The sequence below is a fragment of the Shewanella zhangzhouensis genome, assembly GCF_019457615.1.
Taxonomy (GTDB): domain Bacteria; phylum Pseudomonadota; class Gammaproteobacteria; order Enterobacterales; family Shewanellaceae; genus Shewanella; species Shewanella zhangzhouensis.
In genome coordinates this window covers 2796096-2853766 of the sequence record NZ_CP080414.1, presented here as the reverse complement: position 1 = coordinate 2853766, position 57671 = coordinate 2796096, and the positions used below count along the sequence as shown (strand labels likewise).

The window sequence follows — 57671 nt, the reverse complement described above, 5'->3', positions numbered from 1 at the left end:
GGCCATAGGGATTGGTTGCACCTGTGGGGAAGTCCTCGGTGATGGGTAGGCTGGCCGGATCGCCATACACGGTGGCCGAAGAGGAAAACACCAGCTGCTTCACGTTAAATTCGGCCATTACCTGGCAAAGTACCAGGGTGCCGGTGACATTGTTTTCATAATAGCGCAGTGGCTGGGCAACCGATTCGCCGACAGCCTTGAGGCCGGCAAAGTGGATTACTGCATCTATGTCATTATCCATAAAGATTTTTTTGAGCAGGGGCTTATCGAGAATATCCCCCTGCACAAAGGGCACCGCCTGTCCCGTGATCTGTTCGACCCGGTTCAGTGCTTCGACACATGCATTGGATAGGTTGTCCAGAACCAACACTTCCATACCGGCCTGCTGCAGGGCCACCACTGTGTGGGTACCTATGTAGCCGGCACCGCCGGTCACCAAAATCGTCATCCTTAGCTGAGTCCTTTAACCAGTTGTTTCAGATACTTGGAAAATTCCTTACCAAGTTCGGGGTGGCGCAGCGCGTATTCTACGTTGGCCTGCATATAACCCTGTTTGTTGCCACAATCATGGCTCTTTCCCACCATGCCATAGGCATTTACCTGAACGGATTCCATCAGCATGGCGATGGCATCGGTCAGTTGAATTTCATCGCCGGCGCCGGCGGGAGTGCGTGCCAGCAAAGGCCAAATCTCAGCAGGCAGAACGTAACGACCCACCACAGCAAGGTTGGAAGGGGCTTCGTCTACCGGGGGCTTTTCGACCAATGCTTCCAGGGGCACGGATTCGCCGTTAACCAACTGATGGCCTTTGACGTCGGCAATACCATATTGATTCACCATCTCATGGGGAACGGCTTCTACCATGATTTGGCCAGTGCTGGTTTCATCGAAGAGTCTCACCATGGCCGCGAGGTTTTCACTGGTCAGGTCACTCTTGGCGCCGTCGATAATCACATCGGGCAAGAGCACGGCAAAGGGCTCGTCCCCCACAACGGGGCGGGCGCACAGGATAGCATGCCCCAGGCCTTTGGCCTGTGCCTGGCGTACGCTTATCACGGTCACATCTTTAGGGCAGATGGCCTGAACTTCATCCAACAGCTGGCGTTTTACCCTGCGCTCCAGTTGGGCTTCGAGCTCGAAACTGGTATCGAAATGGTTTTCGATGGAGTTTTTACTGGCGTGGGTTACCAGGACAATTTCCTTAATCCCGGCTGCCACGGCTTCGCTGACCACATACTGGATGAGTGGCTTATCCACCACAGGCAGCATCTCCTTGGGGATGGCCTTGGTGGCAGGGAGCATCCGGGTACCCAGACCGGCAACAGGGATCACGGCCTTACGGATTTTGGTTTGTCTCATGGTGTTCCTTAGCAACTGTGCAAAAAGGGATTTGTCGATTCCGGCCGCTAATTTTACGGCATCTGTATCTGTGCCTATTGTAATGGAGCCTTGGTGAAAAACCATTGACCGCAAGGTGAATTCGCTAAATTTTTCACCTGTTTGAGCAAACGGAAACCAGCCATGTTCATTCCCGATGTCACCCCGTCAAAAATACGCATCAAACCCGCGCATTAGTTACTGCTCTGTATTGTGATTGTAATAAAAGCTTTACGAAATTCACTAGCAGAGGTCTTAGGAATAAAACGTGAGGCAGTTAACAAAAATTCGCCCTTGGAACACTATTGGGGGGTTGAAGTTAACCTGAAGTGAAACCCGAGATGAGTACACAGTATGTTGCCCGCAAACCTGATGCGCACGGCGTTATTGCCTATCCGGATCAGGAAAACGAAATTTGGGCAGAGCTTTATGCACGTCAGGCAGTGAATCTGCCGGGACGCGCCTGTCAGGAGTATCTGGATGGTCTGGACCGCCTGGCACTGCCCAAAGACCGAGTGCCACAACTGGCAGAAGTTGATGAGGTGCTGCTGGATACCACTGGCTGGAAAACGGCTGCGGTACCGGCACTGATTTCGTTCGAGCGCTTTTTCGAACTGCTGGCAAGTCGCCAGTTTCCGGTGGCCACCTTTATCCGTAGCCGCGAAGAATTTGATTACCTGCAAGAGCCGGATATTTTCCATGAAATCTTTGGTCATTGCCCATTGCTGACCAATCCTGCCTTTGCCAACTTCTCCCACACCTATGGCAAGCTGGGTTTGGCTGCTACCAAGGAAGAACGGGTGTATCTGGCCAGGCTGTATTGGTTTACCGTGGAATTTGGCCTCCTGAAGCCCCGGGATGGTGAGTTGCGTATCTACGGCGGCGGCATCCTGAGTTCACCCGGTGAAACCCTCTACGCCATGGGTGACAAGCCCTTAAGAAAGCCGTTTGATTTGCTGGACGTGCTGCGGACACCTTATCGCATTGATATTATGCAGCCCGTGTATTATGAAATTGAACATATTGATTTCCTTGATGAGATTGCCCGTATGGACATCATGCAATCCGTCACCCGCGCCAGACAACTTGGGCTGCACGCCCCCTTGTTTGAGCCCAAGGCCAAGGCCGTTTAAATAAAGACAAGAATTATTAAAGGAGCAGTAATGAGCGAATTAGCATCCATGAAGTGCGAAGCCTGTCAGGCTGACGCCCCCAAGGTCACCGACGCCGAGCTGGCTGAACTTATCCGGATGATCCCAGATTGGAGCGTACAAGTGCGCGACGGCGTCATGCAGTTGGAGCGTGTGTACAAGTTCAAAAACTTCAAGCTGGCCATGGCCTTCTCCAACAAGCTGGCGGACCTTGCCGAAGAAGAATTCCATCATCCCGGTATTTTCACTGAGTGGGGCAAGGTGACAGTGACCTGGTGGTCTCACTCCATCAAGGGGCTGCATCGTAACGACTTCATCATGGCAGCCAAGACAGACCAGTTGCTGAACTGATTTAGATTCAAATTAAATCAGCGCCTTACGTAAAGTTAGGCGCTGATTTTTTTATGGTTGAATCTGAGTTCTGTAAACAAGACTTGCCACTTTTCTCAATACCTTCTACCGTATAGCGCCAGGTACTCCAGCGGGATCCCGGCCAATCGCGGACACGAGGTCCCCACTCCCAAAAACAAGATTACAAAAGGGATACATTCACATATGCGTTTGGAAGTGAGTTGTCAGGACAGGGTTGGGCTCGCCAAGGATATTCTTATTGTACTGGAAAAGTACGGTATCAATTTGCTTGCCATCGATGCCAGTAACCGGGGGTTCCTGTATTTCCAGTTTGCCGAGGTCAGCTTCGATACCTTGAGTGCCCTGATGCCGCAAATCCGTAAGGTCGAGAGTGTGCACGATGTGCGTACGGTGGCCTTTATGCCGTCAGAGCAAGAACACTATGCGCTGAAAACCCTGCTGAGAACCCTGCCAGACTCGGTATTCTCCATCGACGTGAAGGGCAGGGTGCGCATCGTTAACGAATCTGCGCTGATGACGCTCGGCATGAAAGAACACGAGGTAGTGGAAGAATCGTTGAACCACTGGGTGCAGGGCTTCAGCTTTGGGCGCTGGCTCAGTGAAAGCCAGGTGCTTGCCCAGGCGACCCGGGTCCACATAGGTCAGAACGAATATCTGGCCGAGATGCTGCCCATTTACCTGCCCGATGAGAATGACAAGAGCATTCTTGCCGGCGCCGTGGTGTCGCTTAAATCCCCCGCCCGGGTCGGCAAACAGTTCAATGCGCTGCAAAACCAAACCACGGGCTTTGAAAATGTGCTGGCCGTCAGCGACAAGATGAAAGAAGTGCTCAAGCAGGCCAAACGCATGGCACAACTGGACGCGCCCTTACTCATCACAGGCGAAACCGGCACCGGCAAAGAATTAATGGCCAGAGCTTGCCATGATGCCAGCATGCGCCGTGAGCGCCCCTTTATTGCCATTAACTGTGCCGCCTTGCCCGACAGCGCGGCAGAGGAAGAATTATTCGGATTTGTGCGCGATGGTCACATCGTCAAACGCGGCCTGTTCGAAGAAGCCAAGGGTGGCAGCGTATTCCTCGATGAAATCGCCGAAATGTCCAAAGCGGCTCAAGTGAAGCTGCTGAGGCTGCTGACCGAAGGGTCTTTCAGACGCATTGGCGGGGATGAAGAGGTGAGGGCCGATGTGCGCATCATCTGCTCCAGTCAGAAAAATCTCGCTGAACTGTGCCAGATGGGGGAGTTTCGCGAGGATCTCTACTACCGCATCCATGTGCTTTCCTTCCACATGCCATCCCTCAGAGAGCGCAAGGTGGACATTATTCCGCTGACCGAAATGTTCCTTGAGCATTACAGTCAGCAACTCTCCAGCCCCATGAGGCGGATTTCCCCCAATTGCCGTGATCACCTGCTCACCTATGCTTGGCCGGGCAATGTGCGTCAGCTGAAAAACGCGGTGTTCCGTGCCGTGTCCATGTGGGATGGCTCGGCCGAACTTACCGTGGAGCAGCTTAAATTACCCTCTTACGCCGAAGGCTTTGGCTATTTTGACAATCAGTTTGAAGGCACCCTGGATGAGGCCATGCGCCAGTTTGAGTCCAGCTTGCTGCGCCGCCTTTACCCGGCATACCCCAGCACCCGCCAGTTGGCGAAGAAGTTAGGGGTAAGCCATACGGCCATCGCCAATAAGCTGCGGGAATACAAGATAAGCAAGAAGCGCTGATTCGGTGTAAAAAGAATTTGCCAGCCAGCCGGGCAATTTATCACCGGTATTGAGTGGCGAGGGGCATGCCATCAGGGGTCACTTCTCGCTGTATTTAAAAGTTTACAAAAGATGCTTAACCCCCGCGAATTGTGATTTGAGTCACGCTATTTCAAAGGTTCGCGCCTTGGGGTATTTGTTACGCCATTAAAAACCGTATCGTGCCAGGACTGGCGCGTTGCGAGGACAGGAGCAGAGAATGAAATTAGCCACATATAACAATGGTCGCCGCGATGGTCAGCTGATGCTGGTAAGCCGTGACCTGACCAAGGCCGTAGCCGTACCCGCCATTGCTCACACCATGCAGCAGCTGCTGGATGCCTGGGCACTGCTCAGCCCTCAGCTTACCGAGCTGTACGATGCGCTCAATGCAGGTCAGCTTGAAAACACCGTCGATTTTGACGAAACCAAGTGCCTGTCGCCATTTCCACGGGCCTTCCAGTGGGCCGATGGCAGTGCCTATGTAAACCACGTTGAGCTGGTGCGTAAGGCCCGTGGTGCTGAAATGCCCGAAACCTTCTGGACCGATCCGCTGTTTTATCAGGGCGGCTCCGACAGCTTTATTCCACCGCGCAGCAACATTGAAATGGGCAGTGAAGACTGGGGTATCGACTTTGAGTCTGAAATCGCCGTGGTAACCGACGATGTGCCCATGGGGATCTCTGCCGAAAACGCCGCATCACACATCAAGCTTTTGATGCTGGTGAACGACGTGTCACTGCGTAATCTGATCCCGGCCGAACTGGCCAAGGGCTTTGGTTTCTTCCAATCCAAGCCTTCAAGCAGCTTCTCCCCCGTGGCAGTAACCCCGGATGAACTGGGTGACAAGTGGCAGGACAGCAAGGTACATCTGCCACTTATCACTCACCTGAACGGTGAACTCTTTGGTAAGCCCAATGCCGGTGTGGACATGACCTTCAACTTCAGCCAGCTGGTGGCCCACGTTACCAAGACCCGTCCACTGGGTGCCGGTGCCATCATTGGTTCAGGTACCATTTCCAACTACGACCGCAGCGCCGGCTCAAGCTGTCTTGCTGAAAAGCGTATGCTGGAAGTGATTGCCGATGGCAAAGCCTCCACTCCCTTTATGCGCTTTGGCGATCGTGTACGTATTGAAATGCTCGATGACGACGGCAACAGCATTTTCGGTTCCATCGATCAGCAGGTGGTTGAATACAAGGCATGATGCCTTGAATGATGAAAAACGGGGCCTCGGCCCCGTTTTGTGTATTGTGGCCTGCGGAATGTCGGCTACCGGCAAGGCAGAGGAGAACAGCATGAAACTTTATGGATACTGGCGCTCAAGCGCTGCATATAGGGTGCGTATTGCACTGAACCTCAAGGGACTGGATGCCGAGCAGCTGTCGGTGCATCTGGTGAAAAATGGTGGCGAACAACACAGCGACGATTATGTGGCGCTTAACCCACAACATCTGGTGCCATCGTTAGTGCTGGATGATGGCACAGTGTTGACCCAGTCACTGGCCATCATGGAGTACTTTGAAGATACAGGCCTGGGGATGCCCCTGCTGCCTCAGTCTGCCGCCGACAAGGCGACGGTCAGAGCCATGTGCCTTGCCATTGCCTGTGAAATTCACCCGCTGAATAATCTTCGTGTGCTGCAGTACCTCAGTGGTGATATGGGGCTCAGTGATGAGGTGAAAAACACTTGGTATCACCATTGGATACATGAAGGATTCACGGCATTTGAAAAACTGCTTGCCCGCCACAGTGGGCAATATTGCTTTGGTGAGATCCCAACGCTGGCGGATGCTTGTCTTATTCCACAGGTATACAATGCCCGCCGGTTTAATGTGCCATTGGATAATTATCCAAATATTCTTCGAATCGAGGCCCACTGTAATGCCACTCAGGCATTTATAGACGCACTGCCGGAAAATCAACCCGACGCAGTCTGAGTTAACTTGCCGCCTTCCAACAAAGCCCCGTAATGGGGCTTTTATTTTATTTGTAATTAAACCTGAATGATATTGTTTCCCGCTTGTTAATAACATGTTTAATTTTAGTTTTGTGAAACAGTTTGAAATAAAAATATTTATTCAGATTACGTGGTGAAATATTGAGTTAATTGGTCACGCGTACCAATAATAATCCATTTAAAAGCAGTGTTTTAAGGTTTTTGCTTTAAGCATTTAAACAGTATTGCTTGCGGTATTTGTTTCTGCTTTATGATTTAAATGTTAAATGGTGAATAATACTAATTAACATAATATTTAAACCTGTATCTATACGTGATACACATCACGCTTCCGGGACACATAATATTATCAGAACAGTGCTCGGTTTATTGAAAAATCAATAAATTACCGTACCAGAGACGGGATATTTCTGTCTGACAGCAAATAATGATAAAGGAAGCAAAAACGTGAAAACAAAATTAGCCCTGGCTATTTCCATGGCCTTACTCAGTGGCGCTACTGCAGCCCAACACCCTGCTCAGGCCGGCAGTGATGTGCAATTGTCAGAAGCACTGAAAAATTTCAGTGCCCGCGATACCTCAACCACGGCATTGCCAAAATTTGTTTTTGAACCTGATCTGGAAGAGGGCGTTTATACCTATATCGTCAGTTTGAAGGACAGCGCCGTTGCCAATTACAAAGGCGAAACCGCAGGTTTTAAAGCGACCAGCCCTCAATTCGCCCGTGCAACCGGGGCCGACACCCATACCAAGCTGAACGCTCGTGCACCTGAAGTGCGTGCCTACGCCAGCTTTCTGAAATCCAGACAGGATAGCTTTGTACTGAAAGCGGCCGCAGCCACCGGTGGTGAGCTGGACGTGGTAACCAGTTTCCAATATGCCTTTAACGGCGTTGCTGTACGCATGACCCAGGCTCAGGCACAAAAACTGTCTGAAATGGCAGAGGTTGCATTTGTTGAGCGCGAGCGTCTGGAGCAACTGGAAACCGACGCCAGCCAGAGTCTTATTGGCTCTCCCAACATTTGGGACGGCAGTGCCACCGGCGTAAAAGCCATGGGTGAAGGCGTTATTGTTGGCATCATCGACTCGGGTATCAACTCGGACCATGCATCCTTCGCGGATGTGGGTGGTGATGGTTATGATCATACCAACCCCTGGGGCCAGGGGATCTATTCCGGTGATTGCAGCGGTGAATTCGCTTCCATGTGTAACGACAAGCTCATCGGTGTGCACAGCTACCCGGATATCACCGACATCTACGATGACGCCGCTGTTTTTGGTGCAACGCCACCACCTAAAAATGGTGAAGACTATGGCGGACACGGCTCTCACGTAGCGAGCACTGCGGCAGGCAACATTCTCAAGGATGTGCCATTTGTCAGCGGTGAAGTGAATAAGTTGGTGGGCGATGGTATCGACACCGGCCTCAAGTTTGAACAAATCTCTGGTGTGGCACCCCACGCCAACATAGTTGCCTTCCAAATTTGCCGCCCCGGCAATTCAGGTGATACTTACAGCGGCTGCCCGACGTCGGCTACCCTCAAAGCCCTGGATGATGCCCTGAAGGACGGTGTGGATGTACTGAATTACTCAATCAGTGGCGGTGGTCATCCATGGCGCAGTGCCGTTGAGCTGGGTTTCCTAGCTGCCCGTAATGCGGGTATCTTTGTGGCTGCCGCGGCCGGTAACACCCGCGCCAACATCGCCCAGGTGCCTTACACCACACCCAAGCATGCACCCTGGTATACCTCAGTAGCCAACTCCACCCATAACCGTGACATCGCCCAGCAATTGACTCTGGGGGATGCCAAGTTCGATTTCACTCCATCGGGTCCCGCCCTGGTAGAAGCCGTCAGCGGCAATCTTGTGTATGCCGGTGCGCTGGATGCTGCCAATTTCGAAGGCTGTAACACATTTGCCGCCGATGCATTCAAGGGCAAAATAGCCCTGATCAAACGCGGTACCTGTGGTTTTGTTGATAAGGTTGCCAATGCTGTTGCCGCTGGTGCCAAGGGCGTGGTGGTGTTCAACAGAGATGGCACGGGTAACGCCCGTTTCGGGATGGCCGGACTGGAAAATGCGACAGTTCCTGCCGTGGGCATCGGCAATGAGGATGGCCTTGCCATAGTTGCATTGCTCTCCAAGAACCCAGAACTGACAGTGACCATTGACCCCGCGCTGGCCATCAAGGAAAAAGCGGCGGATGTGTTGTCTGCCTCATCATTACTGGGCCCCAATGCGTCCATTGATGTGATGGTGCCCTATGTGGCTGCGCCAGGCTCAGATATATACGCGGCCTATGCTGATGAGCAGTATGGTCATGATAAGACCGGCACTGATCCTGCCGACTTTACCCTGATGTCAGGCACGTCCATGGCGAGCCCCCATGTGGCCGGTGCCGGTGCGCTGCTGAAGTCACTGCACAAAGAATGGACCCCAGACAACATTCGCTCAGCCCTGATGCTGACTGCAACCGGTGCCCAGGCCATGAAGAAGGCCGATGGCAGCACAGTGGCCGACCCATTCGATGTGGGCGCTGGTCGCATTCGTGTTGACCTCGCGGCACAGACGGGTCTGGTGATGGACGAGACGGCACTGAACTACGAAATTGCCAACCCGGATACCGGTGGTGATCCACGTAAACTCAACCTGCCTTCCATGCAGGACAGCAAGTGCGTTAACAGCTGTAGCTGGAGCCGTAAAGTCACGGCCACCCAGGATGGTGACTGGGCTGCAAGCATGGAGAAGGTTACTGGCGATGTGGCTTACACAGTGACCCCGGCCAACTTCAGTCTCAAGAAAGGCGAAAGTCAAATCATTACCGTGACCGCCGACGTGACCAAACTGGGAGAAGGCTGGGGTTTTGCCAATCTGAAGCTGACGTCGGCTGAGCATCCTGCCGCGGCCATGCCCGTCGTGGTGAAGGCGTCAACCCGTAATTTGCCAGCTGTACTGACGGTGAATGCCGGCCGCAGCGCGGATGAAATGAACATCCGTGGTCTGAAGGCTCTGGATTTGCCTGACGTGAAAGTGGCATCTGCCGGTATCGCCCTGTCTGCAACTGACGAGTCGAAGCTGGGCGAAGACAGCACCAACGGCAAGCCGTTTGACGACCTGAAACAGGTCGATGTATTCAAGTACGCCGTAGAAGCAGGTTCGCTTTACTTCACTGCGTCCATTGCCTATACCACCTCGCCGGATCTGGACATTTATGTGCTCTACAACGACGGCAGTGGCATGAAAGTAGTGGCAAGCTCTGCACGCAGCGGCTCCAATGAGTCAGTGCTTATCAGCAACCCGGGTGCCGGTGATTACTTTGTGGTGGTGCAAAACTACCAGGCATCAGGCGCCGGTATTGAAGATGTTTACGGCCTCAAAACCCTGACTCTGGGTCAAGAAGCAATGGATAACTTCCAGGTGGCGCTGACCGGTGACAACAGCGATTTCGACCTGAATCTGGCGTGGGATCTGCAGGCTTTGCCTGGGGATGATGGCTTGGCAGTCGTTATGCTGCAAACCTCAGATACCAAGGTGGCAACCCTGAATCTGCCACTGGTGTTTACCCGTGTTGCCGACGATGTGGTTCCTTCCGCCCAAACGGTACTCAATGGTGAGGTTGTGCCCGGTAAAGCCATCAAGATGGTCAACACCATTGCAGCCAACAAAACCCAGGAAACCCGCAGTTATAAACTGACCGCTGCTGTACCTGCCAATGCCGAAGTGGCAAACATCAGCCATAAAGGCGTGTTGGAAGGACAAAACATCAGCTGGACTGTGGAATTGCCCTCAGGCGGCGCCGAGCAGGAAGTGAGTTTTGACCTTATTCCACGTAAGGCCAGCACAGGCAACGAACTGGTGCTGACCAACACAGTGGACAATGCAACCGCCAAAGTCATCAGCGACAGCTACAGCTTTGATGTACTGGAAGCGAAACCCGTTGCCAAGGTGGATGCCCCTGTGGGTATTCATGAAGGTGCCACTCTGACTATCGATGGCAGTCTGTCTTTCGACCCCAACGGTGACAAGCTGAGCTACCAGTGGATTCAACTGGGTGGTCAAACCGTCAAAGGTGACATGACGGCGCCTGTGCTCAAGTTTAAAGCCCCGTGGGTGGAGTCAGCCGAGGTAGTTTCCTTCAACCTGACAGTGACCGATACCCAAGGCAACAGCGACTCGACTCTGGTGTCAGTGTCCATCACTGATAATCCGGATCCGGCTGGCTCCATGGGTTGGCTGGCCTTGTTGCTGGCACCTCTGGCCTTTGTGCGTCGCAAGCTGACCGCCTAAAACTGTGAGAGTGTCATAGCAAAAAGCCCGGCAGAGCCGGGCTTTTTTATTTGTTGGCCAGCAAAAACTCGACAAAGGCTTTATCGGCCTGACCCAGTGGACGTTTCTTTTTCCAGGCGATATGCAGGTCGAGAAATACCCGCGGGTTAAAAGGACGTTTCTCTATCTCATCCTTGGCGGAGATGACCATGTCCAGCACACTGGTAATGGCAAAGCCCTGAGAGACTACCTGCTTGATAAGATTAATTAAGTTGGTTTCAAAGGCGATGGTGGGTGTTATCCCAAGCTCCCTCGCCTGGGAGAGCAGCCATTCCCGATGAAAGTAACCGGGTTTGAATATGACCAACTCATGGTCGAAAAACTCTTCTATTGTGATGCTGGACTTATCGCTCAGTGGGTGTTCATGGCTCATGGCTACCATCATTTCTTCGGTCAGCAGCAGGCAGGAGTCGAGCGCCGGGGTCAGATCTTTGGCCGTGATGATGGCAATATCCACTTCTTCCTGCTCCAGCATCCGCAACGCATCTCGGGTGCCGCCCTCAAACAGACTCAATTTGAGGCCGCCGTAACGGTGGCGAAAGGCCATCAGCCGTGACGGCAGATAAAAAGAGCCCAACATGCCGGGAACCGCCACCCTGACTTCACCCTGACGCAGGTCGGCCATGGCCTGAATTTGCGCCTTGGCCTGACCGAGCTGGTTCACTATGCGTCTGGCATGTTCCAGCAGCACCTGGCCTTCGGCGGTGAGCTTTATACCCTTGTCATTCATGCCCTGGCTGCGGCCTATGAGGGTAACCCCCAACTCCTGCTCGAGCTTTTTGATGCTTTGGCTCAGGGCTGGCTGGGCCAGCGACAGCCGCTTTGCCGCACGGGTAAAGCTGCCGGTTTCGCATATAGCGATGAGGTGGTTGAGCTGCTTAATGTCCATCCGTTACCGCTACTTAGCTAAATATAAAAAATATCAATAAATAATAGATGAAATATCTATTATGTTAATGTTAGCCGCGCCGCTACCCTGAAGCAATCAGAGTCTTGGTATTGAGGTGCGCCGTGAACGGCAGAATATCCAGAGCCGATGCGCGGCGCTTGATCTACGGATTATCACTGGCTTCAGTGGTGGTTTATATCAACCTGTACCTGGTGCAGGGCATGTTGCCCATGCTGGCAGAACACTTTGCCATCAGCCCGGGGGCATCCACGCTTATCCTGTCCGTCAGCAGCTTCTCACTGGCATTTTCATTGCTGGGCTATGCACTGATTTCTGATGCCATTGGCCGTTTCAGGCCGCTGATTATCAGCCTGTGGCTGCTGGCACTCACCAATCCGCTGATGCTGGTGGTCGATAGCTGGTCGCAGATGTTGGCCTTAAGGCTGCTGCAGGGAATATTACTTGCTGCTGTGCCCGCCATTGCCATGGCGTATCTCAGGGATAAATTGCCCCTGCCGGCCCTGATAAAGGCGGGCGCTTTTTATATCGCGGCCAACAGCTTTGGCGGCATTATTGGCCGTTTGCTGGGGGGCTTTATGGCTCAGCATCTGAGTTGGTTTGCATCAGTGGTGCTGCTGTCTGGCATCACGCTGGTGGCCGTGGCCATCAGTCATCGATTTTTGGCGCCTCTCAGTGATGCGACCAGAAAGCCAATCAATGACGCGCTTAAGGCGGGCAGCGGTGAAAGACGGCCCTGGAAAGGTTTTATTCTGCACCTCGCTAATCCGCAGCTGCGGGTGTTTTACCTGATTGGTGGGCTTGCCTTTATGGTGATGGTGAATCAATTCAGCTTTATTCAGCTGCATTTGCTGGAGCCGCCTTTCGGCTGGAGCCGCTTTGAAGTGACTTTGATTTTCCTGTGTTATCTCAGTGGCACCTTGAGTGCATACCGTTCCGGCAGCGCCATCAAACATTTAGGGGTGCCTGGCTTGCTTGGGCTGTCGCTGGCGCTGATGGTGGCTGGCAGTGTACTGACGCTGCTCAACACTCAGCTCGCCATTATTCTTGGCTTTTTACTCAGTGCCTGCGGCTTTTTCCTTATCCATGCCTGCTGTAACAGCCAGGTTGCGCTCAGGGCAACAGGCCACAGGGCCAAAGCCTCTGCCCTGTACCTGTGCTGCTATTACCTTGGTGCGTCACTTGGTGGGCCTTTCCTGATGCCATTCTGGCATCAGGCCGGCTGGGCCGGCGTTGTTTACGGCTCTCTGATAGTGCTCGGCGTTACTGCGGTGTTTGCCTGGTTTGCCCTGCGGCGCGGCAAGGGTGCTATGCCTCTTCCTGCGTATCGTTAAGGTAGTGCTTGCGGTCCAGATCGTACTTGCGCATCTTGTCGTACAGGGTTTTGCGCGGCAGCTCCAGCTGCTCCATGGTTTGCTTGATAGAGCCGCGGTTGTGACTCAGGGCTTCTTCAATCAGCATGCGCTCGAAAAACTCTACCCGCTGACTCAAGGACATGCCGGATTGCAGCTGGGCATGGCCGCCCAGGCTGGCGGCAAAGGCCGACTCGGCGCCAAGGAGCACATAACGCTCGGCAAGGTTCCTCAGCTCCCGCACATTTCCCGGCCAGTCGTGGGCCGTCATGCGGGCATGATGCTCTGCACTTGGGAAGATAAGCTCCTTGTGATAGCGGGCCGAGGCAATACGGGCAAAGTGCAGAAACAGCAGGGGAATATCTTCCCGTCTTTCCTTAAGCGGTGGAATGGGAATGGTGACCAGATTCAGGCGATAGAGTAAGTCCTGGCGGAATTCCCCTTTATCGCACAGTTGTTTTAGGTCCACCTTGGTGGCAGCCACCACCCGGATATCGAGTGGAATACTCTTGTTAGAACCCAGCCGTTCAACCTTCCTGTCTTCCAGTACCCTGAGCAGTTTCACCTGCAGTGACAATGGCGTGGACTCGATTTCATCCAAAAACAGGGTGCCACCATTGGCAAATTCGAACTTGCCGACCCGTGCCTTGTCGATGCCGGTGAAGGCACCGGCTTCGGCACCGAAGAGTTCGCTTTCAATCAGATTTTCGGGGATGGCGCCGCAGTTGATGGCCACAAAATTAGCCTGATGCCTCGGGCTGTGGTCGTGCAGGCAGCGGGCAACCAACTCTTTACCCGTGCCTGTTTCCCCTTCAATCAGCACATCGGCAGGGGTATTGACGACCATGTCAATGAGGTTGCGAAGCCGAACTATGCCCGGGCTGTTGCCCAAAATTCTGGGGCCGGGGATGGCGTGTGACTCGAGCTGCTTTTTCAGCTTGCGGTTTTCCAGCGTCAGGCTGCGTTTTTCCAGCGCCCGTTTGACCACATCCAGCATATGCTCGTTATTGAATGGCTTTTCAAGAAAGTCGTAGGCGCCTTGCTTGAGGGCACTCACTGCCATGGCGATGTCACCGAAACCGGTCAGCAGGACCACAGGCAGGTCGGCGTCTATATGGATGCAGTGCGCCAGCAGCGAAATGCCGTCCATGCCGGGCATGTTGACGTCGGTAATCACCACACCCGGCCAATCTCGGTCAATCAGGCTAATCGCCAGGTGAGGATCTGTAGTGGCCGCGGCATTCAAGCCATTCAGCTCAAAAAGTTGCATCAGCACAGTGCCGATATGGGGCTCATCATCCACGATAAGCACCTGGATGTTTGTCAGGTTTTCAAGACTCATATTGTCCCTTGTCGGCTAAATAAGCAGGCAGAGTGATATCGAAGATGGCGCCGCCCTCAGGCGCGTTGGCGACCCGAATATCCCCCTGCATGGATTCGATAATACGGCGCGAGATAGACAGCCCGAGCCCCAGTCCCTGCCGCTCGCTGGTGGTGTAATAGGGCTCAAAGATTTTTTCCATCAGGCTGTCACGCACCCCGGGGCCTGAGTCCTGGATACGTATGGTCACGGGATCGCCGCCGAGTAAACTGATGGACAGTCGCTTCACCGGACTTTGAGACATGGCGGTCAGGGCGTTGCTGATGAGGTTAACCAGCACTTGTTGCAGGCGGGTGCCGTCGCACCAGACTTTGAGGGATTCATCCTCACAGTGAATAGTCAGTTGGGCTTTCTGCTTGTCCAGCTCGGGCTGCACTATGGTCAGGGCCTGCTGTAAACAGTCGGCGAGCATGACCACGCCGTCTTTGCCCTGGGTTTTGCGGGTAAAGCTTTTAAATTGACCGACAATGTCGGCGAGTCGGTCGGTGAGCTCGAGAATAATCGCCAGATTTTCCCGGGCACGGCCGGGCATATCCCGCTCCAAAAAAGTCTGGGTATTTTGGGTATAGCTTCGAATGGCCGCCAGCGGCTGATTGAGCTCATGGTTGATACTGGCCGACATGGTGCCGACCACCGTGAGCTTGGCGGCCTGAATAAGCTCATCCTGGGTATCTTTCAGCTGGGTGTTGGCGGCTTCGAGTTCGGCGGTGCGCTCTTTCACCCGCTGCTCCAGCTCATCCCGGGATTGCTGCATTCTGGCCAGGCTGTGGCGCCGCTCCCGCTGCAGCAAGGTAAACAGCAGCAGCAGGCCATAGCAGGTGGCCGAGAGCAGCAGCACCTGCGACAAGGAACCATAAACAGGAGCCAGTGGCGTCAACACGTGTACGCGCCAGCCTGCCTTGACCATGGCGGTGGAGGTGTCGAGATAGTCTGCTGCCTTGAGTCCGCTGCCAATCCGATAGGCATTGACGCCTTCGGTCACCCCCTTATAAGCCGGATGAATATTCAGCTCTGTGATTTGTCGCTTAGCATACCTTTTACTGGCATTGAGGGCGTAGCGCTTGCTGTCGGTAAAGGGGCCAAGTGACGTAAGGCGCCATTCGGCCCTGTTGGAGGCAAAGACGATGTTATCGGGGTCCGTGATAATAAAGTCATACTGACCCGCCTGTGCGACCCCTGAGGCCTGGGCTTCAATGTCCAGCACGTCCAGTTTCACCACGATGGCGCCAAGCACTGTGCCGCTGTCTTCCACCGGAAAAGAAAAGTAATAGCCCCGCTTATCAGAGGCAGTTCCCACCGCATAGTAATTGCCCTGGCGCCCGGCGATGGCCTCGGTAAAGTAAGGCCTGAACGAATAGTCCTGACCAACAAATGAATAGGATTGCTGCCAGTTGCTGGCAGCAACGGCAACGCCAAGGGCATCAATCAGATAAATATCGGAGGCCTCGGTAATGTGCCTGAGCTCCTCCAGATATTTATTGAGTTTGTGGACCTTGTCCATGTCGCGTTGGTTGAGCAGGGTATCGGCCAGCATTGGGTTGGTCGACAGCACGTGGGGAATGGTTTCAAAGCGCGACAGCATGCCATCAAGCAGGCTGACCAGCTCACCCAGCTGAGCTCGGGAGGTGTCGGCCAGCTCCGACATGCCGCTTCGCACATGCCAGCTCCAGGTCAGATATAACACGCCCACCAGGCCCACGAGGGCGAGCAGGGTATATCGAAGGCGTCGTTGAATTTGCGCTGTCATCTGCATGTACGGCGGTTCTCAAAAAGGCAAAAGCCATAGTAAATCTATGGCTTAGGCTCGCTTAAATTAGGCTTGGGATCAACAGTGAAGCCAGGGATTATTTAAACCCTCGCATGCTGTCGAGGTATTCCGGCAGGAAGAGGCTTATCTGCGGCACATAGGTAATGAGTACCAGGAAGCCCAGCAGCAGAAGCAGCCATGGCAGGCACGCATGGATAACCCAACCGATGCTGCGGCCGGTTATCCCCGCCGTCACAAACAGATTGAGCCCCACCGGTGGCGTCAACATACCAATCTCCATGTTCACCACCATGATGATGCCCAGGTGGATGGGGTCGATACCCAACTGTACGGCGATAGGGAACAAAATGGGGGCCATGATAAGCAGAATGGCTGATGGCTCCATAAAGTTACCGGCCGCCAGCAACAGCAGGTTAACTATGATAAGGAAGCCCCAGGGCGGCAGACCCCAGCCGACGATGGTTTCGGCAATGATGTGCGGAATCCGCTCTGTGGTCAGCACGTGGGCAAACAGCATGGCGTTGGCGATGATAAACAGCAGCATGATGCTGACTTTGGCACCATCACGCACCACATTGCGTACTTCGCGGTTGGCGGGCGTTTTGATAAGGCCCAGTACCACATGCAGCAGGTTGCGACCCGTAGCAGCAAGCAGAGTTTCATTTGCTTTGCGCCAGGGCACCTCTTTGAGTGGGCCTATGTCGCGATAGCCAAATACAGCCACCAAATAGGCGTACACACAGGCCACTGCCGCAGCCTCGGTGGGGCTGGCCACACCGCCATAGATGGAGCCCAACACGATGAAAATCAGAGCCAATCCACCCATGGCCTTGGCGCTTGAAATCGACAGTGCCTTAAAACCGGGGAAGGGGCGGGATGGGAGGTTTTTAATGCGGGCCACAATGTAAATGGCCACCATCAACAGCACACCCATCAGGAGCCCGGGGATGAGGCCAGCCATAAACATTCGTGCGGCCGACACCTCGGTCGCTGCCGCATACACCAGCATTACGATGGAGGGTGGAATGAGGATCCCCAGGGTACCCGAGGTGGTAATCACCCCGGCGGCAAACTTTTGCGGGTAGCCTGCGCGTACCATGCCCACAATCACGATGGAGCCAATGGCCGCTACTGTCGCAGGGGACGAGCCTGACACCGCGGCAAACAGCATACAGGCCATGACCGACGCCATGGCAAGACCACCACGAATATGGCCGACGGTGTCCATGGCAAAATCGATAATCCGCCTTGCCACACCACCGGTGGAGAGAAAGGCCGACGACAGAATAAAGAAGGGGATCGCCAACAGGGTGTAGTGCTCTGAGGTGGCTTCGTAGAGTTTAAGGGCCACCGACGCCAGAGAGTCGTTGGAAAACAGCAAGATGGTCAGCATGCTCGAAAATCCCAGCGCGATGGCGATGGGCATACCGAGCAGCATGCACAGGAACAGGGTTAAAAACAGCGTGGCTATGGTCATGACTTGGCTCCGTCATTGTTATTGTCGTTGGCGCCCGACTGCTCATCAGCCAGGTGCATGCTTTCTTTGGCCTCATCATGGAAGCTGAACCCGTTGGACGTGCCACGGAAAATGGCCACCGCCAGTTCAAGAAAGCGCCAGGTCAACATCACAAACCCGAGCAGCAGAATACTTTGGCTTATCCAAAGGGGAATGGCGGGGTCTTCGGGGTCGATGCGCATCACATCCCAGGCAAAGTCTTCGCTCATTTGCTTCATCAGCACTGATGGCACGTCCAGATCTTCCATGCCAATGCCGATGTGATAAATCTGCGACAGATAATCCCAGGTGCCCTTGAGGAACATGGCGCAATAAATCAGGCAGATGCTGACGGCAAGCAGCGCCGAAATGCGCCTGGCACCGGGTTTGAGTTTTTTGACGAAGGCATCCACGCCGATATGGGCGCCGACCTTGATGCCATAGGACATGCCAAAGAGCACAAACCAGCCACAAAAGGTGAGGGTCAGCTCCTGGATCCATAAAAAGCCGGTATTAAAGAAGAATCGGGCAATGACCTCCATGAATACCAGCAGCGTCATGAGGGTGATAAGAAGGTTAAGTACGCCTTCTTCAAAGTAACCAAAAATACGAGAAATCACTGATGCTCTCCCCGGAATATCTGCACCGTCCCTGTGGCAGCGTCATCCCTGGTTATTGAGTGACAAAAGGGGCACCTGGGTGCCCCACACGGGTTTAAGGCTTGTTGGCGGCCTCAGCGGCTTCAATCAGGTCTTTACCAATCTTGTCTTCAAACTGTGACCAGACGGGACGCATGGCATTCACCCAGGCCTGGCGCTGCTCGGGGGACAGGGTCACCAGCTCAACGCGCTTGGAGTCCAGGATCAGCTGACGATCTTCGTTGGCTTTTTCCAGCGCCAGTTTGTTACCCAGGGCAACGGCTTCGTCCATGGACTGCTTGATGATTTCGCGTTTGTCCTTGGGCAGGCTCTTCCAGAAGGTTTCAGAGGTGACCAACATATAGTCGAGTACCCCGTGATTGCTCTCGGTGATATGGGTCTGTACTTCGTAGAACTTCTTGGAGTAGATATTGGACCAGGTGTTTTCCTGACCATCGATGGCACGGGTTTGTAGCAGGGTAAAGACTTCGGAGAAAGGTTTTTTCACCGGGATGGCACCCACGGCCTCAAACTGCGCCGCAATCACATCGGAAGGCATGATGCGGAATTTCTTACCGGCCGCGTCGCCTGGCAGCGACAGGGCATTGTTGGCCGAAAACTGTTTCATGCCATTGTGCAGATAGCCCAAACCAACCAGGCCCTTGCGGCTCATGGAGTTCAGCAGTTGCTGGCCGGCTTCGCTCTGTTGGAAGCGGTCCACTGCGTCCATGTCTTCAAACAGGAAGGGCAGGTCGAATACCTGCAGTTTCTTGGTATAACGTTCAAACTTGGACAGGGACGGCGCAACCAACTGCACGTCATTCAGCAGCAGTGCCGCCAGTTCGTTGTTGTCACCAAAGAGCTGTGAGTTGGGAAATACACTCACCTTATATTCACCGGGAAGACGGCTTTCCACCAACTCTTTAAACTTGAGCGCCATTTGGCCTTTGGGGGTGTTTTCCGCTACCACGTGGGAGAACTTGATTTCTACCGGTTCGGCGGCCGCGCCGAAGCTGAATCCCAGCACGGTTGCCAGCAGGCTGGCCTTGCCGAGGGTAAAGAGTGATTGCAGAGTCGCTGGTTTTGATACTTTCATATTGAATTCCCTTGAGTTGTTATTGCGTATCTTTCCTCGGGATACTGCAGTGATTTCCCTTGAGGTCTGTTAATGACAAGGCAAAGAGTAGGCCAATATGGTTAACATTGCTTTAACTCGTTGGTAATGAAACAGTTAAATCAGTGATCCGTAGCACATGGCTGGAAGGTGTGGGTGAGTAGCCGCTCACACTAAAATCCTGGATGGGTGGAAATCCACCCAAATTGCGCGTTGGAAGGACAAAGCAGGAAACATATAAAGGTGAGCTTATTTCGGAGGAGAGAGGTGTTTTTGTACCGCATCACTTGGCAGCAGTTCGAGGTGCCCGCGCTCATCAAAATACCAGCCGTTGATAAATCCTTTTTGTCTCATGGCCATCAGGTTATGCATGACCTCTCTGGCTTCTTTAAGTGCGGTATCCTGATCGCAGCCATGCAGGCGCTTAAGATAAGCGGCGATACTGTCCAGCGAAGCGGATTGACTGACGTTGGCCATGGGATATTCCTGTCGTTATCTTCACTGAGCATAGAATAAAAGTACCGACAGCCCTAAACAGGGCTCAGTTTATTGTTGAATAAGCGGGGCGGGTTTCATGCCGTGAAGTTTTGAATCCCCGCCGCTTCACACCCATGATCCCGACATGAGCCCATTTTCCAACGACCCAATACACTGGTAGAATACTGCCACTTTGACCCTAAGGCCCGATGGCCCTTTGCTAATAGGTTAGTGTCCCCTATGACTGTAAAAACCCGTTTTGCTCCCAGCCCCACTGGATTCCTGCACGTTGGTGGTGCCCGTACAGCGCTGTATTCCTGGCTTCACGCCCGCGCCAATCAGGGTGAGTTTGTGTTGCGTATCGAAGATACCGACCTGGAACGCTCAACCCAGGAAGCGGTAGACGCTATTTTGGAAGGAATGGAATGGCTGAACCTGAACTGGGATGAGGGTCCTTACTATCAGACCAAGCGTTTTGACCGATACAACGAAATTATCGATCAAATGCTCAAGGCCGGTACGGCATACAAGTGTTATTGCTCCAAAGAGCGTCTGGAAGCTGTGCGCGAAGAACAGGCTGCCAAGGGTGAGCGTCAGAAGTATGATGGTTGCTGCCGCGGCGCCGCCCCACGTGCCGAGGGCGAACCCCATGTAGTCCGCTTCCTGAATCCTCAGGGTGGCAGTGTCGTGTTCGATGACCACGTGCGTGGCCGTATCGAGATTGCCAACGAAGAACTGGATGACCTTATTATTCGTCGTACCGATGGCAGCCCCACTTACAACTTCTGCGTGGTAGTGGATGATTGGGACATGGGCATCACCCACGTGGTGCGCGGTGAAGACCATATCAACAACACCCCACGTCAGATCAACATTCTCAAAGCGCTCGGTGCGCCAATTCCTGAATACGCCCACGTTTCCATGATCCTGGGTGATGATGGTGCCAAGCTGTCCAAGCGCCACGGCGCTGTGAGTGTGATGCAATACCGTGACGACGGTTATCTGCCTGAAGCCCTGCTGAACTATCTGGTGCGTCTGGGCTGGTCCCATGGCGATCAGGAAATCTTCTCCATGGATGAATTGGTGGAGTTTTTCCGTCTCGATGACATCAACAAGGCAGCCTCTGCCTTTAACAGCGAAAAACTGCTGTGGCTGAACCAACACTATATTAAAGCGCTGGATCCCGAGTATGTGGCCAAGCACCTTGAGTGGCACATGAAGGATCAGGGTATCGATACCAGCAATGGTCCGGCCCTTGCCGACGTGGTGACCGCACTGTCTGAACGCGCCAAAACTTTGAAAGAGCTGGCCGCCTCCAGCCGCTACTTCTATGAAGACTTCGAAGAGTTCGATGCAGAGCAAGCGAAGAAGCATCTGCGGGGTGTGGCACTGGAGCCATTGAAACTGGTGCAGCAGAAACTGGCTGCTCTGACCGAGTGGAATCGTGAAGCAATTCATCAAGCCATTGAAGAGACAGCAACTGAGCTGGAAGTCGGTATGGGTAAAGTGGGCATGCCACTGCGTGTTGCCGTGACCGGGGCAGGGCAGTCGCCAGGATTGGACATCACCCTGGAACTCATCGGAAAGGCCCGCTCTGAGCAAAGAATCTCCAAAGCGGTTGATTTTGTAGCAGATAGGATAAATTCCTAAAAAAGGCGTTGACACATTTTGGTGTGCTGCATAGAATGCGCCACGCAGTCGAGACACGGTGTCAGCAACGCTGGCAGCACACTCAAATGCAGTAAGAGAAACGAGGGGCTATAGCTCAGCTGGGAGAGCGCTTGCATGGCATGCAAGAGGTCCGCGGTTCGATCCCGCGTAGCTCCACCAAGTTTCTCGGTCCGGGTCCCCTTCGTCTAGAGGCCTAGGACACCGCCCTTTCACGGCGGTAACAGGGGTTCGAATCCCCTAGGGGATGCCACACTCTTTTAAGCGAGTCTAAACACTTAAGTCCAGGGTCCCCTTCGTCTAGAGGCCTAGGACACCGCCCTTTCACGGCGGTAACAGGGGTTCGAATCCCCTAGGGGATGCCACACTCTTTTAAGCGAGTCTAAACACTTAAGTCCAGGGTCTACTTCGCATGGAGGCCTAGGGCACCGCCCACTTTCTTTGGATAGAGAGTCGGCGGTAACAGTGGTTTGAATCCCGCAAGGGATGCCACACTCTTTTAAGCGAGTCTAAACACTTAAGTCCAGGGTCCCCTTCGTCTAGAGGCCTAGGACACCGCCCTTTCACGGCGGTAACAGGGGTTCGAATCCCCTAGGGGATGCCACACTCTTTTAAGCGAGTCTAAACACTTAAGTCCAGGGTCCCCTTCGTCTAGAGGCCTAGGACACCGCCCTTTCACGGCGGTAACAGGGGTTCGAATCCCCTAGGGGATGCCACATTTTTTGAAGTTTTTGCTATTTCAGTGAAGATTTCGGGGCTATAGCTCAGCTGGGAGAGCGCTTGCATGGCATGCAAGAGGTCCGCGGTTCGATCCCGCGTAGCTCCACCAAATACGTGTTCACGGCGTTAATCGTGAGTCCGGGGTCCCCTTCGTCTAGAGGCCTAGGACACCGCCCTTTCACGGCGGTAACAGGGGTTCGAATCCCCTAGGGGATGCCACATTTTCTGAAGTTTTTGCTATTTCAGTGAAGATTTCGGGGCTATAGCTCAGCTGGGAGAGCGCTTGCATGGCATGCAAGAGGTCCGCGGTTCGATCCCGCGTAGCTCCACCAAATACGTGTTCACGGCGTTAAACGTGAGTCCAGGGTCCCCTTCGTCTAGAGGCCTAGGACACCGCCCTTTCACGGCGGTAACAGGGGTTCGAATCCCCTAGGGGATGCCACATTTTCTGAAGTTTTGGCTATTTCAGTGAAGATTTTGGGGCTATAGCTCAGCTGGGAGAGCGCTTGCATGGCATGCAAGAGGTCCGCGGTTCGATCCCGCGTAGCTCCACCAAATACGTGTTCACGGCGTTAATCGTGAGTCCAGGGTCCCCTTCGTAGGGAAATCTTGGACACCGCCCACTTTCTCTGGGTAGAGAGTCGGCGGTCACAGTGGTTCGAATCCCCCGGGGGATGCCACACTCTTTTAAGCGAGTCTAAACACTTAAGTCCAGTGTCCCCTTCGTCTAGAGGCCTAGGACACCGCCCTTTCACGGCGGTAACAGGGGTTCGAATCCCCTAGGGGATGCCACATTTTCTGAAGTTTTGGCTATTTCAGTGAAGATTTTGGGGCTATAGCTCAGCTGGGAGAGCGCTTGCATGGCATGCAAGAGGTCCGCGGTTCGATCCCGCGTAGCTCCACCAAATTTAAAACCACCCACTGGGTGGTTTTTTGTTTTCCAACGTATGTGTTTCGTTAGCACTCTTCAAATACCCGAATACCTCCTTTCCTTAAGTCTCTGACTGCAGTGTTTTTTTAGTGAATACGCTGAATATTTGATACTGGGAATTGGCGCAGTGCTGTCTCCGGTGGTTCGCGTCATCAAGGTGATAGCAAATCCTGGCCCCGGCCGGTTACCCATCTCGTCTTACGTTTCAATATAGCAACTCTCTATATCTTAAATATCAGCAAGGTTTGTCTGTGATTGGCAGGAATAAGGATTGGACGTAGACAGGCAATAAAAAAGGGCGCAGTTGCTTTGTGCCCTTTGATTGAGTGGATAAAGGCTACTCAGTCCCGAGGAAACCACCGGTCTGATGGGCCCACAGCTGAGCGTATATGCCGCCATGGGCCACCAGTTCCTTGTGGCTGCCTTGCTCAACGATTTTGCCTTCATCCAGCACGATAAGCCTGTCCATGGCGGCGATGGTTGAGAGTCTGTGGGCAATGGCTATCACAGTTTTACCTTCCATTAACTGGTAAAGACTTTCCTGAATAGCCGCCTCTACTTCGGAGTCCAGCGCAGAGGTGGCTTCGTCCAAAATCAGAATGGGCGCGTCTTTCAGCAGCACCCGGGCGATGGCAATGCGCTGACGCTGGCCGCCGGAAAGCTTAACGCCACGCTCGCCCACCATGGCATCCAATCCATGGTTTCCGGATGGGTCGCTGAGCTGCTCGATAAACTCCCGAGCCTGAGCCCTGTCGATGGCCTTATCGAGCTCTTCTTCTGTTGCATCCGGGCGACCGTAGAGAATATTTTCCCGAATAGTGCGATGCAGCAAAGAGGTGTCCTGGGTCACCATACCGATGTGGGCCCGCAGCGAATCCTGCGTTACAGAGTTGATGGGCTGGCCGTCGATAAGTATTTCACCGCGCTCCACGTCATAAAAGCGCATCAACAGATTCACCATGGTGGATTTCCCGGCGCCTGAACGGCCCACGAGTCCCACTTTTTCACCGGGGCGAATATTAAGTTCCAATCCGTCAATCACCCCGCTGCCTTCGCCATAATGAAAGCTCACGTCCCGATACTGGATTTCCCCATTGCTGACCTGCAGCGCCTTGGCGTTTTGGTTGTCTTCTATTTGAGTGGGTTTGGAGAGGGTATTCATCCCATCTACCACTGTACCTATGTTTTCAAAAAGCGAGCTTACCTCCCACATGATCCACTGGCTCATGCCATTGAGACGTAGTGCGAGACTCACGGCTATGGCGATGGCACCTATGGTGATGGCTTGGTCTGTCCACAAGAAAATGGCAATTGCAGCAACGGCAAACACCAGCATGTAGTTGATGACCTGCACACTGACGTTAAGTCCTGTCACCAAACGCATTTGCCGGTACACGGTATCCAAAAAGCCACCCATGGCATCACGGGCATAGTCTGCTTCTCTCTGGGTATGGGAAAAGAGTTTCACGGTGGAAATATTGGTGTAGCTGTCGACAATGCGACCTGTCATGGTCGAGCGGGCATCAGCCTGCTCCGTTGATACCTGTTTCAATCGGGGAATGAAATACCACTGGAGTGCCACATAGAAGCAGAGCCATACCAGCATGGGGAGCATCAGTCGCCAGTCGCTTTGGGCGATGATCACCAGCATAGAGGTGAAATACACCAGAATATACACGGCCACATCCAGCAGTTTCATCACGGTTTCCCGCACCGCGAGCGCGGATTGCATTACCTTGGTGGCAATACGGCCGGCAAATTCATTTTGATAAAAACCGATGCTTTGTTTCAGCAAGTAGCGGTGTGCCAACCAGCGAATCGACATGGGATAGTTGCCCAGCAGGCTTTGATAGGCAATGAGGGCGTGCAGCAGCACCAGCAGCGGAATTGCCACCAGTACCAGCAAGGTCATGCCAAGCAGCGTTCTGCCTTCATCCTGCAGCAGGGTTGCCGGGTCCTTATTTACCAACCAATCCACCAACTGCCCCATAAATCCAAACAGCGACACTTCAAGCGCAGCCAGCAGGGCTGTCAGCAATGACATGCTGATGAGGGGGACTTCAAATCCGCGGGTATAGTGGCGACAGAATGCAAACAGGGTAGCAGGTGGTTTGCTGGGGTCTGTTTCCGGTAACGCCTGTGTCCAGCGCTCGAATAGTTGAAAAAGTTTAATCATAATTTTTTGGTTCCATTAGCAATCGCCACAGCATATCCCAATTGGACTTGCGGGTGACTGTTAATTTCTGTTTCAGATTATGCCGTTAGCCAAAAAGCAAACGGGAGTGGGAGAGGGGATTCGGGTTAAGGGCCGATTTCCGCTGGTTGATAACAAGGCCCTCAGGTAAAGTGACTCAAGGTTCATCATCCTGGGATCTGCCCGTGTTCCAACAACTACCCTCCGCAGAAATATGCCAACGGGCGCGTTTGAGTCGCGATGCCCGCTTCGACGGACTGTTTTTTACCGGTGTGTTCTCCACCGGCATCTATTGTCGTCCCATTTGTCCGGCCACATCTCCCAAAGAAGAAAATGTGCGTTATTTCGCTTCTGCCCAGGCCGCGGCTGCCCAAGGCTTAAGGCCGTGTCTGAGGTGTCGGCCCGAGTCAGCGCCAGGCTCGTCACCCTGGCGCGGTACGGCAACGACCCTGTCCCGGGCTATGGCACTCATAGACGCGGGAGCCTTGAATGCAACCGACGAACATACATCCGAGCTGGCTCAAACTCAGGCTCAGGCAATGGAAGCGCTCGCCGAGCGTGTGGGGGTTGGCAGCAGATACCTTCGCAAGCTGTTTGGTGAGCAACTGGGCATGTCGCCCAAGGCTTATGGTGATTATCGCCGCTTGCTGTTGGCCAAGGCACTCTTGCATCAAACGTCGCTGCCCATTACCGATGTGGCCTTTGCGGCCGGTTTTGGGTCGGTGCGGCGATTCAATGAAGTATTCCGCGAGCGGCTGGCTTTAACGCCAAGCGACATACGCGCTGCCAGTAAGGTGCAGGACAGTGGCATTCGTCTTCACTTAAGTTTCAGGCCACCTTACGATTTTATGCGGCTCAGGGCCTTTTTCATGGCAAGGGCCATTCCAGGTGCTGAGTGGTTTTCCAACGATGCAGACGAGCCGTGCTATGGCCGTACCCTCCGGGTTGCGGGCGACGCCGGCTGGTTTGAGGCGTGTTTGCTGACAGACAAAAATACCTTGGCGGTGACCATTTATCCGGGTGGGCGGGTGAGTGCGCTCAGCCAGTGGCTCGCCGAAATTAAGCGGGTGTTGGATGTGGATGCCAATCTCTCACTCATTCATGAGCATATTCAGGGCAAGATGCCCGAGGGAGTCACGCTCAATACCATGACATTACCGGGAGCCGGCAGCTTTTTTGAGGCCGCATGCCGCGCCGTATTGGGGCAACAGGTGAGTCTTGTCCAGGCGACGAGACTCCTGGGGCTGCTGACAGACGAAACAACAGACGAGGTTGAACTTGGCGGCAGACGCTGCCGGGTTTTTCCCACTGCGGAACAGGTTGCGTCGGCCACCCTCGAAAGCCTGAAAATGCCGGGGAGCAGGAAGAATGCACTGCGAGAGGTGGCAGCGCTTTTTAGCCGTGATCCCCAGCCGAACGATCAGGCCTTGCTCGCAGTAAAAGGAGTCGGTCCCTGGACCGTGAGTTATGCCCGCATGCGGGGACTGTCGGACCCCGATGTATTGCTGGTGGGTGATTTGGTCGTTAAGCAAAAGCTCTGCGCCATGGGCTGGACAAAGGTGCCAGACACGCTAAAAAGTGAGGTTTCTCCCTGGGGCAGCTATCTCACCCTGGCGCTCTGGCATACCGAAGTCTAAACACCGTGCCTGAGACCCGTAAGCGTTTACTTAACCAACTACCCACGCAGATTTTCCGCTGCGCAATGCAATGACTGGCCAGAGATAGCCGTTATGAACGGCCCGTGGAAACCCATTAACTCATATAGAGGCACCATGATGCGAATCACCAATACCAGCTGCGAACTGCACGCTCCCGCGCCGATGGCGGCAAGTTGTACTCTGAACAGTCCCGTAGGCACCCTGTGGCTGGGAGCGAGCGAGAATGGCTTAATGGCGCTCAAGGCCGCTCCCTTTACCGATGCGCCAATGTGTCACTCACAGCAAGCTGTCAACCGGGCCGAAGGGCATTTAGCAGCAGCCTGCACACAACTTGCCGAGTTCTTTGATGGTAAGCGCCATCAATTTGATTTGGCGCTTGCCCCCAAAGGCACTGAGTTTCAGCGGGCTGTGTGGCAGGCGCTGCTCGCCCTTCCCTGGGGCGAAACGGCCAGCTATTCAGAGATAGCCCATCAAATCCACCGACCAAAGGCTGTCAGGGCGGTTGGAGCGGCCAATGGCGCCAATCCGGTGGCAATCATAATTCCCTGCCACCGTGTCATAGGTAAGGGTGGGGCGCTGACCGGGTACGCATGGGGATTGGAAATGAAGGCGAGTCTGCTGAAGCTCGAATCGGCAATACCTTTGCTGCTCTAATCCCGTAGATAAAAATACTGCGCTCAATCAAATCCCGCGAAGCCCGGCCTCTGGCATAATGAGCTAAATAACCTCAGAGGGGACTTGCATGAAACACCTGTTTTGGATGGTTGAAGGGGTACTTGCCGGACGCTGTGGCCCTTGTTGTCAGCCCTGGGACCCGGGTGAACTCAAAGAAATTGGGATAGGTGCTGTGGTGAGCCTGTCCGACGATGCGGGTGATACCGATGCGCTGGCCAGGGCTGGTATAGCCCATTTGCACCGCCCCATAACGCGCAACGTTCCGCCTTTGGAAGAAGACGTTACTCACGCAACTCAGGTCATCAGTGAGGCGTTGGCGTGGGTCCTCGAGATGGAAGCTGCGCAGACTCCTGTGCTGGTGCACTGTGCCCTTGGCAATGACAGAACCGGCTTACTTATGGCCGCGTATCTGATGGTGCGGGGCGCAGCGCCTGTACATGCGGTCAGTCAGGTTCGCAGCCTGAGGGAGCAGGCCTTTACGGCCGAAGGCTGGGATCAATTAGTTTACGACGTGTTATATTCAATGCAGAATGAATCCAATTGAAAGCAAAAGGAATTCAACTGTATGCCCCCACGTGTTTCCTGGCGTTCATTTTGGCTGATGATCCTCGGGTGTCTCTCACTCGGCGGTTGCAGCAGCTTGCCCGAACTTAAAGATGCACCGCGGAGTTACAAGCTGACGTCGGCGCCGGACAGCCTGATAGCAGGGTACCTGGCAGAGCCACTGGCGAGCCACCCGGGGCAAAGTGGTGTTTTGCCGCTGTTTGAGGGGCTGGATGCCATGGTGGCCAGGTTGGCGCTGATAAAGTCCGCCGAAGCCAGTATCGATTTGCAATATTACATCTTTCGCAACGATGACACCGGGCGACTGCTGGCCTGGCAACTGCTGGATGCGGCAGACCGGGGCGTGCGCGTACGCCTGCTGCTGGACGATACTGCCAGCGTCAATATCGACCGGCAGTTGGCGGTCATGGCGAGTCACCCCAATGTGTCCGTCAGGCTCTACAATCCATCGTCTCACCGCACCCTCAGGGCCTTGTCATTTGTCTCCGATTTCGGTCGCATGAATCATCGCATGCACAACAAATCACTGACGGTGGATAATCGCCTCAGCGTGGTAGGCGGACGCAATATAGGCAACGAGTATTTCTCCAATGACGAAGATGTGGAGTTTGGGGATCTCGACCTGTTGCTGACTGGCCCCGTGGTAGAGCAGGTCTCCGATCAATTTGATGCCTATTGGAATGGCAGCGACACCTACCCGGTAGAGCTTCTGACTGAGCATCAGGTCCAGTCCGATGAGCTGGCAGCCATGTATGACCTGATTGCCAACCAAAAGCGCCAGCTTGAGGAACATCCCTATATTCAGCGCCTGACCAAGTCGCCGCTGCTCAGGCATATGGCGGACAATCGTCTGGAATGGTTTTGGGGGGAGGCGAGAGTCTTTGCCGACCCTCACGACAAGCGGGAGGGGCAGGCGGAAGCCTGGATGATTACACCCTTGCTCGAGGAGTTTCAGCAAACCCGGGAAAGTCTGGTTATCATTTCGCCTTACTTTGTTCCCACAGCAGACGGCGTCAGATTACTGACCGGGCTTGCCAAGCGCGGTGTTGCGGTAACTGTGATCACCAATAGCCTGGCTGCCACCGACGTGCTGGCGGTTCATTCCGGTTACAAGGGATATCGTGAGGCGCTCCTACACGCAGGGGTATCCCTGTATGAAGTGAAAGCGACCGGCAAGCGTCCGAGTCACTCCTGGAAAGGCAGTTCCCGCTCCAGTTTGCATGCCAAGAGCTTTTTGTTTGACAATGACCGGCTCTTTGTCGGCTCCTTTAATTTTGATCCGCGTTCGGCTTGGCTCAATACTGAAATGGGAGTCATGGTTAATCAAGGGGAGCTGAATCAGAAAATTCATGCCTGGCTGCCCCGGTTTTTAACCAATAACACCTACCAGGTGAAACTTGGCAAAGACGGCCTCTACTGGCATGAACTCAGCTCGGGAAAAGATATTTATGCCGAGCCCCAGGCTGGATTTTGGCGCCGTTTTATGGCCGACGTGCTGGCGCTGTTGCCACTGGAATCCCAGCTTTAATCCTGTGAAGGGGAACTATGAAGAGTAAAGCCAATCAATCCCAGGGTCTGCTGCTGTTTCATTTGAGTCGCTCGCAGTTGTTTGCCATGGGTACGTTGAAAATCCGCGAGTTGGTGCCTTACACCCAGCTCAATGCGCTGCCCCAGTCACATCCGGCGGTGCTGGGTACAGCCACAGTGCGTGGCCAGACCATATCCGTTATCGACATGGCCGCCGCTGTGGGCTATCCACCGGTGACCGACGAAGAGCGCAGCAAGTGTTTTATCATCATCACCGATTGCCAGCGGATGTTGATTGGTTTTTTGGTGCGCGGCATAGATAAAATCATCGAGTGTAACTGGCGCGACATACTGTCACCCCCGGATAATCTGGGCCGCAATGCCTTTTTAACCGGTGTCACCCGCTATCAGGATAAGCTTGTCCAATTACTCGATGTTGAGCTGCTGCTGTCGAAAATCTTCCCTATCAAGGAAGATAAACGCATAGGTATTCTCACCGATGTGCAGCGGGAGCAACTCAAACCCATGAATATTCTGCTGGTGGACGACTCCAAGGTGGCGCGAAAGCAGCTCTCCGATGCTCTGGATGCCATCAATATCAGTTACAGGGTGGCGTCAAACGGTCGGGATGCCTTGGCCATGATGACCCAGAGCGCCGATGAAAAGCGGCCTGTGGACATTCTGGTCAGTGACATTGAGATGCCGGGCCTCGATGGCTACGAGCTGGCATTTGAAGTGAAAAACGATACGGCGCTGGCCTCTGCATACATCATTTTGCACACGTCGCTCTCCAGTGAAATCAGCGTCAGCCAGGCCAAGCAGGTGGGCGCCGATGAGGCTCTGACCAAGTTTGATGCCCAGGAGCTGATTGCTGCCATGCTCAGGGGCGTAGATAGCAGATCCAGCTCACAGAGTTGATGTTTTTGTTGGCGACTTGAAAGCAATTCGACCACAACACCCCACTCATACCGCCAAATGCAGAGCCTTTGCTGGACAAAGCCTCTGCTTTTCGATACAACCCAAAGCCGGGATGCAAAGTCCTTAAGGCCCCTGTGGCCCATAACGATAACAACGACAGGTCAAGTCATGAGTACTGAAAAATCATTGCTGGCAAATGCTGCCGGTGGCAGCCTGGTGCTGCAAATTTTTGTGGGGATCATTGCCGGTGTGGCCCTTGCCGGATTCAGCCCTGAGGCTGCCAATCAGGTTGCCTTCTTGGGCGACCTCTTTGTGGGTGCACTCAAAGCCATCGCGCCTGTGTTGGTGTTTGTGCTGGTTGCATCGTCAATCGCCAATCAGGTGTCTGGCGCTCAGACCAATATGCGCCCCATCATCCTGTTATATCTGGTGGGTACCTTTGCTGCGGCCCTGACGGCTGTACTGATGAGTTTTGCCTTTCCAACCAGCCTTGTTCTGATTGATGCGGCAGCGGGCGCCAACCCGCCAGAGGGGATAGGTCAGGTGCTCAACACCTTGCTGTTCAAACTGGTGGATAACCCCGTTAATGCCCTGATTAATGCCAACTATATTGGTCTTCTTGCCTGGGGTGTGGGTCTGGGTATTGCGCTGCGCCATGCAAGCGCCAGCACCAAAACCATGCTGCATGATGTCAGCCACGGTGTGTCCCAGTTGGTGCGTTTCGTTATCCGTCTCGCGCCAATTGGTATTTTTGGCCTGGTGGCTGCCACTATCGCTCAAACCGGCTTTGATGCCCTGACGACCTATGCCCAACTGCTTGGCGTATTGCTTGGTGCCATGGCAGTGATAGCCTTTGTGGTTAACCCGCTGATTGTATTTTTGAAAATTCGTCGCAACCCTTATCCGTTGGTGTTTAAGTGCCTGCGTGAAAGCGGTGTTACCGCCTTCTTTACCCGCTCCAGCGCGGCCAATATTCCGGTGAACATGGCGTTGTGTGAACGTTTAAAGCTGCATGAAGACACTTACTCAGTCTCTATTCCCCTGGGCGCCACCATCAATATGGCCGGTGCCGCCATCACCATTACTGTGCTGACGCTGGCGGCAGTGCATACCCTGGGCATTGAAGTCGACCTGGCCACCGCGCTTCTGCTCAGTGTTATCGCGGCTGTATCGGCCTGCGGCGCCTCAGGCGTGGCAGGCGGCTCGTTGCTGCTTATCCCGCTTGCGTGCTCTCTGTTTGGCATTTCCAACGATATTGCGATGCAGGTAGTGGCCGTAGGCTTCACTATAGGTGTTATCCAGGACAGTGCCGAGACCGCACTGAACAGTTCCACCGATGTGCTCTTTACCGCGGCGGCTTGTGAAGCGGCAGAGCGTAAAACCTAAGCTGCTATAAATGACAAATGGCTGAAAAAGCGGCAGTATTAAGATACTGCCGCTTTTTATTGTCAGCGAGAAAGATCCCGGGAGGTCACAGATGAGACTGGTGGATTTTACTGCGCTGGACAACACCAGAGATTGGTACAGTGTGACCGACGCCGTTATGGGTGGCTTGTCCAGAGCGCAATTGCAAACGTCGCCCAAGGGCCATGGATTGTTCACCGGCTATGTTTCCCACGCCAATGGGGGTGGTTTTGCCTCTGTGTATCTGGACTTTGAGCCCAGGGATGTAAGCGCCTTTCAGGGGGTAGAGCTTGAAATCGCTGCGCCGGAGCGTGCCTTTAAAGTGAACCTGAAAGACACACACAGTGGCGATCGCCATGTTTATCAGGCGCCACTGGGAGACACCTATGCAGGGCAGGGGCTTTGGCGACGTTACCGCATTCCCTTCAGCCAGTTTGTTGCCATGAGACGGGGCCTGACAGTCACGGCGCCGCGACTGGACCTTAATCAGCTGAAAAGCCTGGGGCTGGTGGCTGGCGGTGCTGATGAAGGGGCATTTCAATTGCCGGTGCGCAGCATCTCTTTTTATAAGGCGTAACCACACAGCAGTTTACCCCGGTAGCAGAACCAATCTGAGTTTTTGGGATATCGGCTTCAACAGGATTCTTCGCACTATTCAGCCCGCCACTCTTTCTATCGGTTACCTCACCACAGTGCCCCAATGGCATTCCCCATATTCAATTACCGTACATCGCTACATACTTAAGCAAAGTATGAATTTCGCATAAATAGTGATTAAGCTCGCGTTTTTATTTTTCTCTTGGGTTACACTGCCCACAAAGAAAGCAGCAAAAATCAACTCTGGATTTTTCACTGATTTTTATCTTATTGGTTACGGGTTTTTAACCTCTGGGCGGGGTTTCGGGAGAAAAGGTTTCATGGCGTCTGTGCAGCATGCAGTAAGTGTTCTGGACATGTTTATTGCAACAGAAAATATGCATAGGGATTCAACCGTGTCAGCGTTCGAAAAACGTCGGCGGCTGACGGGGCGGGAGGCAGATATGAATGTACGTGAGTTGGTTGGCCGCTGGGTCGATGAACGGCCTGAACAGGGGGATAGCCTGTCACTTTACAAAGAGTCGGGGCGTTATTTTCTGGAAACCTGGTTCAGCGATGGCTGCCACAGCCGTGATGAAATGACCGCGACCGAACACACTGAAGGCTTGCGACTCGATGATGTGGGCGGCAACTTTTTCGGTGAGTTTTTTGTTGTTACCGAGGCTGGTTTGGAATTCCACAACTTCCGTGGTTGCTTCTACCGTGCCCCTGTCTGCGAAGAAACTCTGGTCGCCTGACTGCAGCCCATTATTCAGGCCTAAAAGGGCGCTCGGCTCACAAAGGTCATGGGCTTGTTTGACCAGGGATGTTTAAAGCTCAGGCGCTCTGCGTGCAGGCAGAGCCTGGGTGATGCCTCTTCCACCGTGCCTTGGCCGAATTCCTGGGTTCTGCCATAGAAGTCGTCCCCGAGAATGGGATGCCCAAGCGCCAGCATGTGTACTCTTAGCTGATGGGTGCGGCCGGTTTCAGGTGCTAAAGCCACCAGGGTTGAACCCTCGCGCCTCTCCAGTACCTCATAGTGTGTCACCGCCGGGCGGCCTTCTGCCTTATCCACTTTCTGCCACGGCGGATTGCTTCTGTCTTTACCCAGGGGCAGGTCTATCGTGCCTTTGTCCCGTTCAACGATCCCCGCTACTTTAGCAAGATAGCGTTTTTCAGTGTCCCGATTTTGAAACTGGGTCTTTAAATTGGACTCGGCCTTTTTGCTGCGGGCAAACACCATGATGCCCGAGGTGGCACAATCCAGGCGGTGGACCAGTATGGCCTCTGGATAGAGCTTGCACAGACGGGTTATGGCACTGTCGTGGGTGTGCGCTGCCATGCCGGGGTTTGACAGCAGGCCCGATGGTTTATTGATGATGATGAGGTCTCGGTCTATATAGCGAATATCGAGCCAGGGGACTGCCGGGGGGCGGTAGTCAAAAATCTCCATCAGGCCTCCTTCGTTGGCGCACACTTGGGGTTAAGTGGGCGCATTCTACGAACTTTCAACGCCTATTGCAGCAGTTCGGTGAGGAAAAGCCGTGCCCTAAGGGCGGGTTCAGTGCTCACGCCCCGGGTAACAAAGCGTACTTCGCCACTGGCATCCACCACATACAGGGATGGAAAACCGCTTACGCCGAAATGCGCTGTCAACGTGCCCTTGTCATTGAGCGCATCAAAGCCATAGCCTTTTTCTTTGAGAAAGGCTTTCACGTCAGCATCACTGCCTGAGTCGGCAGCGATGGCCAGTACCGGATAATCCCCGGCAATATTGTCGACCGCTGGCGAGGTGAGCTTGCACGCGCCGCACCAGCTCGCAAAAAAATACACCAGGGTGGGTTTGCCTGTGGCGGATGGCAAGGACACGCTGGTGCCATTGACCCCTTTGGCGGCAATGACAGGAGCGGTGTCTTTGAGCATATCTTTTTGAAAATAAGCTGAAATACCGTAAAAAAGTCCAATGGCTATCAGGGCTTCGATCAGCAGGCGTTTTCTTTTAGCGCGCGGTGCGGGGGCGTCATTCATTTACAGGTATTGCTCTGGTGTGGTGCGGGCCAGACGTCTGGAATAAGCCATCAGCTGCGGATACAGAGTGCGAAAAGCAATCTCCAACTCCATGTCGAGCTGCTCAACGGCTGCCTCTGCGCCATCGAAAATCTCGGGGCGCGAGAGCCTTCGCCGAACACCGGCAATGGCGGCGTTGATGCCGCTGCGGCTGCCATAGGCGCCCAACCAGTCTTCATCACACATTCTGGGGGCGATGGCTGCAAGCTTTGGTGGCAAATGGTCACAGGTGCGAAGCACATCGTAGGCACGCTGGCAGAAGATATCCAAAGGCTCATGGTGATACTCTTCCCAGTCTCTGGCCAGGCGATGATCGAAACCCAAATCAATCAGTAAAGGGGCCGCTCGGCTTAAATGACGGGGGAATTTACCCAGCATTTCTTTGAAAATTTCATGGTCATCGGTGATTTTGTCGATTTGCCGATGCAGCCACAATCCCTGTTGCAGCGGTTTGGTGAACTGGTCGATGGGGCCTTTGGCAAAGTCGCCGGCAAGGTTGGCCGCAAGGCTGGTTTGGCTGATGTCTGCCAGGTGCAAGTGTGCTAGAAAGTTCATATTTTGGGCTTGGTGTGGTGCAAGGGTTCAAGGTAACATGACCACCGATGTCCAGGAAACCCCAATATTAGTTTGCCGCAGAGCGAATGGGTCCTGAAGGCGGTGACATCCATACCCGGAGTAACAGCTACCTGAGGATCATGGACGATGTGGAATTGGTTTATCCGCGCCTTTGACATACTGATGCCAAGTCAAAACCGCCAGCCAGGCGAAATCTCCCGCATAGCCTGTAAACACAATAAGCTCCGTAAAAAAGTCGAGTTCGACATGCACTGTGAGCAGCTGGACACCCGTTCGGACACCCCTATCCATGCCAAGAGCGCTCAAAGGGATAAGCAAAGGCCCAAGTCGTCTTGATCTCGGCCGCCTGTGCCCCTAGACTACGCGCGTCTTTTTTGGCCATGGCGTGAGAGTTATAGATGCGAGTAGCTGACTTTACCTTTGATCTTCCCGATGAACTGATTGCCCGCTATCCCATGGCAGAGCGCACTGCGTCGCGTCTGTTGCATCTGGACGGCAGCACGGGTGCTTTGGTCGATCGTCAGTTCACCGATGTTCTGGCGCTGATTGAGCCGGGCGATCTGATGATTTTCAATAACACCCGGGTTATTCCGGCGCGTCTGTTTGGCCAGAAGGCCAGCGGCGGCAAGCTGGAAATCCTGGTGGAGCGTATGCTCGATGACAAACGCATTCTGGCCCATGTGCGTTCATCCAAATCCCCCAAGCCCGGTGCCGAGATTATCCTCGATGGCGGCTTTAAGATGACGATGGATGCCCGTCACGATGCCTTGTTTGAGCTGTCGCTCAAGGATGATAAAACCATTCTTGAGGTGCTTGAAGCCGTAGGCCATATGCCGCTGCCGCCTTATATCGACCGCCCCGATGAAGATGCCGACAAAGAGCGTTATCAAACAGTCTATAACGAGCGCCCTGGCGCCGTAGCTGCCCCCACTGCCGGTCTGCACTTTGACGAAGCCATTCTTGAGGCCCTCAAAGCCAAAGGCGTGGACACGGCGTTTGTGACCCTGCATGTGGGCGCAGGCACCTTCCAGCCAGTGCGGGTAGATAATATCCTCGAGCACAAGATGCATTCCGAATGGGCTGAAGTACCTGCCGAAGTGGTTGGAAAAATCCGCGCCACCAAAGCTGCCGGTAAGCGGGTGATTGCCGTGGGAACTACGTCTGTGCGGTCCCTCGAGAGTGCAGCCAAGGCCAGCCAGGGCGAACTCGAGCCATTTTGCGGTGATACCGATATCTTTATTTTCCCCGGTTTCGAGTTCAAAGTAGTCGATGCCATGGTGACCAACTTCCACCTGCCGGAGTCCACATTAATCATGCTGGTGAGCGCCTTTGCCGGCTTCGATGAGGTGATTGGCGCCTATCGCCACGCGGTTGAACAAAAATACCGCTTTTTCAGTTACGGCGATGCCATGTTTGTGACTAAAAAAGCCCCCTAAACGCTTTTTTTGATTTAAAATGCCTGCCCAACCATCTGGTTGGGCTTTTTTTTGGTGGCAGCGCCTTGAAGGGGCTTGCTGCCACCCCCATGTGAGTTGAATCGGCCGTTTGGCCCTCAATGCAGTCAGACTGTTTCTCTGACGAGGTCATTATGAAATTTGAATTGATTACTACCCAGGGTCGCGCCCGTCGCGGCAGACTGGTTTTCGAGCGTGGCACTGTGGAAACCCCGGCCTTTATGCCTGTGGGCACTTACGGCACGGTAAAGGGTATGACCCCTGAAGAAGTGCGTGCCACCGGCGCCGATATCCTGCTGGGCAACACCTTCCACCTGTGGCTGCGCCCCGGTGAAGAAATCATGCGCAAGCACGGCGATCTGCACGACTTTATGAACTGGCAGCGTCCTATTCTCACCGACTCGGGCGGCTTCCAGGTATTCAGCCTCGGCGATATCCGTAAGATCACCGAAGAAGGGGTGCATTTCCGCTCACCCATCAACGGTGAAAAGATTTTTATGGATGCCGAAAAGTCGATGCAAATCCAGCATTCTCTCGGCTCTGATGTAGTGATGATTTTCGATGAGTGCACGCCCTATCCTGCGACGCACGACGAAGCACGCAAGTCCATGCAGATGTCGTTGCGCTGGGCTCAACGTTCTCGCGATGAGTTCGACCGTTTGGAGAACCCCAACTCTCTCTTTGGGATTATTCAGGGTAGCGTGTACGAAGATTTACGTGACGAGAGCCTGAAAGGGCTTCTGGAAATCGGTTTTGACGGTTATGCCGTCGGTGGTCTGGCGGTGGGTGAGCCCAAGGAAGACATGCACAGAGTGCTTGAGCATGTGTGTCCGCAAATCCCTGCTGACAAACCACGTTATCTGATGGGGGTAGGTAAACCGGAAGATTTGGTTGAAGGCGTGCGTCGTGGTGTCGACATGTTCGACTGTGTGATGCCCACCCGTAACGCCCGCAACGGTCATCTGTTTACCAGCGAAGGTGTTATCAAGATCCGCAATGCGCGTCATCGTGATGACACATCGCCACTTGATCCTAAATGTGATTGCTATACCTGCACGAATTATTCCCGTGCGTATTTGCATCATTTGGATCGTTGCAATGAAATCCTCGGAGCCCGGCTCAATACCATTCACAACCTGCGTTATTACCAAAGGTTGATGGAGGGTTTGCGCGGCGCCATTGAGACGGGTACATTAGACGCCTTTGTTGCGGACTTCTATACCAGTCAAGGGCGTGAAGTTCCTGAGTTAAAAGACTAACAATCAAGCAATAAGAAGAGAAAGCTATGTTTATTTCTAACGCGTATGCCAATGCAGCCGGTGCAGCACCTCAGGGTGGCGGTACCATGGAACTTGTGATCATGCTGGGCCTGTTTGGCCTGATCTTCTACTTTATGATCTTTCGTCCTCAGTCCAAGCGCGTCAAAGAGCACAAAAGCCTGATGTCTTCCCTGTCCAAGGGTGACGAAGTGCTGACCAGCGGCGGTATTCTCGGCAAAATCGCCAAGATCTCTGAAGACAGCGACTATGTACTGCTGGCGCTGAATGACAGCACCAACATCACCATCAAAAAGGACTACATCGCAGCGGTATTGCCAAAAGGCTCTATCCAGTCCCTGTAAGCCAAGAGGGCGAAAGGCGTGCTAAATAAATACCCAATGTGGAAGAACATCATGGTGGTGCTGGTCATCGCCATTGGTGGCTTCTATGCGCTGCCCAACCTGTTCGGCGAGGATCATGCCGTCCAGGTCGTGGCTACCCGTGGTGCAGACGTTACCGCAACTACCCAATCTGACGTGTCAGCCGCACTGACCGCCAAGGGCATAGGTATCAAGCGTTCTGAGCTTGAAAATGGCCAGTTGCTGGTGCGTGTGGCCAATGCTGAAGATCAGCTCACAGCCAAAGAAACCATTGCCGAACTGCTTGGCGACAAATATACAGTTGCCCTGAACCTGGCACCGGCCACCCCCGAGTGGTTGGAGTCAGTGGGCGGCAGCCCCATGAAGCTGGGTCTCGACCTTCGCGGCGGTGTGCACTTCCTGATGGAAGTGGACATGAGCGAAGCCATCCGCAAGATGGAAGAGGCCAAGATTGCCGATTTTCGCAGCCAACTTCGTGAAGAGCGTATTCGTTATGCCGGTGTCCATCGCACTGTGCGCGGTATCGAAATCAAGTTCCGTGACGCCGAGACCCTGTCTCAGGCAGAACGTTTCCTGAAGAGCCGTGGCAATGACATGGTGTTTTCTGACATCTCCAGTGGTGACAACGTGGTACTGCTGGCGGTGATGAGCGAGGCCTACCTCAAGCAAATCAAAGAGGAAGCCCTGCTGCAAAACATCACTACCATACGTAACCGTGTGAACGAGCTGGGTGTGGCTGAGCCAGTGGTGCAGCGTCAGGGTGCTGAGCGCATCATCGTGGAACTTCCCGGCGTGCAGGACACTGCCCGCGCCAAGGAAATTCTGGGTGCCACAGCCTCCATTGAATTCCACATGGTGGATGAAAAAGCCGACGTGGCTGCCGCTGCCAATGGCCGTGTGCCAGCCGGCAGCGAGCTGTATCAGCGCCGCGAAGGTGGTCCTGTGGTACTGAAGAAAGAAGTGATGTTGACCGGTGACCATATTACCGGTGCCCAGCCTTCTTTCGACGAATACAGCCGTCCACAGGTTGCTATTCAGCTGGATGCCAAGGGTGGGGAAATCTTCTCCAACGTTACCAAGGACAACATCGGCAAGCCGATGGCGACCCTGTTCATTGAATACAAGGACAGCGGTGAGCGTAACCCCGATGGCAGCGTGAAGATGCGTAAAATCGAGGAAGTTATCTCGGTTGCCACCATTCAGGCACGCCTTGGCCGCAACTTTGTTATCACGGGTCTGACCCACAGCGAGTCGCAGAATCTGGCGCTCTTGCTGCGCGCCGGTGCCCTGATTGCCCCTGTATCAATCGTGGAAGAACGCACCATTGGTCCAAGCCTGGGTGCTGAAAACATCGAAAACGGTCTGCAGGCGATGATCTGGGGTATGGTTGTGGTGCTGGCCTTTATGCTGGTGTACTACCGTGCCTTTGGTGTGATTGCCAACCTGGCACTGTGTGCCAACCTCATCATGGTAGTGGGCGTCATGTCCATGATCCCGGGTGCGGTGCTGACCCTGCCGGGTATTGCCGGTATGGTACTGACTGTGGGTATGGCGGTTGACGGTAACGTACTGATTTATGAACGTATCCGTGAAGAGCTTCGTGCCGGTCGCAGCGTACAGCAGGCTATCCATGAAGGTTATGGCAACGCACTGTCGACCATCGCCGACGCCAACATCACCACCTTCCTGACGGCACTGATTTTGTTTGCCGTGGGTACAGGTGCGGTCAAAGGCTTTGCCGTGACCCTGATGATTGGTATTGCCACCTCCATGTTTACTGCCATTGTGGGTACACGTGCTATCGTGAACGCCCTCTGGGGTGGTAAGCGTGTGAAGAAATTGTCGATTTAAGGAAGCCCATATCATGTTTCAGATTTTAGATATCAAAGGCTCCATCAATTTCTTACGGCACGCCGCGCCCATCAGTATCCTGTCTGCCATCCTGGTGGTGGGTTCGCTGGTATCTCTGGCGACCCGCGGTATCAACTGGGGCCTGGACTTTACCGGTGGTACCGTGGTGGAGATGGAATTCTCCAAGTCGGTTAACCTCGAGACACTGCGCAGCAACCTCACCGAGCCGCTTGTGGCCGGTGCCGTGGTTCAGAACTTTGGTTCAAGCCGTGACGTGCTGGTGCGTCTGCAGGTACGTGAAGGCGTGAAGAGTGACGACCAGGTGCGAGTGGTGATGGCCAAAGCCACTGAACTCGACCCTGAAGTTGTCCAAAAGCGCGTGGAGTTTGTGGGACCACAGGTCGGTAAGGAACTGGCAGAGCAGGGCGGCCTTGCGGTGCTGGTGGCGCTTATCTGTATCCTTATTTACGTGTCTTTCCGCTTCGAGTGGCGTCTTGCCGCAGGTTCGGTTGCCGCACTGGCTCACGACGTTATCGTGACCCTGGGCGTGTTCTCCGTGCTGCAGCTGGAGTTTGACCTGACGGTTCTGGCGGGTCTCTTGACCGTTGTGGGTTACTCGCTCAACGACACCATCGTGGTATTCGACCGTATCCGTGAGAACTTCCTCAAGATGCGTAAGGGTACCCCGGAAGAGGTGGTTAACAACTCCATCACCCAAACCATGAGCCGTACCATCATTACGACCGGTACCACACTCATCACCGTGGTGGCCTTGTTCCTCAAGGGCGGCACCCTTATTCACGGCTTCGCAACGGCGCTGCTGCTGGGTATTGTGGTGGGTACCTACTCGTCCATCTATGTGGCGAGTTATTTGGCCATTCGTCTTGGCATCAACCGTGAGCACATGATGCCGGTAGAAGTCGAGAAAGAAGGCGCCGACCAGCCTTCGATTATGCCTTAAGCGGCATGATGACCTTAAAAACCACCCTTCGAGGTGGTTTTTTTATGGTTCATTTTCGTAAATACCAAACAGCATGTTCTAAAAATGTTAACAATGTCGGCTTTTCAGTGCTCGATTTTACAGCGATTTGTCGCTAGCATGGGCTGGCCCGGGAGTGGGGCATATATCAAAAGAGACAGCAGTAGTTGTAGGAAAGTCCGATGGAACAACGTAAATGTTTATTGGCCGGTGGCAATTTGCTCCAGGCCCATACCTGGAAAGGGCTGTTACAGGTTGCCGGTATACAGGTAGAACTCAGAGGCGAGGCGCTGCTCGGTGGTGTAGGTGAGCTGCCGGTTGATCTGCAGAATGTCGAATTGTGGGTCAATGAATCTGAGCTCGCCAAGGCCCAAAGCCAACTGGACAGCCTGGGTGGTGACCGTCCCCAATGGCAATGTTTGAACTGCCATGAGATGAATGAAGCCAGCTTTGAGCTGTGCTGGCATTGCAGTTCTGAGCGCAGCGAAGCCCATAACTGAACTTGTGCATGCATCACTTGTGAAGCCCTGACCATAGCACTACACTGGTCGCAAAAGGGCATCATAAGGAGTTCAAAATGCAGCATAATCCCGGATTTGTTGCCTTGGTTGAATCAATACTTCCCAAGGTTACAGAAATCTCCGTTGAGGAGTATCAGGCCGACGACAGCTGGCAACTGCTCGATGTTCGTGAAGATCACGAATGGCTGAAAGACCGACTTCCCGGCGCCAGACACCTGGGCCGTGGCATTCTTGAGCGGGATGTGGAAACCCGTTTCCCCGATAAATCGACTCCCCTGTTGCTCTACTGCGGTGGCGGCTATCGCTCTGCATTGGCGGCGTATAACCTGCAGCTCATGGGTTACACCAAGGTGGCTTCTCTGGTGGGTGGCTACAAAGCCTGGGTTGCCCGTCAACTGCCGCTGGTGACTGACTAGGACCGCAGATGCAATATTTTCCCCTGTTTGTTGATACCCGTGACCGCTCGGTTCTGGTCGTGGGGGGCGGTGATGTGGCCGCCCGTAAGCTGGAGCTGCTCTGCCGCACTGACGCGCTGATCACCGTAATAGCCACTGAAGCCTGCGCAGAGATTCAGGCGTTAAGCCACAGCGGCCGCATTAAGCTCCATGAACGTCCCGTCAACGATGATGATATTTGCGATTGGGATTTGCTGTACCTTGCCACCAACGACGAAGCGCTGAATGTGCATCTTACCGGTGTTGCCAGGCGCCGGAATATTTGGGCCAATGTGGTGGATAACCCGGCGTATTGCGACTTTATCACCCCCTCCATCGTCGACCGCGGTCGCCTGGTTGTCGCCATCAGTACGGCCGGTGCCGCCCCTGTATTTGCCAGAGACATAAGGGCACGCCTCGAAGCCTGGCTGCCGCCCTCACTGACGCCCTTGTTCGACTTTATTGCGTCGCGGCGACAACAGGTACAGGAAACCCTTGCCACTGTGCCTGCCCGCCGACGTTTCTGGGAGCGGTTTTTTGCCCTCAACGGTGACAGATTTGATGCTCAGACGGAGCTTCATTTCGAAGATGCGTTTTTGTCCCTCGAGGGGCAGGGTGAGCTGCTGCTGATTGATGAGGATACCTCACCCAGGCTATTGCCCATCGCCGCCATGGCCATGTTGCAGCGCCTTGATATTATCGAGTCCGACATCAGTCTGCCGCCAGAGCTGAATGAACTGCTAAGGCGCGATGCCGAGCGCAGGCCAGCGTCTTCCTTTGCCGCCCTGGATAAAGCGCTGGAAACGGGTAAAAGGGTGCTGGTATACGCTGATGCGGCCCAGATAAAGGCGCTCAGGGCCCATTTCCCCCAGGCCAGACATCTCAGGCCAGGCGCGCTTTAAAGCCGTTTTGTCATTGCCATGACGCTTAAGTCCGATGTCCATAAAGTCAGTTTTGAGATAGCCGACTTACGCCGTGGCTATTTCGGCTATCACAAACTGACGCTGGCGCGGCATCCCTCCGAGACCGAGCCGCGGCTGATGCTCAGGCTGCTTGCCTTTGCACTTTATGCCTCAGCGGGGCTTAAATTTGTTGGTGAACTCTGTAATCAGGACGAACCTGAGCTCTGTGAACAGGCGCTCGATGGTCACTATTTGCTGTGGGCGGAGTTTGGCCTGGCGGATGAGCGGCGGATAAAACGTGCTGTCAATCGGGCCGATAAGGTGGTGGTGTTCGCCTACGGCGGCCAGGATTTGGCCCATTGGTGGGATGACATGGCCGGAAAGTGTGCCCGAATCGACTCCCTTTCGGTGCTCGCGTTCGATAATCCAAGCCTGGAGGTTTTGTTGCCCTTTGTCGCCAAAACCATGACATTGGCGGTCAATATCGATGAGGAGGGTAACGTGCGTGTCTCCAATGGTGAATATGACGTGGTGATTGTCCCCCGGAGCCTTAAATAACACCGTTTAACCCAATCAGGGTGTTTTAACATCGCTTCATCGGTATTTTACCAATAAAAAAGGAGCCCTAAGGCTCCTTTTTCACAGACTCAATGGATTATTGGAACGAGATTTCCCATGAGTCGATGTAACCAGTGTCACGGCGTGAGCTGTCAACGGCTTTCAGCTTCCAGGTACCCTGAGACTCAACACCAGTGGCGTTCACAGTGTAAGTCTTGCTGATGTTGTCAGTGCCTGCGCCTGTGTTGTCGTGCAGCACGGCTACCTGACCACTTGGCGTGATAAGTTCAACCTGCAGATCGCCAATGTAGGTGTGTACGATGTTCACTTTCACGGTAACAGTGCCGGCATCGCCACTGCGGCTTACATCGATAGGGCTGCTGATCCCGGCGGTGTTGTTGTCCGGAATGCTGTAGTTATCGGTGTTGGTATAAGTCGCAGGACCCGTGGTACCACCAGTGCTGCCGCCGGTAGGCGCAGTGTAGCTGGCAACCAGATTCACACCACTGAAGGCGCTGTAACCCTGCACCATAACATAGTAGGTACCGGCCTGAGCTGTGGTGATTGGGCAAGATTCGGTGTTACCGCCTTTCCATGGACGGCAATCGTAGCTGCTGGTGGTGGGAGCCGCACCGTACTGAACGTACAGATCCGCATCACCGCTGCCACCGCTCATGGCAAAGTTCAGGTTGGTGGCACCGGCAGGCACATCGATAAAGAAGTGCAGCTCTTCATCTTTGGCACCGGCGAGGTTGCTCTTGGCAACGCCATTGGTCATCTCGGCGTCTGAGCCACCATTGTTGCCACCGCCATTGGTTGGGCCATCGCAGGAAGCGTCCAGATACTCTTTGGCGGCAACCGCATCAACCAGACCATAACCTGTCTTGTCGTCACGGCCAGCCACATCCAGATCTTCGGCTGTTGCACGCAGGGCTGCACGTACCTGTGCGGCGCTACACTCTGGATGATAACTCCACACCAAGGTGGCTACACCGGAAACGTGTGGGGTCGCCATAGACGTACCGTTGTAGTACTCGTAGTCCTTTCCACCTTCGCTGGATACGGTCACACTGGAACCAATGTGACTGCGCAGCGCCAAGCCAGTAGCGCGGTCAACCGACACAGACACCTTGGTCAGCTCGCTGTTGGTGTCAACCACAAAGGGGTTTTGCAGGCCGGGCAGGGCGGTGTTTGAGTAAACGATGGTGGCAGAAGCACCGGCGTTTTGACAGGCCTTGGCCGCGTTGATTTCAGGGTAGCTGGAGCCCTGGTTGCCAACACGCTCAACCAGACACACCTTGCCTGCCATGTTGCCACAGTTAAAGGTGCTGCCAGACACGCTACACTCGGCCAGGGTGGCGGTTACAGTGCCGTTGATGGGAGCCTGGGCGTAGCTGGTACCGGACTTCACCAAACGGTTGTGCGGTACTACACCGTTGTTGAAGTAAGACTGGCCACCAACAACGATGTCAGACAAACGGCCTTCGCCGCGGGTCACGGTAGACAGAATGGCTTCACCGGGACCTGACACTTCCACCTGATTGGTGTACTGGGAGAACGCAGCATGCTGCTTGGTGCTGTCGACGGCAGCAACAGATACCACGCTGTCGTAGGATGCCGGGTAGCTGTGGGTGTTGTCACCATCGTTACCCGCGGCAGCAATCAGCAGTACGCCGTTGTTGTAGTGGGCAGCCAGGGCGTTGCGCTCTGTGGTGCTTGAGCTGGCGCCACCCAAAGACATGCTGACAACGTTGGCACCATTGGCCACACAGGTGTCCACGGCACTGACCAGGCTTGACGAGTAACCCCAGCCCGCTTCGTTGAACACTTTGATGATATGGATATTGGCATTTTGGTTTGGCAATACGCCCACCACGCCTTCACCGTTGGCAATCGCCGCAATGGTACCGGCAACGTGGGTACCGTGGGCGTTGTTGTTACCAGGTTCGAACCAGTTGCCGGTACCTGAGTTATTGGTACCTGTGACATTGTTGCCCGACAGATCGGCATGACCACGGTCATAGCCTGAGTCGATGATACAGATGGTGCGGTTGCCGCTCAGGTTATCGGCCAGCTGAGTTGCACCCACAAAGGTTTGACCCCAGGGGGTGGTTTCAGCGAGCAGACGACGTGGCACGTCTTCTTCCACAAATTCAACATCGGCACGGGCACGCAGGGCCTTGATGCCATTGTTGTCCAGCTTCACTGTGTAAGCGTTGCTGCGACCGATACGCTTCATTTCTTTGGCGCTGGCGGCATTGAGCGCACGGTGGTGACCATAGACTTCATGGCTGCGTGGCTGATACTGCATGCTGTTGAGTGTGTCTTCAGCACTGTAAAGCTCGGCTGCGGCATTGTTTTTGAATTTAACTACATAGCGCTTTGGCAGCGGGGAGTTTTCGCCTTTGGCGAAGACAGCGTCAGTAGGTGCGGCATGAACACCGGCAGACACTGCCAGTGCGAGGGTTGATAAACCCAGGGCTAAAGTTTTTTTGTGTTTCATTGTCATACTCGTCTTCCATGTTGCAAGAGGCAGAACTTGTCGTTGTTATTTGGCATCCATTCGGTAAAACCTGAAATCCATTTTCGGCAGTGAATGTATCTATCGATGAAACATTTGTAAACGTAATGTAAACAGAATAGCGTGTGGGTATGGTTGGGTGAAAAAGTGCCAAATTAGAATATTTATGCAAGTTGAGTGGGCTGTATTCGCTTGCTTGATGGCTTGCTGAATGAATATTCGGATCCTTGAATGGAGCAGTGTGCCGACAGGTAAAACAGAGGTAAAACGAAATTTTGATATTAAATTTGTGAAAATATTAAAATTTTATGCTTTTTATTGTATTTGGTTATAACTTATTCGTTTTTGTTGGATATAAGGTGGGTTTCAGCTGTTACGAGACTAAATCATCGGTTTGGCGCCATTTTTATGGCTTTAGCCATAGGGATACCGCTTGCCATGCGGTTCGGTGGAAAACAAGCTGATAACAAAAAGGCACCCTTAGGGTGCCTTTTGGATGGGGATAACCTGTTGTGGCAGGGCGTTACTTTTGGCTTTGTTCGGATTTGCCCGATTGCGCCAAAGTCTCGTAGCCACCGCCGTTGTATACCTGGGTAAAGCCAGCCGCGTTCAGGGCATCATTGGCAACACCACTGCGTCTGCCGCTGCGACAATAGAGTACCACTGAAGTGTCCTTGTCGATGGCTCGTTTGGCAAATTCAGCGGCCACTTCCTCGTAGGGAATGTTGATGGCACCTTCGATATGCCCTGCAGCATATTCTTCCGGTGTACGTACATCGACCAGCATGGCGCCCTGTTCAATCAGTTTCCATGCGGTGGCTGCATCTTTGTCCTGGCCGATAGCCAACGTGCTTGTCAGCATCAGCATCAAACCAATCAGGGCAAGTTGCCCGACTTTAGCCAGTGGGTTCACAGCGTCTCCTTGGTGACTGTTTTTAATTTACAGCTACTGTTTTAACTTACAAAGTTCGGCCTCGGTTTTTACCCCAAGCTTCTTCATCAGCATGGCGGCGGGGCAAAATCCGGTAAAGGCACTTTGGAACAGGTTAGCGCCGACAAAGGCAGTAAGCCAGACAAAATTGTGATGGACCAACGCAGTCAGTACCAATGACAGCAGTACCATAAAGCCGGCAAAAGCCATAATAGAGCGTTCGAGTGACATAATGTTTCTCCTACGGGGTCAGGGTATGTTATTCGGTCTCATGGCCGTGTCTCATAAAACTGTAGTAGAGCACGGGGATGACGACCAAAGTCAGCAAGGTTGAAATAAATATCCCGAAAATCAAGCTGATAGCTAAGCCATTGAAGATGGGATCGTCAAGGATAAAGAGGGCACCAATCATGGCAGCCAGTGCCGTGAGCATAATGGGCTTGGCCCTGACGGCGCCCGAGTGGATCACGGCCTGGGCAAAGGGCACTCCGCGCTCGACTTCCTGATTAATAAAGTCCACCAGCAAAATCGAGTTGCGCACAATAATCCCGGCCAGGGCAATCATGCCTATCATGGAGGTGGCCGTGAATTGGGCACCAAAGAGCGCGTGCCCTGGCATCACCCCAATCACCGTCAGCGGAATTGGCGCCATGATAATCAGCGGCACCAGATAGGATCTGAACTGGGCTACCACCAAGAGGTAAATGGCAATCATGCCTACCGCATAGGCTATCCCCATGTCGCGGAAGGTTTCATAAGTGATTTTCCACTCGCCATCCCAGAGCACGGCCACGTCGGTCAGGCCTGAAGGCTGATTGACATAATGCTGGGCGTAGCCCATCTCCTCGCTGTCCGAAATGGTCGAGGCCATTTCAAACATTCCGTACAGCGGGCTGTCCAGTGGGCCCGCCATATCGGCGACCACCATCACCATGGGGATAAGGTTTTTATGGATGATGGGCGCATCTATCACGCCTTTACGTATAGTCACCAGCTCGGAAATGGCAACCAGTCCACGACTGCCGGGCAGAGTCATGCCCATGATGGCATCCAGATCCAGCTTGCTGCCTTCTTCCAGCTGCAGACGAATGGGGACCGGACGGGCCTGGTTCTCAAGGTGCAGCACACTCACATCCCGTCCACCCACTGAGGTGGCAACGAGATCTACTATCTCAGCATAGGAAACCCCAAGCAGCGCTGCCTTACTGCGGTCAATCAGTACCTGCCATTTCTGTTGCCCGGCGGGGAGGAAGATATCCATGTCCACCACATCCTGGGTGGTATTGAATACCCCGAGGACATTACGGGCCGCTTCCTGACGCATGGCTTCGTTGGGACCATAGACTTCGGCAACGATGGGCGACCATACCGGCGGCCCGGGCGGTACCTCCACCACCTTGACGTTGGCGCCGAAATGACGGCCAATTTCCTGCAGCGGGCCTCTTACCGCCAGGGCGATACTGTGGCTGTCCCTGCTTCTGTGCTTCTTATCACTCAGATTGACCTGAATATCGCCAAGCTCAGGACTTGAGCGCAAAAAGTAATGGCGAACCAGACCGTTGAAGTTCATTGGGGCGGCTGTGCCGGCATAGAGCTGCATATGCTGCACTTCTTCTACTGTGGTCAGTTCGTCTGCCAGAGCCTGCAGTACCTTGTGGGTTTCTTCAAAGGTCGTGCCTTCCGGCATGTCCACCATCACCTGGAACTCGGACTTGTTGTCAAAGGGCAACATCTTGAGCACCACGGCCTGCATGACCGGCAGGGCAACGGCCACCATGATGAGGCCTATGATGGCCAGGCCGAGGCCAAGGCGTGCCTTGCGACCGGCTTTGCCATTGAGGAAGGGGCCAATCAGACGGGTAAAAATCCGCACCATGCGCGGGTCTTCGCCGCCATGGGGAGACTCAGCACCCTGAGTGGTGCCTTCATGGGGATGGGCTTTTAACAGCTTGCCGCTGAGCCAGGGGGTGAGCACAAAGGCAACAGCCAGTGAAATCAGCATGCCCATACTGGCATTGATGGGGATGGGGCTCATGTAAGGACCCATGAGTCCGGATACAAAGGCCATGGGGAGCAGGGCGGCTATTACAGTGAAGGTGGCGAGAATGGTCGGGCCGCCCACTTCGTCAACGGCAACGGGAATAAGCTCCCGCAGCGAGCGTTTGCCCATGCTCATGTGCCTGTGAATGTTTTCCACCACCACAATGGCATCGTCCACCAGGATCCCGATGGAGAAGATAAGCGCGAACAGCGATACCCGGTTGAGGGTAAAGCCCCAGGCCCAGCTGGCGAACAGGGTCAGCGCCAGCGTGATGATAATCGCAATGCCTACCACCAGGGCTTCACGCATCCCCATGGTAAAGAGCACCAGGATTACCACGGCTGTGGTGGCAAATATCAGTTTAAAAATCAGTGTATTGGACTTATCTGCGGCGGTGTCGCCATAGTTGCGCGACACAGTGGCATGCACATTGGCAGGCAGCAGGGTGTTCTCCAGTGTGCCCATGCGTTCAATCACGGCGTCGGCAATGTCCACGGCGTTCATGCCGGTCTGTTTGCCGATGGCCAGGGTGACTGCCGGATAGCTGCCATCTTTGGTGACGTGCTGTACCTGCGCCCTTGGCAGGTCGCTTTTCAGGGTGACCTCAGCCAGATCTGCGAGGTAAACCGGTTCGCTGTAGCCATCGGCGCCCTGACGTACCGCCACCACCAGCTCCTGAACGTCCTCCAGACGTCTTAAGAACTGGCCCGTTTGTACCTTGATTTCCTGATTGTCCTGAACCAATGGTACAGGCATGGAAATCTGGTTGTTGCCGGAGAGCGCGCGGTTGATGTCGCTGTAGCTCAGGCCATAGGCCGACAGCGCGGCCGGGTCTATGCGCACATTGAGAACCAACTCATGTTGTCCGAGGGTGTAGATCTCTCGGGTGCCGGGAATGCGCTTAAGTTCTGTCTCCAGTCCACGGGCAACATGAGTCAGTTGTTCGGGGGTGATGTCGTTGGCTTCGGACCACAGGGTAAGGCTGACGATAGGCACATCATCAATGCCACGGGGTTTTATCAGCGGCTCTCCCACACCGGCGCCGCTGGGCAGCTTGTCCATGTTCGAATAGATTTGGTTGTAAAGCGCGACTATGGCGTCATTGCGTTTTACACCCACCTCGAAGATGGCAATGATGAGGGCCCCATCGGGTTGTGAGAAGGAGTAAAGGGTATCTATGCCTTTGATTTCAGAGATAACCTGCTCTGCCGGCAGGGTAACCAAATGCTCCACTTCCGCAGGTGTTGCGCCGGGGAAGGGGATAAACACATCCGCGAAGGTCACATCAATCTGTGGCTCTTCTTCCTTGGGGGTCACCATCACGGCAAACATCCCCAGAAGCAGGGCCAACAGCGCCAGCAGCGGTGTAATGGCACTGACCTGAAACGCGCGGGCGATGCGGCCGGAAATCCCTAACTGTTGGAGGTTTTCGCTCGTCATCCTGTATTCCTCACTGGGCACTTACGGCATAGGCGTCAGCGGCAATGACGTCACCGTCATTGAGGCCTGAGAGTACCTGTACTCTGTCACCCTGCTGTTTGCCAAGGCGCACCTGGGTGAGCACGGCTTTATCGCCCTGCATCATATAGACGCCGGTAAGTTCACCGCGGGAAACGATGGCGCGTTGGGGCACCAGCAGCATACGGCGTTTGCCCTGTACAAAACTGGCTTTGGCCCAGCTGCCCGGTTGCACATCGGCATTCTCAGGCAGTTGGATACGCACCTGGAAGCTGTGGCTTTGGGGGGAGGCAAAGCTGAAAATGGTCAGCTCATTGCTGGCAATGCTGCGGCCATCCGCCAGTTCCACACTCACGGCGCCGGCGGCCTTCAAGGCGGCGAGATAACGGCCAGGCACCTGCATCACGGCCCGCATCTTATCGGCGCTGAAGCCGGACAGTAGTGGCTGGCCAGGGTTAACGGTTTCGCCCTGTTCCACATGACGCTCGGTGAGCACCCCACCAAAGGGGGCATACACTGTGGTGTAGCTTAAAGATTCGCGGGCGCGCACTATGGCGGCATTGGCGGCAGTCACGGCCTGCTCGCTGCTCTTGGCTCGGGCAATGGCCTCATCGAAGGTGCCGCGGGAAATTGCGCCCTTGGGGAAAAGATCCTGATAACGCTTCAGTGTGGCCTGTGCTTCAGTATTCACCGCCAGGGCACGGGCGTAGTCGGCTTCAGCCGCAGCCAGCGCAGCGCCTTGCTCCTTGCTGGTGATTTCCAGCAGGGCAGCACCGGCAGGCACTGTGTCGTTGACGTCAAAATGGATTTTCAGGATCCGGCCCGATGTTTGCGCCGACACTGTGGCGGCCTGCACCGGCTCAATCAGGGCGTCCAGGGTTAAATATCTGTCTTCTTCTGTGTGTTCTACTACCAGCGTTTGGCTTGCCTGGGCACTCAGGCCAATGGCCAACAGAGACAGTCCCAAGAGCTGTTTGAAAGTCGTCATAAAAAAGGCTCCCGCTTAATCTATGAGAAAATTCTAATGAAAAGTTGTCACCGCGGCAATCATTTCATTAGAAAAAAATTATGGAATGTGACTCACACACAGAAAAAAGGAGCCCAATGGCTCCTTTCAATCAAAATCAGTCAGTTAAATAATAGGTGACCGTGCTGACTATTCGCACATTTTTAATGTGGGGCGAATTGCTGTCCCTGTCTGTGATGATAAATTGCCCCTGGCTGGCGGTTTTGATTTTGCCGAGACTGGAGCTTGAGTCCCTGGCAAATTTCTCGGCGACTTCCCGGGCGTTTTCCGTGGCCTGTTGCACCATGGCCGGTTTGATGCGATTGAGCTCGGTAAACAAAAATTCGGCTCGGGATTCGTATTCGTTACCGCCAATGGCAATACCATCACGGGCGAGCACGCCGATGTGTTTTCTGGCTTGCAGTAATTTATCGACCTGATGGGTGTAGAGCGACACCGTCACTCTGGCGGCATAACGATACTTGAGGTTGGGGTCGGAGTAGCCCTGGGTGCTTCTGTCTTCGATAGCGGGTAGTGTCAGGGTGATTTCATCGTCGCTGAATCCCTGGGCTTTTAAAAAGGCCACCACCTTGTCGGTTTTTTGCTGCACTGTGTTGTAGAGGCTTGCCAGATCGTTGTCGACGTCCGCAAAACGGACTGGCCAGATGGCCACGTTGGCCATCACTTCCTGCTCGGCGAGCCCCTTGACACTGACCGTGCGGTCAAGGGCTTTTAAATTGGTGGCGGTTTCGGTAATGCTGTGTCCGATAAATCCCATACCACCGGCCAGGCAGACGCCCAGCACCATGGCGGCGGGAGTAAGAGACTTGTCCATGAAAGTTCCTGTTTCAACGGCGTTTTCGCTCCAGAATACGCAAATTGACAAGGCTTTGCATCAGGAGTGTGACTGAGTTACGAATTGACACTCATCTGCCAGAGTTCCACTTTGTTGCCATCGGGATCAATAAACCAACCAAAACGGCCAAATTCAGTGTCCTCCCGTCCGGGCAGTACCTCGGCTCCACCGGCAGCAGCCTGTGCCAGCACTGCGTCCAGATCGTCCACAACCAAATTAAACATAAAGGGATGACGGGAAGGGTGAAAGTAGTCGCTGCCAGCGTCAAATGGACTCCAGACACTGTAACTGCCCTTAGGCAAGTCCAGCGCCCTGAAGGCACAGCCTCCCCAATGCTCCACCGGCATACCCAGGTGGGTCTTGTACCAGTTTGCCAGTGCTTCGGGGTCAGAACTCTTGAAGAAGACGCCGCCCAAGCCAATCACCTTTGCCATAAACCTATCCCCCGTTCAGTGGCTGAAATACTGCTTTAAGGGTAGGTGAGGCTGACGACAGTTACAAAAAGGCCGCGATAATCGCGGCCTTTTCAGTGTTTTTTTCAGTCCAGGCTACTGGCTGTCAGTACTTGTAGCTGTACTGCAGTGAGTAGTACACGGCGTTGGAGCGGGTATGGGCAATCACGTCACCGATGATGGCGCTTTGCTCCAGCACTTCGGTATCTTCACCGCGCACCAGTGCCACACCCAGATCCAGGGTGGCATTGGCAGACAGGGCATAGCTTGCGCCAAGGGTGTACCAGTTGCGATCTGAGTCAGGGATAGAAATCGAGCTGATTTCATCCACTACGCCCTGATCGTGCATGTAGCCGGCGCGCAGTGTCCAGGTATCAGACAGCTGATAAGTACCGCCGATGCTGAACAGCCAGGAGTCATCCCAGGCATAGTGCTTGAGCTGAGAAGACGGAATGCTGGTCTGGCCCAGGGTGCCATCTTCGAGGGTGATCTCTTTGAAATCGCCCCAGGAAGTCAGCTGCGCAGTATAGTGCAGGGCAAACTTTTCAGTCAGCTGGTGGAAACCGGCCACCTGGAAAATGTCCGGCAGCGGAATCACAATCTCATCAAAGTTGGCATACGCCTGAGCCTGTGGCACCAGAGTCTGCACATCGCCGCTGGCTTTGAACTCGGGGCTGAATCTGTAGCTCACCCCTAAACGATGGTCGGCATTGAATTCATACACCGCGCCCAGGATCCCACCCAGTGCCCAACCGTCAGCATCCACGTTCACCAGGCTTACCGGCACCATTTCACCGTTCGGGCCAAAAGGCAGATTGCCGTTACGGGTCAGGGTGCCCTGGCCGTAGATCACATCCACACCGGCGCCCAGGCTCAGCTGCTCGTTTACACGATAAGACAGGCTGGCATTCAGGTTCATGGTGATGACTTCGGTGTTGCCCAGCAGATCAACCGGCGCAGGAATGGTGCCAAGTCCAGGCAGAGTGACGGCGTTATTGGCCAGTGCGCCAGGATCGGTGCCTGTGCCGAAGTTGGAGAAGGCGGCTACACCAAAGGCCCATTTATCGTTGATGGGATTGATGTAATAGAAATTGGGGATGATTTTATCTTCGGCCGCTTCAGTGTCGCTGCCGAAACAAATAGGGGTACCTGCCTTGCAGACATCTTTTACACTCACGTCGATGTCGGCATAGGTCACGCCCAGAGACAGGGCCGTACTGTCAAACAGCGCCATGGCGGCTGGATTACGGGCCAGTACAGAGGCGTTGTCCGCGATAACGGCATCACCGGCAAAAGCCCGGCCAACACCTGTGGCTGATTGACTGTTGAGCTGGAAACCGGCAGCCAGGGTTTGGGTGCTTGCCAAACCAATGGCGGCAGCAAGCAGTGTCTTGTTGAAGTACTTCATCGTCTCTTCTCTTGTTGTCATTGTTGCCGGTGAAACCCCGATGCCATCCGGCTATAAAAAAAGGCATCATAGGAGTATGCGTGTACCTCAACAAGTCCGACCAGAGTATTAACTCTAGGTAAAAAATGTTATTAATCAGTTAATTTGAATTTGTGTTAGTCAATCCAATGTTTAAGCTGAACCCGTAAACCCCCATCTGGCCGGGCCAGTTGGTGGGTATGCTGCTGGGTCTGTTGTTTGAGAAAACTATGCGCTACTCAGTGCTCCGAGATACAAAAACTTACACTTAACCCAATAAAAAAGCGTACATGTGTACGCTTTTTTTGGATGTGTGGATTTCGACAGGGTTTCAGAGTTTGCTTTGGAAGCTGTCAAATTCGGTGCGGACGTTGTCATTTGCCGGCGCGACCAGGCTGATTAATACACCAGCCAGTGTGGCCAGAATAAAGCCGGGCAGTATTTCATAAAGATCGAAGAGGCCACCACTTAGCTGTTTCCATACCACCACTGTGACTGCACCTGTGATGATAGTTGCCAGTGCACCTGCTTTGCTGTAACCACGCCAAAACAGTGACAAGAGCACCACAGGGCCGAAGGCTGCACCAAAGCCGGCCCAGGCGTAGCTCACCAGCCCCAGCACACTGCTTTGGGGATCCAAAGCCACTACGCCGGCGATGATAGCGATGGCCAGCACCCCGACACGACCGACACGCATCAGTTCATTGTCATTGGCTTGGGGGCGCAGCTTGCGATAGAAGTCTTCGGTCACCACGCTGGAGCACACCAGCAGTTGGGAGTCGATGGTGCTCATAATGGCCGACAGAATAGCGGCAATGAGCAGGCCCGCAATCCAGGGATTGAACGCCACCTGAGCCAGATGAATAAAGACGGTCTCGGCATTGGCGAGCGGTTCTTTGGCAAAATAGAGGCTGCCTGCAAGGCCTGTGGCCAATGCACCCATCAGCGACACTATCATCCAGCTCATGGCAATGCGGCGGGACACCGGCAAATGCTCCGGGCGCTCAATGGCCATAAAGCGCGATAAAATGTGAGGCTGGCCAAAATACCCAAGGCCCCATGCCATCAGGGAGGCAACGCCCATCAGGGTTGTGCCTTCGCCAATCAGCGACAGCATTTCCGGTGAGAGAGTATCAATGCTGGCGTGGCTCTCGCTGTTGGTAAAAATGGCCATGGGAACAATCAGCAGGGCAATCAACATCAAACAGCCCTGGAAAAAATCGGTCCAGCTTACGGCAAAAAATCCGCCCACAAAGGTATAGCCGACGATGATGGCCGAACCTATCACCAGGGCGGCGGTGTAATCCAAGCCAAATACCTTTTCAAACAGAATGGCGCCGCCCACCATGCCGGATGAGGCATAAAAGGTAAAAAATACCAATATGGTCAGAGCAGAAACAAAGCGCAGCAAACCCGCTTTATCGTGGAAGCGTTTTTCGAAAAAGTCTGGCAGCGTCAGGGCGTTGTCAGCAAGCTGGGTGTAGATACGCAGGCGTTTTGCCACAAAGAGCCAGTTCAACCAGGCGCCAATTACCAGGCCAATACCAATCCAGGCTTCACCCAGACCGCCAAGGTAAACAGCACCGGGCAAACCCAGCAACAACCAGCCGGACATATCGGAGGCACCCACGCTGAGTGCGGTTACGCCAGGGCCCATTTTGCGGCCACCGAGAATGTAATCATCAACGGAGTCTGTGGCCTTGTAGGCCCAGAATCCTATCCCCATCATCAGGGCCAAATAGCCCACAAAGGTGACTAAAATAGGTGTATCTATGCTCATGCTGTGTCAACCATAGGTTTTTTATTGGAATACTTTCGCCAACGCATGCTATCAGAAGTTTGGACCGGATCCCAATTGCCGCTGGAGTTGTGATGCATATCTGACCAGTGCTGCGCTGTTTGCTTAATGGCTGCGATCACTGTCAGCGCCTAGGCACTGGGTCTGAACGTTCGATGAAGAGTGCTGAACTTTGTAAATGGCGGGCTGGCCCGCCCACCACAATCTGAAGATGCGACAGGGTTCAATACTCGTGTGCCGCAGGCTTGCGTGCGGCTTGCGTGCGGCAGACCCGCGTTGGCTGGCGAGTCGCTATGCTGTGTTGCGCAAAACGAAGCAGACGGCCGGTTGGCCGTCTGCATTGGCAGCTTAAATAAAGCTTTGCAGCAGGTTTTGTTCGAGGTGTTCCAACGCGGCTTTTTCTTCGCCAACCAGCAGCAGGTAGGCATCCTCTGTCTTCACACCAATCCCCTGATAGCGATTGTCGGCAAATTGGGTGGGCAGCTGCATCCGCTCCTCCACCGGCACAATAAAGAGGGTGACTTTACCGGCTTCGCCTTCCAGCACCAGGTGTAAACTGCGCACTCCCTGAAAATCACAGTACGCCTTGTAAACTACCCGACCCGGAGCACTGCTGAAATGGGTAGATTCCAGGCCGCGCACACTTACCAGACTGGCGTTAATGTCGCCAAGGTCTATGTCTCTCTCACTCTGTAAGGCTTTGTATTCGTGGTAAACGTGGCTGAGGGCATGCTCACCCAAGTCCACAGGCCCCAGTCGCAGCAGGCTGAAACTTAAACCAAATACAAAGGCTACAGAGGCTGCCATTGCCACTAAAAAGGTGGTGCGGCGCCGCTGTTTGTGATGAACGGTCAGCTGTTGGCGCAGCAGCAGTTTGTCGGCCAAATCCTCAGGGACATCCACCTTGAGTGCTTTGGCGATTTTTCTGTCCAGCGCCTTAAGATCGCTAACAAAGGCATCGCGGCCACTGGCCTCCTGTTGAGCCTGTAAAAACTCAGGATCCTGGCTTTGCGGTTCGCCATAGGCTCGGCGGCGAAACTCAAGTTCATCCATTGGATTGACCTCGGCTTTCTGGTTGTTCAAGAGCATCTTTTAATTGGTTACGGGCCCGAAAGAGCCGGGTCATCACTGTGTTACGGTTAAGCTCAAGCAGTTCGGCTATCTCATCACCACTGAAGCCGCCAATGACCTGGAGTACCAGGGGTTCGCGATATTCCGGTTCCAGCTTGGCTATCTGTCGTCTGAGCCAATAATGCTCGGTTTCATCTTCGGTGGTATGGCTTATCACATCCTCCAGTGAATCCTGCT

General features: G+C 54.0%; 50 protein-coding genes and 12 tRNA genes (2 of these 62 cut by a window edge). 38 read left to right on the top strand and 24 right to left on the bottom strand.

Features of this window, described 5'->3' with window-relative positions:
* Both galE and galU read right to left on the bottom strand, forming a co-directional pair.
* Positions 1–448, bottom strand: the beginning of a protein-coding gene (gene galE, locus K0H63_RS12445; protein ID WP_220064948.1) for a UDP-glucose 4-epimerase GalE. It extends 563 nt beyond the left edge of the window; only the first 448 of its 1011 coding nucleotides appear in the window; it begins with the start codon at positions 446–448; its stop codon lies beyond the left edge, outside the window.
* 2 nt (positions 449–450) lie between these two features.
* Entirely contained in the window at positions 451–1359 is a 909-nt protein-coding gene (gene galU, locus K0H63_RS12440; RefSeq protein WP_220064947.1) for a UTP--glucose-1-phosphate uridylyltransferase GalU, read from the bottom strand.
* 359 nt (positions 1360–1718) lie between these two features.
* Here galU and phhA point away from each other — a divergent pair, with 359 nt between their 5' ends.
* From phhA to K0H63_RS12410, 6 genes are all read left to right on the top strand, one after another.
* Positions 1719–2510 carry a phenylalanine 4-monooxygenase gene (gene phhA / locus K0H63_RS12435; RefSeq protein ID WP_220064946.1) on the top strand — a complete coding sequence of 264 codons (792 nt, stop codon included), beginning with the start codon at positions 1719–1721 and terminating at the stop codon, positions 2508–2510.
* Between the two features lie 30 nt (positions 2511–2540).
* Positions 2541–2879 (top strand): 4a-hydroxytetrahydrobiopterin dehydratase, encoded by a 339-nt coding sequence (locus K0H63_RS12430; RefSeq protein ID WP_220064945.1) that lies wholly within the window; start codon positions 2541–2543, stop codon positions 2877–2879.
* A gap of 204 nt (positions 2880–3083) precedes the next feature.
* Complete coding sequence (gene tyrR / locus K0H63_RS12425; RefSeq protein WP_011760333.1) at positions 3084–4622, top strand: transcriptional regulator TyrR; 1539 nt, start codon at positions 3084–3086, stop codon at positions 4620–4622.
* A 238-nt stretch (positions 4623–4860) separates the two neighbouring features.
* A complete protein-coding gene (locus K0H63_RS12420; RefSeq protein WP_220064944.1) occupies positions 4861–5847 on the top strand; it encodes a fumarylacetoacetate hydrolase family protein in 987 nt (328 codons plus the stop codon).
* Positions 5848–5938: 91 nt separating this feature from the next.
* On the top strand, positions 5939–6580 hold the full coding sequence (gene maiA / locus K0H63_RS12415) for a maleylacetoacetate isomerase (RefSeq protein ID WP_220064943.1): 642 nt from the start codon (positions 5939–5941) through the stop codon (positions 6578–6580).
* A gap of 467 nt (positions 6581–7047) precedes the next feature.
* Entirely contained in the window at positions 7048–10887 is a 3840-nt protein-coding gene (locus K0H63_RS12410) for a S8 family serine peptidase (RefSeq protein WP_258405577.1), read from the top strand.
* 46 nt (positions 10888–10933) lie between these two features.
* Here K0H63_RS12410 and K0H63_RS12405 read toward each other — a convergent pair whose 3' ends face one another.
* The gene (locus K0H63_RS12405) at positions 10934–11815 is read right to left on the bottom strand and encodes a LysR family transcriptional regulator (protein WP_220064942.1); all 882 of its coding nucleotides are present in this window, start codon (positions 11813–11815) and stop codon (positions 10934–10936) included.
* Between the two features lie 122 nt (positions 11816–11937).
* Here K0H63_RS12405 and K0H63_RS12400 point away from each other — a divergent pair, with 122 nt between their 5' ends.
* A complete protein-coding gene (locus K0H63_RS12400) occupies positions 11938–13167 on the top strand; it encodes an MFS transporter (RefSeq protein ID WP_220064941.1) in 1230 nt (409 codons plus the stop codon).
* On the opposite strand, the gene K0H63_RS12395 is transcribed toward K0H63_RS12400, so the two are convergent.
* The 6 genes from K0H63_RS12395 to K0H63_RS12370 form a co-directional block, all read right to left on the bottom strand.
* Complete coding sequence (locus K0H63_RS12395) at positions 13142–14527, bottom strand: sigma-54-dependent transcriptional regulator (protein ID WP_220064940.1); 1386 nt, start codon at positions 14525–14527, stop codon at positions 13142–13144. The two genes, K0H63_RS12400 and K0H63_RS12395, sit on opposite strands and share 26 nt — an antisense overlap.
* On the bottom strand, positions 14517–16319 hold the full coding sequence (locus K0H63_RS12390) for a sensor histidine kinase (RefSeq protein WP_220064939.1): 1803 nt from the start codon (positions 16317–16319) through the stop codon (positions 14517–14519). The genes K0H63_RS12395 and K0H63_RS12390 overlap by 11 nt, the downstream gene beginning before the upstream one ends.
* Positions 16320–16410: 91 nt before the next feature.
* Positions 16411–17811: a TRAP transporter large permease gene (locus tag K0H63_RS12385; RefSeq protein ID WP_220064938.1), complete on the bottom strand. Its 1401-nt coding sequence runs from the start codon at positions 17809–17811 to the stop codon at positions 16411–16413.
* Positions 17808–18449: a TRAP transporter small permease gene (locus K0H63_RS12380; RefSeq protein WP_011760323.1), complete on the bottom strand. Its 642-nt coding sequence runs from the start codon at positions 18447–18449 to the stop codon at positions 17808–17810. The genes K0H63_RS12385 and K0H63_RS12380 overlap by 4 nt, the downstream gene beginning before the upstream one ends.
* A gap of 94 nt (positions 18450–18543) precedes the next feature.
* On the bottom strand, positions 18544–19563 hold the full coding sequence (locus K0H63_RS12375; RefSeq protein ID WP_220064937.1) for a TRAP transporter substrate-binding protein: 1020 nt from the start codon (positions 19561–19563) through the stop codon (positions 18544–18546).
* A 267-nt stretch (positions 19564–19830) separates the two neighbouring features.
* The gene (locus tag K0H63_RS12370) at positions 19831–20058 is read right to left on the bottom strand and encodes a hypothetical protein (RefSeq protein ID WP_220064936.1); all 228 of its coding nucleotides are present in this window, start codon (positions 20056–20058) and stop codon (positions 19831–19833) included.
* Positions 20059–20298: 240 nt separating this feature from the next.
* Between K0H63_RS12370 and gltX the strand changes: the two genes are divergently transcribed.
* From gltX to K0H63_RS12305, 13 genes are all read left to right on the top strand, one after another.
* Complete coding sequence (gene gltX / locus K0H63_RS12365; protein ID WP_220064935.1) at positions 20299–21708, top strand: glutamate--tRNA ligase; 1410 nt, start codon at positions 20299–20301, stop codon at positions 21706–21708.
* A gap of 104 nt (positions 21709–21812) precedes the next feature.
* A tRNA-Ala gene (locus K0H63_RS12360) sits at positions 21813–21888 on the top strand.
* Between the two features lie 15 nt (positions 21889–21903).
* Positions 21904–21979, top strand: a tRNA-Glu gene (locus K0H63_RS12355).
* A 36-nt stretch (positions 21980–22015) separates the two neighbouring features.
* Positions 22016–22091 (top strand) — tRNA-Glu (locus K0H63_RS12350).
* Positions 22092–22254: 163 nt separating this feature from the next.
* A tRNA-Glu gene (locus K0H63_RS12345) sits at positions 22255–22330 on the top strand.
* 36 nt (positions 22331–22366) lie between these two features.
* Positions 22367–22442, top strand: a tRNA-Glu gene (locus K0H63_RS12340).
* A gap of 37 nt (positions 22443–22479) precedes the next feature.
* Positions 22480–22555: transfer RNA gene (locus tag K0H63_RS12335), tRNA-Ala, on the top strand.
* A 34-nt stretch (positions 22556–22589) separates the two neighbouring features.
* A tRNA-Glu gene (locus K0H63_RS12330) sits at positions 22590–22665 on the top strand.
* Positions 22666–22702: 37 nt separating this feature from the next.
* Positions 22703–22778, top strand: a tRNA-Ala gene (locus K0H63_RS12325).
* A 34-nt stretch (positions 22779–22812) separates the two neighbouring features.
* Positions 22813–22888 (top strand) — tRNA-Glu (locus K0H63_RS12320).
* A gap of 37 nt (positions 22889–22925) precedes the next feature.
* Positions 22926–23001, top strand: a tRNA-Ala gene (locus tag K0H63_RS12315).
* A 161-nt stretch (positions 23002–23162) separates the two neighbouring features.
* Positions 23163–23238: transfer RNA gene (locus K0H63_RS12310), tRNA-Glu, on the top strand.
* Between the two features lie 37 nt (positions 23239–23275).
* Positions 23276–23351 (top strand) — tRNA-Ala (locus tag K0H63_RS12305).
* A 363-nt stretch (positions 23352–23714) separates the two neighbouring features.
* Here K0H63_RS12305 and K0H63_RS12300 read toward each other — a convergent pair.
* The gene (locus K0H63_RS12300) at positions 23715–25553 is read right to left on the bottom strand and encodes an ABC transporter ATP-binding protein (RefSeq protein WP_220064934.1); all 1839 of its coding nucleotides are present in this window, start codon (positions 25551–25553) and stop codon (positions 23715–23717) included.
* A 203-nt stretch (positions 25554–25756) separates the two neighbouring features.
* On the opposite strand from K0H63_RS12300, the gene K0H63_RS12295 reads away from it, so the two are divergent.
* The 8 genes from K0H63_RS12295 to K0H63_RS12260 all read left to right on the top strand — a co-directional run bounded on the left by K0H63_RS12295 (position 25757) and on the right by K0H63_RS12260 (position 33651).
* Complete coding sequence (locus tag K0H63_RS12295; RefSeq protein ID WP_258405576.1) at positions 25757–27208, top strand: DNA-3-methyladenine glycosylase 2 family protein; 1452 nt, start codon at positions 25757–25759, stop codon at positions 27206–27208.
* Positions 27209–27343: 135 nt separating this feature from the next.
* Positions 27344–27883 (top strand): methylated-DNA--[protein]-cysteine S-methyltransferase, encoded by a 540-nt coding sequence (locus K0H63_RS12290; RefSeq protein WP_220064933.1) that lies wholly within the window; start codon positions 27344–27346, stop codon positions 27881–27883.
* Positions 27884–27971: 88 nt separating this feature from the next.
* On the top strand, positions 27972–28448 hold the full coding sequence (locus tag K0H63_RS12285) for a dual specificity protein phosphatase family protein (RefSeq protein WP_220064932.1): 477 nt from the start codon (positions 27972–27974) through the stop codon (positions 28446–28448).
* Positions 28449–28469: 21 nt separating this feature from the next.
* Positions 28470–29996, top strand: coding sequence for a phospholipase D family protein (locus K0H63_RS12280; RefSeq protein WP_220064931.1), 1527 nt, complete (start codon positions 28470–28472; stop codon positions 29994–29996).
* Positions 29997–30013: 17 nt separating this feature from the next.
* Positions 30014–30913, top strand: a complete 900-nt coding sequence (locus K0H63_RS12275; RefSeq protein ID WP_220064930.1) for a chemotaxis protein — start codon at positions 30014–30016, stop codon at positions 30911–30913.
* Between the two features lie 168 nt (positions 30914–31081).
* Positions 31082–32299: a serine/threonine transporter SstT gene (gene sstT / locus K0H63_RS12270; RefSeq protein WP_220064929.1), complete on the top strand. Its 1218-nt coding sequence runs from the start codon at positions 31082–31084 to the stop codon at positions 32297–32299.
* Positions 32300–32390: 91 nt separating this feature from the next.
* Positions 32391–32894, top strand: coding sequence for a CIA30 family protein (locus K0H63_RS12265; RefSeq protein WP_220064928.1), 504 nt, complete (start codon positions 32391–32393; stop codon positions 32892–32894).
* A 463-nt stretch (positions 32895–33357) separates the two neighbouring features.
* The gene (locus K0H63_RS12260; RefSeq protein ID WP_258405376.1) at positions 33358–33651 is read left to right on the top strand and encodes a hypothetical protein; all 294 of its coding nucleotides are present in this window, start codon (positions 33358–33360) and stop codon (positions 33649–33651) included.
* 20 nt (positions 33652–33671) lie between these two features.
* On the opposite strand, the gene K0H63_RS12255 is transcribed toward K0H63_RS12260, so the two are convergent.
* The 3 genes from K0H63_RS12255 to K0H63_RS12245 all read right to left on the bottom strand — a co-directional run bounded on the left by K0H63_RS12255 (position 33672) and on the right by K0H63_RS12245 (position 35515).
* Entirely contained in the window at positions 33672–34346 is a 675-nt protein-coding gene (locus tag K0H63_RS12255; protein WP_220064927.1) for an RluA family pseudouridine synthase, read from the bottom strand.
* A gap of 62 nt (positions 34347–34408) precedes the next feature.
* Positions 34409–34921, bottom strand: coding sequence for a protein disulfide oxidoreductase (locus tag K0H63_RS12250; protein WP_220064926.1), 513 nt, complete (start codon positions 34919–34921; stop codon positions 34409–34411).
* Positions 34922–35515 carry an acyl carrier protein phosphodiesterase gene (locus K0H63_RS12245; RefSeq protein ID WP_220064925.1) on the bottom strand — a complete coding sequence of 198 codons (594 nt, stop codon included), beginning with the start codon at positions 35513–35515 and terminating at the stop codon, positions 34922–34924.
* A gap of 147 nt (positions 35516–35662) precedes the next feature.
* On the opposite strand from K0H63_RS12245, the gene K0H63_RS12240 reads away from it, so the two are divergent.
* The 10 genes from K0H63_RS12240 (at position 35663) to K0H63_RS12195 (ending at position 43874) form a co-directional block, all read left to right on the top strand.
* Positions 35663–35872, top strand: coding sequence for a hypothetical protein (locus tag K0H63_RS12240; protein ID WP_220064924.1), 210 nt, complete (start codon positions 35663–35665; stop codon positions 35870–35872).
* Between the two features lie 62 nt (positions 35873–35934).
* Entirely contained in the window at positions 35935–36972 is a 1038-nt protein-coding gene (queA, locus tag K0H63_RS12235) for a tRNA preQ1(34) S-adenosylmethionine ribosyltransferase-isomerase QueA (RefSeq protein ID WP_220064923.1), read from the top strand.
* A 152-nt stretch (positions 36973–37124) separates the two neighbouring features.
* Entirely contained in the window at positions 37125–38249 is a 1125-nt protein-coding gene (gene tgt / locus K0H63_RS12230) for a tRNA guanosine(34) transglycosylase Tgt (protein ID WP_220064922.1), read from the top strand.
* 26 nt (positions 38250–38275) lie between these two features.
* The gene (gene yajC / locus K0H63_RS12225) at positions 38276–38611 is read left to right on the top strand and encodes a preprotein translocase subunit YajC (protein ID WP_220064921.1); all 336 of its coding nucleotides are present in this window, start codon (positions 38276–38278) and stop codon (positions 38609–38611) included.
* Between the two features lie 18 nt (positions 38612–38629).
* The gene (gene secD / locus K0H63_RS12220) at positions 38630–40480 is read left to right on the top strand and encodes a protein translocase subunit SecD (RefSeq protein ID WP_011760304.1); all 1851 of its coding nucleotides are present in this window, start codon (positions 38630–38632) and stop codon (positions 40478–40480) included.
* 13 nt (positions 40481–40493) lie between these two features.
* Positions 40494–41441 carry a protein translocase subunit SecF gene (gene secF / locus K0H63_RS12215; RefSeq protein ID WP_220064920.1) on the top strand — a complete coding sequence of 316 codons (948 nt, stop codon included), beginning with the start codon at positions 40494–40496 and terminating at the stop codon, positions 41439–41441.
* Between the two features lie 200 nt (positions 41442–41641).
* The gene (locus K0H63_RS12210; RefSeq protein ID WP_011760302.1) at positions 41642–41959 is read left to right on the top strand and encodes a putative signal transducing protein; all 318 of its coding nucleotides are present in this window, start codon (positions 41642–41644) and stop codon (positions 41957–41959) included.
* A 77-nt stretch (positions 41960–42036) separates the two neighbouring features.
* A complete protein-coding gene (locus K0H63_RS12205; RefSeq protein WP_220064919.1) occupies positions 42037–42396 on the top strand; it encodes a rhodanese-like domain-containing protein in 360 nt (119 codons plus the stop codon).
* Between the two features lie 8 nt (positions 42397–42404).
* Entirely contained in the window at positions 42405–43316 is a 912-nt protein-coding gene (locus K0H63_RS12200; RefSeq protein WP_220064918.1) for a precorrin-2 dehydrogenase/sirohydrochlorin ferrochelatase family protein, read from the top strand.
* An 18-nt stretch (positions 43317–43334) separates the two neighbouring features.
* Positions 43335–43874 carry a YaeQ family protein gene (locus K0H63_RS12195; RefSeq protein WP_220064917.1) on the top strand — a complete coding sequence of 180 codons (540 nt, stop codon included), beginning with the start codon at positions 43335–43337 and terminating at the stop codon, positions 43872–43874.
* Positions 43875–43971: 97 nt separating this feature from the next.
* Here the strand turns inward: K0H63_RS12195 and K0H63_RS12190 are convergent, their stop codons facing one another.
* The 11 genes from K0H63_RS12190 to K0H63_RS12140 all read right to left on the bottom strand — a co-directional run.
* The gene (locus K0H63_RS12190; protein ID WP_220064916.1) at positions 43972–46383 is read right to left on the bottom strand and encodes a S8 family serine peptidase; all 2412 of its coding nucleotides are present in this window, start codon (positions 46381–46383) and stop codon (positions 43972–43974) included.
* A gap of 535 nt (positions 46384–46918) precedes the next feature.
* The gene (locus K0H63_RS12185; protein ID WP_434086765.1) at positions 46919–47263 is read right to left on the bottom strand and encodes a rhodanese-like domain-containing protein; all 345 of its coding nucleotides are present in this window, start codon (positions 47261–47263) and stop codon (positions 46919–46921) included.
* Positions 47264–47341: 78 nt separating this feature from the next.
* Positions 47342–47557: a YgaP family membrane protein gene (locus K0H63_RS12180; RefSeq protein WP_011760296.1), complete on the bottom strand. Its 216-nt coding sequence runs from the start codon at positions 47555–47557 to the stop codon at positions 47342–47344.
* A gap of 28 nt (positions 47558–47585) precedes the next feature.
* A complete protein-coding gene (locus K0H63_RS12175; RefSeq protein WP_220064914.1) occupies positions 47586–50807 on the bottom strand; it encodes an efflux RND transporter permease subunit in 3222 nt (1073 codons plus the stop codon).
* Positions 50808–50817: 10 nt separating this feature from the next.
* Positions 50818–51813: an efflux RND transporter periplasmic adaptor subunit gene (locus tag K0H63_RS12170; protein WP_220064913.1), complete on the bottom strand. Its 996-nt coding sequence runs from the start codon at positions 51811–51813 to the stop codon at positions 50818–50820.
* Positions 51814–51949: 136 nt separating this feature from the next.
* On the bottom strand, positions 51950–52666 hold the full coding sequence (locus tag K0H63_RS12165; RefSeq protein ID WP_220064912.1) for an SIMPL domain-containing protein: 717 nt from the start codon (positions 52664–52666) through the stop codon (positions 51950–51952).
* Positions 52667–52743: 77 nt separating this feature from the next.
* A complete protein-coding gene (locus K0H63_RS12160; protein WP_220064911.1) occupies positions 52744–53121 on the bottom strand; it encodes a VOC family protein in 378 nt (125 codons plus the stop codon).
* A gap of 124 nt (positions 53122–53245) precedes the next feature.
* The gene (locus K0H63_RS12155) at positions 53246–54547 is read right to left on the bottom strand and encodes an OmpP1/FadL family transporter (protein WP_220064910.1); all 1302 of its coding nucleotides are present in this window, start codon (positions 54545–54547) and stop codon (positions 53246–53248) included.
* Between the two features lie 349 nt (positions 54548–54896).
* Complete coding sequence (gene putP, locus K0H63_RS12150; protein ID WP_220064909.1) at positions 54897–56345, bottom strand: sodium/proline symporter PutP; 1449 nt, start codon at positions 56343–56345, stop codon at positions 54897–54899.
* Positions 56346–56711: 366 nt separating this feature from the next.
* Positions 56712–57416 (bottom strand): DUF3379 domain-containing protein, encoded by a 705-nt coding sequence (locus K0H63_RS12145; RefSeq protein ID WP_220067893.1) that lies wholly within the window; start codon positions 57414–57416, stop codon positions 56712–56714.
* A protein-coding gene (locus K0H63_RS12140; protein WP_220064908.1) for a sigma-70 family RNA polymerase sigma factor crosses the window boundary here: on the bottom strand, positions 57409–57671 show its final stretch. 301 nt of this gene lie beyond the right edge of the window; the window shows 263 of its 564 coding nt (coding positions 302–564); its start codon lies off the right edge, out of view — the gene reads right to left on this strand; it ends in the stop codon at positions 57409–57411. The genes K0H63_RS12145 and K0H63_RS12140 overlap by 8 nt, the downstream gene beginning before the upstream one ends.

Bases quoted from the DNA above. Each gene is read 5' to 3' on its own strand.
- galU (WP_220064947.1), bottom strand. From the start codon at position 1,359: ATGAGACAAACCAAAATCCGTAAGGCCGTGATCCCTGTTGCCGGTCTG.
- phhA (WP_220064946.1), top strand. From the start codon at position 1,719: ATGAGTACACAGTATGTTGCCCGCAAACCTGATGCGCACGGCGTTATT.
- K0H63_RS12430 (WP_220064945.1), top strand. From the start codon at position 2,541: ATGAGCGAATTAGCATCCATGAAGTGCGAAGCCTGTCAGGCTGACGCC.
- tyrR (WP_011760333.1), top strand. From the start codon at position 3,084: ATGCGTTTGGAAGTGAGTTGTCAGGACAGGGTTGGGCTCGCCAAGGAT.
- K0H63_RS12420 (WP_220064944.1), top strand. From the start codon at position 4,861: ATGAAATTAGCCACATATAACAATGGTCGCCGCGATGGTCAGCTGATG.
- maiA (WP_220064943.1), top strand. From the start codon at position 5,939: ATGAAACTTTATGGATACTGGCGCTCAAGCGCTGCATATAGGGTGCGT.
- K0H63_RS12405 (WP_220064942.1), bottom strand. From the start codon at position 11,815: ATGGACATTAAGCAGCTCAACCACCTCATCGCTATATGCGAAACCGGC.
- K0H63_RS12395 (WP_220064940.1), bottom strand. From the start codon at position 14,527: ATGAGTCTTGAAAACCTGACAAACATCCAGGTGCTTATCGTGGATGAT.
- K0H63_RS12390 (WP_220064939.1), bottom strand. From the start codon at position 16,319: ATGCAGATGACAGCGCAAATTCAACGACGCCTTCGATATACCCTGCTC.
- K0H63_RS12385 (WP_220064938.1), bottom strand. From the start codon at position 17,811: ATGACCATAGCCACGCTGTTTTTAACCCTGTTCCTGTGCATGCTGCTC.
- K0H63_RS12375 (WP_220064937.1), bottom strand. From the start codon at position 19,563: ATGAAAGTATCAAAACCAGCGACTCTGCAATCACTCTTTACCCTCGGC.
- K0H63_RS12370 (WP_220064936.1), bottom strand. From the start codon at position 20,058: ATGGCCAACGTCAGTCAATCCGCTTCGCTGGACAGTATCGCCGCTTAT.
- gltX (WP_220064935.1), top strand. From the start codon at position 20,299: ATGACTGTAAAAACCCGTTTTGCTCCCAGCCCCACTGGATTCCTGCAC.
- K0H63_RS12300 (WP_220064934.1), bottom strand. From the start codon at position 25,553: ATGATTAAACTTTTTCAACTATTCGAGCGCTGGACACAGGCGTTACCG.
- K0H63_RS12290 (WP_220064933.1), top strand. From the start codon at position 27,344: ATGATGCGAATCACCAATACCAGCTGCGAACTGCACGCTCCCGCGCCG.
- K0H63_RS12285 (WP_220064932.1), top strand. From the start codon at position 27,972: ATGAAACACCTGTTTTGGATGGTTGAAGGGGTACTTGCCGGACGCTGT.
- K0H63_RS12280 (WP_220064931.1), top strand. From the start codon at position 28,470: ATGCCCCCACGTGTTTCCTGGCGTTCATTTTGGCTGATGATCCTCGGG.
- K0H63_RS12275 (WP_220064930.1), top strand. From the start codon at position 30,014: ATGAAGAGTAAAGCCAATCAATCCCAGGGTCTGCTGCTGTTTCATTTG.
- sstT (WP_220064929.1), top strand. From the start codon at position 31,082: ATGAGTACTGAAAAATCATTGCTGGCAAATGCTGCCGGTGGCAGCCTG.
- K0H63_RS12265 (WP_220064928.1), top strand. From the start codon at position 32,391: ATGAGACTGGTGGATTTTACTGCGCTGGACAACACCAGAGATTGGTAC.
- K0H63_RS12260 (WP_258405376.1), top strand. From the start codon at position 33,358: ATGAATGTACGTGAGTTGGTTGGCCGCTGGGTCGATGAACGGCCTGAA.
- K0H63_RS12255 (WP_220064927.1), bottom strand. From the start codon at position 34,346: ATGGAGATTTTTGACTACCGCCCCCCGGCAGTCCCCTGGCTCGATATT.
- K0H63_RS12250 (WP_220064926.1), bottom strand. From the start codon at position 34,921: ATGAATGACGCCCCCGCACCGCGCGCTAAAAGAAAACGCCTGCTGATC.
- K0H63_RS12245 (WP_220064925.1), bottom strand. From the start codon at position 35,515: ATGAACTTTCTAGCACACTTGCACCTGGCAGACATCAGCCAAACCAGC.
- K0H63_RS12240 (WP_220064924.1), top strand. From the start codon at position 35,663: ATGTGGAATTGGTTTATCCGCGCCTTTGACATACTGATGCCAAGTCAA.
- queA (WP_220064923.1), top strand. From the start codon at position 35,935: ATGCGAGTAGCTGACTTTACCTTTGATCTTCCCGATGAACTGATTGCC.
- tgt (WP_220064922.1), top strand. From the start codon at position 37,125: ATGAAATTTGAATTGATTACTACCCAGGGTCGCGCCCGTCGCGGCAGA.
- yajC (WP_220064921.1), top strand. From the start codon at position 38,276: ATGTTTATTTCTAACGCGTATGCCAATGCAGCCGGTGCAGCACCTCAG.
- secF (WP_220064920.1), top strand. From the start codon at position 40,494: ATGTTTCAGATTTTAGATATCAAAGGCTCCATCAATTTCTTACGGCAC.
- K0H63_RS12210 (WP_011760302.1), top strand. From the start codon at position 41,642: ATGGAACAACGTAAATGTTTATTGGCCGGTGGCAATTTGCTCCAGGCC.
- K0H63_RS12205 (WP_220064919.1), top strand. From the start codon at position 42,037: ATGCAGCATAATCCCGGATTTGTTGCCTTGGTTGAATCAATACTTCCC.
- K0H63_RS12200 (WP_220064918.1), top strand. From the start codon at position 42,405: ATGCAATATTTTCCCCTGTTTGTTGATACCCGTGACCGCTCGGTTCTG.
- K0H63_RS12195 (WP_220064917.1), top strand. From the start codon at position 43,335: ATGACGCTTAAGTCCGATGTCCATAAAGTCAGTTTTGAGATAGCCGAC.
- K0H63_RS12190 (WP_220064916.1), bottom strand. From the start codon at position 46,383: ATGACAATGAAACACAAAAAAACTTTAGCCCTGGGTTTATCAACCCTC.
- K0H63_RS12185 (WP_434086765.1), bottom strand. From the start codon at position 47,263: ATGCTGATGCTGACAAGCACGTTGGCTATCGGCCAGGACAAAGATGCA.
- K0H63_RS12180 (WP_011760296.1), bottom strand. From the start codon at position 47,557: ATGTCACTCGAACGCTCTATTATGGCTTTTGCCGGCTTTATGGTACTG.
- K0H63_RS12175 (WP_220064914.1), bottom strand. From the start codon at position 50,807: ATGACGAGCGAAAACCTCCAACAGTTAGGGATTTCCGGCCGCATCGCC.
- K0H63_RS12170 (WP_220064913.1), bottom strand. From the start codon at position 51,813: ATGACGACTTTCAAACAGCTCTTGGGACTGTCTCTGTTGGCCATTGGC.
- K0H63_RS12165 (WP_220064912.1), bottom strand. From the start codon at position 52,666: ATGGACAAGTCTCTTACTCCCGCCGCCATGGTGCTGGGCGTCTGCCTG.
- K0H63_RS12160 (WP_220064911.1), bottom strand. From the start codon at position 53,121: ATGGCAAAGGTGATTGGCTTGGGCGGCGTCTTCTTCAAGAGTTCTGAC.
- K0H63_RS12155 (WP_220064910.1), bottom strand. From the start codon at position 54,547: ATGAAGTACTTCAACAAGACACTGCTTGCTGCCGCCATTGGTTTGGCA.
- putP (WP_220064909.1), bottom strand. From the start codon at position 56,345: ATGAGCATAGATACACCTATTTTAGTCACCTTTGTGGGCTATTTGGCC.
- K0H63_RS12145 (WP_220067893.1), bottom strand. From the start codon at position 57,416: ATGGATGAACTTGAGTTTCGCCGCCGAGCCTATGGCGAACCGCAAAGC.